We start from the raw sequence: 57,671 nt of genomic DNA, 5'->3' as shown, positions 1-57,671 counted from the left end.
CGGATTGCAGCGCGTCAGGGCGCCGTTCGGGAATGTCACGACAAAATCGTGCCAGGGGGCCGGCTCGGCCCGTGGGTAATCCGTGCTGATGAGTTGCGCGCCGGAATCGAAAGCGACCTTGCGTCGTGACAGATCGTTCTGACGCGCTTCGAGCGTATCGCCATCCGAGCGGGTCCGGATGAGATAGCCCTCCCGGACGAGCTTCGGAATGACCCGGGCCGCTTTCTCGTTGTCCACCGGTTCGAACTCTCCCACTTTCTTGCCGACGAAGCCTTCATTGACCTCCGTGAAGGCGCATTCGGGGTCGCCCGGCTTGCCATTGGGAAACACGATACGCCCTTTCAGCGCCGGATGACCGACGAGATAGCGCGCCGTGTCATGAGGGCGCTCGAACAGGAACACGATCTTGCCGCGGGCTTTCGCCAGGCTCGGCCAGCCGTGATCGCGTATGGCCGCATTCAGGCTCGGTGCCGCGCCGCGCACATCATCGGGGGTAAGAATGCGCTCCCGGCCGAAAACCGCGATCAGCTCCGCATCCAGTGCGTCATAGGTGGCGGGGGTGAAGATCTCGGGCGCTGTGAACGGGACCTTGCCGCTCGGCGGCGCCGATTGTTTGGTTTCGAGATCGATGAAGATCGGCAGATGGCCCGGATGAGAATCGGACCATCGTCTCACGATATCGAGACAGGAACGCAAAGGCTGGCAGGTCGATCTCTGATCGATATCCACGATATGCATGACCTTGAAATCGCGCCCGTTCATGACGTCCGGCGAGACCGGATCGGGTTGGGGGGCGAGGCCCGAGGCCCGCAGCCAATCCGGTCCTTTCGGGTGGGCGTAGCGGCCTCCCTTCATATCGGCATAGAGGTCGAGTTCGATCTGCCGGACTCCATGATCGAGCTGCGCCGCGAGCGGCTCGTGATGATAGTCGAGGGATCTGGCCGCATCGGGGGCGACTTTCTTCAGCCAGCTCATGGTGGCCGGGTCCATGGCGCTCCGATAGCTGTTATGGGTCCCGATGATCTGGATCTGGTTGATCCCGACGGCCTCGTCCGCAGGAGCGGCCCATGTCGGGGGAGGGCAGAGGGCCGGGGTAAGGCAGAGGATCGAGGCAAGCAACAGGGAGGCTGGGATTTTCATGAGCGGGTCCTGTCAGAAGAAAGAGGAACAGGTCCGTAGAAGTGAAACAGAATGCGGGCATGTCGTAATGACAAAGCCGCCGTCATCAAATATTCACCGGATTTATGAAGCGAGACTTTCCGTCTCCGGGCCGTCGTTTCGTCTTTCTGATCCTGCCGTTCCGGTAGCAGCGCTCCCCGGGGTTTCTTCCTCTGCCTCGCTTGCGCTCTCATTCCCGTTCCCGTTCCCGTTCCCGTTCCCGTTCCCGTTCCCGTTCCCGTTCCCGGGGGAAGGGGGGAGGATCAGCGTTCCAGAGCGGCGCTTCGGCAGCTCGACGGGGCATTGACCGGGTTGCAGCGTGCCACGAGATCGGGACCGAAAGTCACGCTGTAGCCATGCCATGGCGCGGGCTCGAAGCCGGGATAATCCGTGCTGATGAGATGCGCCCCGCCATCGAAAGCGGCCTTGCGCCGGTCGAGCAGATTGTGACGGGCCTCGATCGTATTCGCGTCGGCCCGCGTACGCACGAGATAGCCCTCTCGTACCCGTGCCGCGATTTCGGTGGCGGCACGGGCGTTATCGACGGCCTCACTGCCATTGCCTTTCGCGCCGATGAATCCCTCGTTGATTTCCATGAAGGCGCATTCATCCGAGCCCGGGCGCGAATTGGTGAACACGATCCGTCCGCGCAGGGAGGGATGGCCTTCGATATAGCGTGCCGTGTCGTGGGGACGATCGAAGAGAAAGACGATCTTGCCGCGCGTGCTGTCGAGGCTCGGCCATCCGTGATCCCGGATGGCTTTCTCCAGTGTCGGGGCCGTCCCGCGCACATCGTCCGGGGCGACGATGCGCTTCCTGCCGAAGACCGCAACGAGCTCTCTGTCGAGGCGGTCATAGGTGGCGGGGGTGAAGGGCTCCGGCGCGGTGAAGGGCAGTTTCCCTCCCCCGAAGGGAATATCCTGTTTGGTCTCGAGATCGACGAAAACCGGAACATGTCCGGGATGGGCATCCGACCAGCTGCGGATCTGCTCGAGACAGGCGCGCAAGGGCTGGCAGCTCGACCTCTGGTCGATATCGACGATATGCATCACCTTGAAATCCGTCCCCAGCATGGCAGCGGGGGGCGTCGGATCGGAATCGGGAACGAGCGCGGCCCGACGTTCCCAGTCCGGCCCCTTGGGATGAGCGTAACGACCGCCCTGACTATCGGCATAGATATCGATCTCGAGCTGACGCACGCCATGATCGAGCTGCGCCGTGAGCGTGTCGTGACGGTAGTCGAGCGCTTCGGCGGCCTGCGGTGAGACGCGTCCCAGCCATTGCAGTGTCACGGGCGAGATATCGCGTCGATAGGAATTATGCGTCCCGATGACCTGGATCTGGTTCAGGCGGATATCGCGGCTTTCCGCCCCGGCCTCGGAACATGCGCCGGAAAGGACCAGCAGGAGCGACAGGAGGGAGAGCGGGCGGGTCATGACGGTCATCCTGAATGCGAATCGTTGCGGGATCTGAGCAGCCGGAACGACAATACAGAAGTCACGTTTCTGAGGTCATTCTTCTGAAATAAAAGTAGAACAGTTCGGAAATGAAATATACATCATTTCATAACCGAACAAAAAACGTATCGGGTCTAGGGTCCTCCGACCTGCCGTCCGGGAGGCATCGGGTCATGAGACGTCACGCATTTTCTCGTCCCCGGTCGTTCGTGACGGGCAGCCGGACAAACTTCTTGCTGAGATGATCGAGACGAGCGGTGCGCGGAAAGACAGAAACAGGACTCGCCTTGCTGGTCGTTGCCATTCTGGGCAACGCTCCCCTGCTCCGGACGGCGGAAGCCCGGGGCGATACGGTGAGGTACACCGGGAGAAATCCCCCGGAATATCCCGTGGATGAAGGCCGGGCCTATCGGGGGGAAAATCCTGCGAGACACCCAGCCACCGGACCCGCCCGCATGACCGGGCGCGATGCTCAGAGAGAGCGGGGGGAACGGATCAGCATCCGCGAGAAGCGCCGTATCGTGGGCGGCGGCCTGATGAAGATCCAGACCGTCCCGCGCGCCATAAGCGAGGTCACGCGGGATTTCATCTCGAAACAGGCGCCGACCCTCAGCCCGACGAGCCTTATCGCGAGCCTGCCCGGCGTTCAGGCGGGTAATGAATCGCCGCTCAGCACCCAGTCGGAAACCCTGCATATCCGTGGGCTCGATCAGACGCAGATCGGCTTTCTGTTCGAGGGTGTACCTGCGGCGGATATGTTCAGTTACAACCCCTGGAACGCCGCGATGGTCGATAACGAGAACATCGCCTCGATCACGGTGACGCAGGGTTCCGTCGATCTGACCTCCCCCCTCTATAATGCCGATGGCGCGCAGGTTTCGATGAAGGCCTTGCGCCCGGCGGATCGGGCAGGGGGATATGTCAATCTGTCCGGAGGGACGCACAGCCTGCAGAAGGAATTCGTCCGTCTCAATACCGGCGCGCTGGGGCACAGCAATATCAGGGCCTATGGGTCCTTCTCCCATTCCGCCGCCAATCTCTGGCGCGGACCCGGTTCCATCCGGCGCTATCACGTCGATGCCAATCTGGAGAAACGCTGGGCACCGGGGAGCACCAGCGATGTCATATTCGGCTATAACCAGGGGCGTCAGACCATCTACCGTTATCCTACCCTCGCCCAATGGCGGGCACAGGGTACGAGTTTCAACTATACTGCGCCCTACACGCCCGGCAGTTTCAGCTATTATCGCCTCAACGAGCGTTTCACCAACGTCGCTTTCGGCACGATCCGCAACGATATCCGTCTGTCCCGGTCATGGATCCTGCATGTCACGCCCTACGGGATCAGCCAGATGGGCCCGAACAATTACGGCATGGCCGTCCCGACCGCTGGCGGATATATCGGCACGCAGCGTTACGATTATCTCGACGGATATGCAGGGCAGAACCGGATGATCCTGGTTCAGAGCGTCCATCCTTGGGAGCAGCGCAGCAGCGGGGTGACGATGGCGCTCGACTGGAAGACCCGTCACAATACCCTGACCTTCTTCTATTTCTATTCCTGGAGCGATCATCAGGAACGACAGGACAAATTCGCGGTCGGCGACGATGGGTCGGTGACCTGGAAAAATCCCCTGACGGCAAACGGGCGCCTGGTGACCGGCTACGACATCAACCAGACGCAGCAGGTCAATGCGCTCGGTTTCAACGACAGGCTCAGCCTCCTCGACGGGCGGCTCCTCTTCGATGCCGGGTTCAAGGCAACCATGGTCTCGCGCATGACGACGGAAAATCTGCCGGGGGCCTCGCCCTATAAATCCGCGCCCAATCACTTCATTCCGACACCGCAATTCCTTGCCAGCTATCGCGTGACGCCACAGGACCAGATCTATCTCAACGCCACCACCTCCTATCGTCTTCCGGCCGGGTGGGCCGCCTATGTTCCGGGCTTTCCCGTCACCTCGCCGACGCCCAATGTCATTCCGCCCCCCAGTCTGGCTCCGGAATATTTCATCGGAGAGGAGCTGGGAATCAGGCATAACGGTACCGTAACGGTATCCATCGCCGGATTTCACTACAACCTGACGAATCATCAGGTCTCCGGTCTGGCCTATCAGCCGGGCACGTCGATCATGATCAGCAGCCAGATCGCTGCGGGGGGCGAGGAGGCCTGGGGAATGCAGGCCGAGCTGGCCACGCGACCGTGGCATCATCTCAGCGCCTATCTGTCAGGCCAGTATCTGCAGACCCGTCTCGGCAACAATATCAGCACCGGAAACGACTATCTGCCGACCGCCGGAAAATCGGCGTCTGGCTCGCCCGAATATACCGGTGCCATCGGTCTGACATTCGATGACGGTCTCTGGTTCGGCAATTTCAATCTGCGCTATCAGGACTCGCAATATTCGACGCTCATGAACGATCAGAGCATTCCGTCTTTCACGACCGCCGATCTGTCCTTCGGTCGCAAACTCCCGGCATTCGGGACTGGTATCCATCCCCGGGCCATGCTCAGCCTGACCAATCTCGGAGGGCTGAACTATCTTTCGGGTATTGGCGGATTCGGGCTTACCGCCCGGGCGAGACGCGGCATTTTCGGCAATGCGGTCAATCCGTCCAACCCCGTCTTCGTCGTGGGGTCCGCTTTCACCGCTGTCGCCAGTGTGTCCGCCGATTTCTGACGGATCGATTTCTGGCCGCCCGATTTGTGACTGGTCGATTCCGGGCCGCTCGATTTCCGATCGTTCGTGCCCCGGCACTCCGTTTGCCGGAATGCCGGGAGACGCGGTTTACCAGCAGCAGAAACCGCCATCGACCAGCAGGTCGATACCCGTGCAGAACGAGGCAGCCCGCGACGAGAGGAAGATCGCCGGACCGACCATCTCGCGCGGGGCAGCGATCCGGCCCATGGGAGTATCGTTTTCGAAAGTCTTCACCCGTTCGGCCCATTCCGGTCGGGTGTTCATGGGGGTGGCGGTATAGCCGGGGCTGATCGTGTTGACGCGCACGCCGCGTCCGGCCCATTCCATGGCGAGGCTCTTGCTCAGATGGATCACGGCAGCCTTGGAGGCGTTGTAGTGAGCCTGCGTCAGCCCGCGATTGACGATCACGCCGGACATGGAGGCGATGTTGACGATCGAACCGCGGCCATTATCGAGCATGGCGCGCCCCTCTGCCTGGGATGAGAGGAAGATGCCTGTCGTATTGACGTCGAGAACGCGCTGCCACTGATCCCGCCCCATTTCCTCGGCAGGTGCTGCATTGGCGATCCCGGCAGCGTTGACCGCCACCGAGAGCAGTCCCAGCTCGGCCTGGGTCGTTGCGATGGCTTCGGCGAGCTGGCTCTCCTCCGTGGCATCGCCTTGCGCGATACGGACGGCGCGACCGAACGCACGGATGCGGTCTGCCGTTTCCTCCAGCCCCTTCCGTGCGGCGGGAAGATCGAAACAGCAGACAGAAGCGCCCGCCTCTGCAAGGCCGAGCGCGATCTGCTGACCGATGCCGCTTCCTGCGCCGGTGACGAAGGCGACGTCGCCCGAGAGATCGAATAGTTCCATGATACCGGTCCTGTTGTGATGCGGCAGCCGGGCGCGCGCCCGACTGTTCCGCGTTGTGTCGTGAGGGGGAAGGCGCGTGCGCGTCATGCCGATGCTGTCATATCGGCGTCTCCGGTCAGCGCCCTCGGTCAACGCTTCTGGTCAGCGCTTCTGGCGCACGCGTGCGATCACCCTGTGTGCCTGTTCCACGACATTCTCGATCGTGAAGCCGAAATGGCGGAACAGATCTTCCGCAGGGCCGGATTCGCCAAATCCGGTCATGCCCACCACGCCTCCATCGAGCCCGACATAGCGCGACCAGTAGAATGTGCTCGCGGCCTCGATCGCGAGGCGCGCACGCACGCCATCCGGCAACACGCTCTCGCGATAGGCCTCGTCCTGCGCATCGAAGGTCTCGGGCGAAGGCATGGAGACGACCCGCACGGCGAGAGGCACGGTGCGCAGGACCCGGGCGGCTTCCAGGGCGAGCGTGACTTCGGAGCCCGTGGCGATGAGGATGAGGTCGGGGGGCGTTGTGCTGTCCGACAGGACATACCCCCCGCGGAAGGCGTTGCGCAGTTGCGTATCGTCGCGGGGATGCTGGCGCAGGGGAAGGCGGGAGAGACTGAAAGCCGTGGGACCGTCGCGTCGCTCGATCGCGCTGATCCATGCGATCGCGGTCTCGACCTGATCGCAGGGGCGCCAGGTGACCATGTTGGGCGTCTGCCTGAGGCTGGCGAGCTGTTCGACGGGCTGATGTGTCGGGCCGTCCTCTCCAAGGCCGATCGAATCATGCGTGTAGACCAGAATCTGCCGCTGTTTCATGAGAGCCGCCATACGGACGGCGTTGCGGGCATATTCCATGAACATCAGGAAGGTCGCGGTGTAGGGCAGAAGCCCGCCATGCAGGGCAATACCGTTGGCCATCGCCACCATGCCGAATTCGCGAACACCGTAATCGACGTAGTTGCCGGCCGGGTCGAAACAGACCGATGAGGAGCCGGACCAGCGTGTCAGGCAGCTGGGCGTGATATCCGCACATCCCCCGAACATCTCGGGGAGGAGGGGGGCAAAGGTCTCAATGGCATTCTGCGATGCCTTGCGGGACGGTATGTCCGCAGGTTTCGCCTGCAACGCGCAAACGTGATCCCGCGACTGGCCGTGCCAGTGCTCCGGAAGCTCTGCGTTCATGCGACGCTCGAAGGCTGCGGCGAGATCGGGATAGGCGTCTCGATAGCGCTCGAACAGGGCGTTCCAGGCATTTTCGGCGTCCGCCCCGCAGGCGCGACGATCCCAGTCCGCATAGATGGCTGCGGGAATGTCGAAGGGGGGATGCGGCCAGTGAAGCCGCTCACGGATTTTCGCAATCTCCTCGGCAGGGAGAACGCCGCCATGGACCTTGTGCGTGCCCGCATAGCCTTCGGAGCATCCCTGGCCGATCGTGGTGCGACAGATGATCAGGCTGGGCCGGTTCGTCTCGGCCCGGGCCGCCGTCAGCGCCGCGAGCACGGCGTCGGGATCATGTCCGTCGATCTCGCCGATGACCTGCCAGTCATAGGCCTCGAATCGCTTGCGTGTATCGTCCGTATAGACACCGTCGATCGGCCCGTCATTGGTGACCATGTTCCGGTCGTAGATCGTGATGAGCTTGCCGAGCCCGAGGGTTCCGGCAAGAGCGCAGGCCTCGTGCGATATGCCCTCCATCAGACAGCCCTCGCCGACATAGGCATAGGTGTGATGATCGACGATGGGCAGGCCGGGACGGTTGAATTGCGCGGCCAGGGTTTTTTCCGCAAGCGCCATGCCGACTGCATTGGCGATGCCCTGTCCCAGAGGGCCGGTCGTGGTCTCTATCCCGGGCGCGTAGCCATATTCCGGATGGCCGGGCGTACGTGAATGGAGCTGGCGGAACCGGCGTATATCCTCGATGGTGAGATCGTAGCCGGTCAGATGCAGCAGGGCATAGAGAAGCATCGAGCCATGACCGTTCGAATAGACGAAACGGTCACGATTGTACCATCGGGGGTTGGCCGGATTGTAGCGCATCACATCGCGCCACAGGACCTCGGAAATATCCGCCATGCCCATGGGCGTGCCCGGATGGCCGGATTGTGCCTTGTAGATTGCGTCGATCGCGAGGATCCGGATTGCGTTTGCCCGCTCGGTTCTCGATGTCATCACACTCGCTCGTTCAGTTCGTGGAAGCCCGGTTTGCCCGTGTTAGCTTTGGGATGAAATGATATGTATTAAGGAAATTTTATGATACGTTCAAAATTTTCTGGAACGGTCACGATTGCGTAATACAAGACAATCCAGGTTCTATTAGAATAAAAATAAAGAAATATACTCAGGAGTGATTGGGTCAATTCCGTATAATATGAATACTATTATATACAGTAAGAAACAGTGTTTATATAACTGGTTAATGTTCGATAGGATTATCTGGATGAGACCATATCATGTTCTTGCGTTGAACTTTCTTCTTTGTCTCTCCTTGGTTGGGATTGATTGTAAACTCAAAATTTTTTCATTAACTTGGCGTCATCCTGTCGGAGCGTCTGAGGCGTATGTCTCATAAGAACACCGCTTTTGGTATATTTAACTCTTTTTTGTGATTTGCAGGGAGGATCAAAGCCGCGCAAAGGAGGAAAGCCAGGCGCGCTGTTCCGCAGCAGGACGCCTTACAGAAAGACCAGGAGACACATTATGGCAGGCGGTACATTCGTCGGGGGCGCACGGCCTTTAGCCGGCACCGTGCCGGAACTCGAGCCGAAAACGGCTTTCGAACGGTTCGTTTCATGGGCGGGTATTCCGCCGGTCATGATCTGGGGTTTTGTCGGTACGTTGCTCTTCATGATCGGAGACGGCGTGGAGAGCGGATATCTCTCCCCCTATCTCGTCGGTCTCGGCTTCCAGGAGCATGACGTCGCCGGTCTCTTCACGATCTACGGTCTGACGGCCGCTATCTCGGCATGGCTCTCCGGTGCCCTCTCCGACATGTGGGGCAGCCGTCGGGTCATGCTGGTCGGGCTGGGAATCTGGATCGCATTCCAGATCGGATTTCTCGGTTTCGCCCTGCCCTCCAAGTCCTGGACGCTGATCACGCTCTTTTACGGTCTGCGCGGTTTCGGCTATCCGCTCTTTGCTTTCGGCTTTCTGGTATGGGTGGTGAATACCGCACCCGTGCAGAAACTCGGCTCCGCCGTCGGCTGGTTCTGGTTCTGCTTCACGGCCGGTCTGCCGACGCTCGGAACGACGCTTGCCGGTCTGCTTCTTCCTGTCCTCGGCAGCTATGCCACCTTGTGGGTCGCTCTGGGCTTCGTGGTTTTCGGCGGTGGTCTTGCCCTGATCGGCATGCAGCGCGTGCCCCGTGTCGAAGCCGGAAACAACGGTGCGCTCAAGACGCTGTTCATGTCTCTGGCCATTGGCTGGCAGCGCCCGAAAGTCGGCATCGGCTGCATCGTGCGCGCCATCAATACCTCGGCCGAATTCGGCTTCCTGGTGTTCATGCCGCTCTACTTCACCCATACGCTCGGCTTCACCATGGGCCAGTGGCTGGCTGTGCTTCAGGCCATCTTCATCAGCAACATCTTCTTCAACCTGTTCCTGGGCATTGTGAGCGACAAGCTGAGCTGGCGCTACACGACCATGATCATGGGCGGTATCGGATCGACTCTCAGCACCATGGCGCTGTATTTCGCCCCCACCATGCTGGGACCCGACCATCTGTTCGTCGTCATGATCGCCGGTGCCTTCTATGGCATGACCCTGGCTGGCTATGTGCCGCTCTCGGCCCTGATGCCCTATCTGGCACCGGAAAACAAAGCGGCTGCGATGTCGCTGCTGAATCTCGGCGCCGGTGCGAGCGTCTGGATCGGCCCGGCCATCGTCTATATCTTCGAGCCGTCCTTCGGTGTCTTCGGTGTCATGGTCGTCTATTCCATCATCTATTTCATCAGCGCCGTGATGACCTACTTCCTGAAGCTGGATCCGGAAGTCGAGGCCCATCTCGCCGAGACCCGCGCTGCGGCAAAGGCGATCAGTCACTGATCGGTATCCCGCCCGGTCGGAGCCGACCGGGCGGAGCGTTTCCCTCCTTGAGACGAGGGGAAAGAAAAGGCGGGGCCGCAAAGCCCCGCCTTTTTTGCGGTTTCCATCATGAGACGACAGGGGGGGCGACGACAGGGGGGCAAACCGGCGGTCAGGGGCATCCGGGCCTCCTATCCCCTATTCCCGGTTCCCCTATTGCCGGTCTCCTGTCCCCGGTTCTCAGTTCTGGTAATCAGGTTGCTCGCGGTCGAGCTTGCGGCGCAGGGCTTTCCAGATCATCTGCCCCTGATCGGGATCGGTCTCGAATTGTCTGCGCGCGCGCAGGATCTCCGCTTCGCTCGGGCAGTGAAGCGCTGCGCCGGTCGATTGCGCGGCGAGCTGTATGCGGCAGGCCTGTTCCAGATAATACATGCGATAAAAAGCCTGAGCCACCGAGCTGCCGACGGTCAGCAGCCCGTGATTCTGCAGTATCAGCCCCATATGATCGCCCAGATCGCGCACGAGCCTTTCGCGTTCGCTCATGTTGTCTTCGGCGGCGATGCCTTCATAGGGATGAAAGCCGATACGCCCGTAAAACTCCATATTGATCTGGTTCAGCGGCAGGATACCGTCTTTCTGGGCGGCTATGGCCATGCCTGCCAGCGTATGGCTGTGCATGACGCAGGCCGCGTCGGGATGGGCGCGATGCACGGCGGAGTGGATCACGAACCCTGCCGGATTGACCGGAAAAGGCGTCTCCTGCTGGGGGTGCCCCTCGGAATCCACCACCACGAGCATGCTCGCCGTGATTTCTTCGAACAGAAACCCGTAGGGATTGACCAGAAAGCGGTGACCCTCTCCGGGGAGACGCACCGAGAGATGGGTATAGACCATATCGGTCAGGCCGAACTGCGCGTAGAGCCTGTAGGCCGCAGCGAGTTCCTCGCGCAGTGCCTGTTCTGTCTGAAGCGTCATGGCGTCACACCCGTTCTGGTGAAGTGGCCGAAGCTATTGGTGCGACGCGTACCCTCCGGCAGGGCGATCTCGCCCCGTTCGCGCCGGGCGATGAGATAGGCATATGTCTGCATGGCCTGTGCCCACATGTGGTCTCCGATCCTGACCGCCGCATATTCCGTATCGCCCTTGTCGAAGGCGGGAAGGGGACGGATCTCATGGTGATAGTCGCAGGCGTAGAAAAGCGGAAAGGAATAGCGCTCCTCCTTCACGCTGCGTACGCGATGCGCCGTGGCCACGAACGCGCCGGCCGTCATCATTTCCAGCATGTCTCCGATATTGACGACGAAGCTGCCCGGAATCGGCGGGGCGTCGATCCACTCCCCGTTCCCGTTCAGGACCTCCAGCCCCGGCTGATCCGCCAGAAGGATGGTGAAGCACTCATAATCCGTATGGGCGCCGATTCCGGGCGCGTCCCGGGCTTCGCCGTCGAAGGGATAGTGGATCATGCGCAGTTTCGAGGGCGGAAATTGCGCGACGTCGTCGAAAGCGTGTTCGTCCAGTCCGAGCGCGAGGGCGAAACCGCGGAACAGCACACGTCCCAGATCGAAGACGGCATTGTAATAGGCCGTGGCGCGCTCGCGGAAACCGGGAAGCGCAGGCCAGTCATTCGGCCCGAGAAGCGGTGTTCCCGCCGTCACGAGCGGGTGGTCGGCCGGAACCTCGTAACCGATATCGAAGGCTTCCTTGTGATCCGGACGCGCCTTGTTGTAGATCTCCTCCCCTTCGGGAACGAACCCCTTATGCGAGGCCGAGGCGCCTATATAATGCTCCATCTTCTTCTCGAAGGGCTGGGAGAAGAAATCCCGGGCGGCGCTGCGTACATCCGCGATCAGATCCTCCGTCACCCGATGGCCGGCAATATAGAAGAAGCCGATCTTGCTGGCGGCATGATGCAACGTATCCGCAACCTTCTGACGATCGGCCTTTTCGGTCGAATACAGCCCGGCGATATCGATCACCGGAATGGACGTGAACGTCTCTTCTGTCATGTCAGGACCTCTCTCTTGTCGGTGATGCAGGGAAGCTTTCTGCAAAGGAACTGACCTGTGCGCGCCGCAACCAGCGATTCATCTCGAAGCGGTCCGCAAGGGGCAGATGGGTAAAGGGCAGGGTCTGGGTGTAGCCGTCAGGACCGCATTCCGGCGTCAGCGTCGTGACTTCGTATCCGCGTCGCGCCTGATCGTGCCATATTTCGCGCCAGAATCCCTGATGGAAAGCCAGGGCGCGCGCGTGTTCGGGAGCGGCGGGGTGGGAGACCTGCGGTCCCTGATCGTATCCGACCCGGGCCTGAACATGATGGACCCGTGCGACGAACGGGCCGAAATCGTCGCAGGGATCGTCCAGCAGGCGCTCGCAGCCCACGACCCAGTGGCTGATATCGGCCGTGAACAGGGCGTCCGGCACCTGTCGGATCACATCGAGGGTCACCCAGGGCGTTGCGCAGATACGCGCGCGATGGGTCTCGAAACTCAATGTCAGGCCGTGTTTGCGACCGAGGCGCAGCGCAGCGCCGATGAATTCCGCCTGCTGCGCAGCCCCCCAGCGATCGTTGCCGCCGAGAATATTGACGAAACGCGGCGCGAGAAGCGTCGCGCGCGCAAGGGCATCGTCGAGATCCGCCAGATGGTCGGCGAGTCCCGCCGCCTGTCGCGGAAGAACGCCGCCGCCCGTCATTGCAATGGCGATGAATGGCACCTCCGCCTCCCGGAGGGCCGCGCGACAGGCCGGAAGAAGGTCCTGCTGCGGGATGCGCCCCTCGATGCCGTCGAATCCCTCGCCTCGTGCCTCGGCGATGCTGTCCGACCACGGGCGGGCATCGCCCCAGAGCGTGCGAAAGGTCTCGAGGCGCATCGTCATCAGAAATTGTAGCGCAGGTCGCACCCGACCCAGCGTGGCGTCTGAAGGAACTGGACCCGGCTGTTGTCGCTTCCGGTGAAGGAATAGGTATTGCCGTGTTTGTTCAGCATGTTGTCGACATAGACGGCTGCCGTCCATTTTCCGGTTTTCGGGCCGATCTCCATGCGCATACCCAGCGCGCTGATCTTGTCCGTGATGCCGTTCGGATCGCCGAGCGCGAGGAGCATGTTGTCCTTCCATGTGTAGCTGGTCTGAAGCGTCATGCGATAGGCGCGGGGCAGGTCGATGCCGTATCGCGCGACGGCATTCCAGGAAAACCGGGGCGCGAAGGGGAGCACCGAATGGGCCGTGACGGAAGAGAGGAGCGGCAGACCGCCGATCGAATCGACTGGGCTGGTATTCTGGGCATCAAGATAGGCAAAACTGCCGCGCAGATCGAGATCCGGAACCAGATCGTGCAGTGTGCTCGAGAGTTCTCCGCCGCGCGTACGCGCCCGCGGGATCGGGCCGAGGCTGAGCGAGGTGATGTTCATCGGCATCTCGGCGACGAACAGGGTCTGGCGGTTATGATACTCGTAATCGAAAAGGGCACCTTCGATCTGGACGTGATTTCGCAGAAGGCTGGTCTTGGCGCCGATTTCATAGGCGATCATGTTTTCGGGCCGCACGTAATCGAGCGCCTGCGGGGCCGAGACAGGCGCCGCGAAATAGGCGCCCGCCTTGTAACCGTTCGAGATCGTCGCATAGACCTGGGTGCCGGGCACGATCGTGTAGCGCAACCCGACACGACCCGTCAGACGCACATAGGCGTGGCTCGTATTGAGCCGTGAGAGATAGGCGCCTTTCGTTGTCAGCGCGCCCGCATCGTCGATCGTCCCGCCATTGAACCCGCGATCGTCCCATGAAAAACGACCCGAGGCGATGAAATCGAGATTTTCCAGAACCCGCGTGACCGTATGCAGATAGAGGCCGGTCGAGACGTTCTGCTGCACGAAGCGATCGGTCAGATTGCCGTTGGGAACGTCCAGAAGAAACGACCTGTAGCTCGTATAGGCACCGTTGATCTTGTCCCAGGACTCGTACACACCGATCTTCAGATGAAAGCGCCGGGTCAGATCCATCTGGAGATGCATGTCATGGGACTGGGCCAGGGATGTATCGTTCCAGTGATAATCCCCGACATTGACCGATTCGCCATCGTAATTGTCGTAATCGTCCCGGCGAAAAGCATCGAAAGCCGTTGTCGAGACGAATTGTCCCCAGTCGAAATCACGCGTGTAGCGGAGGGAAACGCCGCCGCCATTTTCGTTGCGCCCCACGCGGTTATTGCCGACATTGACGGCATTATAGGCGGCATCGGGACCGACGCCGATCGTCCCCGTGGGGAACCCGTTCACGGCGTCGCCATTCGTGTCCTGAGGCGACATGGAGATGCCCTTGTCGCGGGTATAATGGATGTTCAGCAACAGACTCGAGCGATCGTCGATCAGGAAGCGCGTCAGGTTCCGCAGCCCGAGCTGGTCCTGCGAGCCGTAACGTCTGCCGGTATGGATGTCGCGTTGCCAGCCATCGCCGTTGATATAGCTGAACGACACGCGATCCTGGATCCTGTCCGTAACCGGAACGTTGAGTGCGGCGCGCGCCGTGTTCGTGCCATAGCTGCTATAGCCCCAATCGACATAGCCGCCGAATTTCCCGTCCGGTTTGATCGTTTCGATGGCGATATTGCCGCCCGTGCTGCTGCGACCGTATTCGAAGCCCTGCGGCCCCTTTTCGACGGCCACGGATTGCGTGTCGAACATCTGACCCGTGTAGAACACGGGATAAGGGGCAAAGACCCCGTCCTGGTAGATTCCGATCCCACCCATATTGTTGCCGGTGTAATCGTCGAGCCCGATCCCGCGTATGGAAAAAATCGGCGTGCTGCCGGAGGTGGCATTCACCGCGGTCAGACCCGGCGTATAGGCCGCGATATCCTTGGGGCTTACGATGTTGAGCGCGCGCAATTCGCGTCCGCTCAGCACGTTGACCGTGGCGGCCGTGGTCAGGAAGCGTTGCGCTCGCGATCCTCTGACCTGTATGGCTTCGGGGCGGGCATGGCTCTTCCCGGGGCGCGATCGATGGGCGCGGGGCCTTCCATGTGCGGCGCTCTTCGTGCCCGATGCCGCGCCCCGAGCCGTAGCAGATGCCGTGCCCGAAGCAGGGGCAGCTGACGGGGCAACTGTCTTGTGCGGGCTGGCCTCGGCGGGCGTCGCCCCCTGCCACAGCGCGCCGGTAATGAGTGCCCCCGTCAGGATCATCCCGCCCGGAGCGGCTCCGCCGAGCAGAAGTCGCGCGGAGAGGGAGAGCGCCGTGCCTGTCAGAGTACGGAATCCCCTTGGCGGATGGATCGTCATGAAAAGGGCTCCCCGGAGTGGTGTCCTTGTCATTGAAGAGGCGAAACGACATGCCGTTCGATTGCAAAAAGCCAAAGCTCAGTTTGCCCCAATGCTATCCATGGCCGTTATTCGTGATGGATCAACTGTGCGAGGAACTGCTTTGCCCGCTCGGTGCCTGGCGCGGTAAAGAAACGGTCCGGGGGAGCCGTCTCTATCAGGCAGCCGCGATCCATGAACAGGACACGGTCGGCAATATGGCGTGCGAACCCCATTTCATGCGTCACGCATATGATGGTGATCCCGCGCTCGGCGAGCGTATCGATGATCCCGATCACGTCCTTGATCGCCTCCGGATCGAGCGCGGCGGTGGGTTCGTCGAAAAGGATCACGTCCGGCGCCATGCAGAGCGCCCGCGCGATCGCCACGCGCTGCTGCTGTCCTCCCGAGAGCGCGATCGGGAACTTCTCCGCCTGTTCGAGAATACCGACCTGGGCAAGATACTGGCGCGCGAGGGCTTCGGTCGCCTCGCGATGCGCCCTGCGTACCAGTCTCGGCGCAAGGGTACAGTTTTCCAGAACCGTCAGATGCGGGAAAAGATTGTAGTTCTGGAACACCATCCCGACCGCGCCACGCAGTTCCGTCAGGCCGGTGGTTTCATCGACGATGGCGCCATCGATCATGAGCACCCCGCTATCATGGGGTTCGATCCGGTTGAGCGTGCGAATGAAGGTCGATTTTCCCGAGCCGGACGGGCCGAGAACCACGATCTTCTCGCCTCTGGCGATATCGATGCTGATCCGGTCCAGAGCGAGGAAATCCCCGTAGAACTTGCTCATCTTCCGGATCGAGATCGCGGCTTGCGGATCGGGTGGCGAATTAGGCGTCATGAGCGCCCCCTCCGTTGCGGCTGGCCCAGACGAACCGTTTTTCGATGTGTTTCTGTATGTGCAGAAAGACGAAGACCATCGCGAGATAATAGACGAGCGCTGCCGCGTAATATTCGGTGAACTGGAAGCTCCGCGCGACCTGCGTCTGGGTGACGAACAGGAGCTCCTGCAACGAGATGACGGAGGCGAGCGAGGTCGTCTTGAGAAGCGAGATGAACTCGTTGATCGTAGGCGGAAGGGCGACACGCAAGGCCTGCGGAAAGATGACATGTCTGTAGATCTGGCCGGTCGTCATCCCGAGCGCTTCGCCGCCGGCCATCTGCCCGGGGTCGATCGCGCGCAGGGCCGCGCGGTTGATCTCGACCTGATAGGCGGATTCGTTGATCGAGAGACAGATCCATGTCGCGAGAAAGGGCGAGAACCAGCTCTCGTGAAAGATCGGGAAGAATTGCGGCAGGGCATTCCAGATGAACAGCAACTGCAAAAGAGTAGGCGCGCCCCTGAAAACGCCGACATAAAGCGAGAGAAAAGGGTGCCACAGGGAACGGGGCGCATTGAGCTTGAGCGCGATCGGGAGCGAGATCAGGATGGCCATCGCGTGGGATGCGAGCGCGATCACGAGAGTCATGAGCGCCCCTTTGAGGAACGCCCGGGAAAAGAGGGCAGAAAGGAAGACCGGCATGTCGAAGCGGCGGCGCGATGTCGTAACCCCGAGGGCATTGCGGGCCGAGGCGCCGACATTCCATTTATGCTCCAGACGTTCCAGAGTGCCGTCCCGGCGCAGCGCATCGATGGCACGGGTGAGGGCGGCGCGCTCCTGCCCCTCCTTGCGGAGATAGATGGCCAGCTCCTCGTAATCGGGCATTCTGGGCGTGAAGATCACCCGGACCCTGTCGCCGAGCTGTGCGGAGCGGTAGAAAAGCTCGACATCCTGGCTGAGGAAATTCCGCGTTCGTCCGAGCAGGACCTGTTGCACGACCTGGTCTTCGCTCGGATATTGCTGGATCACGATCGGGGGCAGATTGCGCGCGACCAGATCCTTGTTGATGGTCTCGATCCGTGCCGCATAGCTCGTGCCCGATTGCATGGCGAGCGTCTGGCCTGCCAGCGCATCGAAACTCGTGACAGGTTTCGCGCTTCCGTTCGAGACCACGACCGGCGAACTCTCGAGATAGGGCACGGCATCGAACAGCTTCTCCCGTGCCCGCTGCTTGAGCACGCCGCTGATCACGAGATCGCAGCGACCGGCGGCAAGGCTGGGGAACATGCCAGCGAAATCCATGGTCTCGAAGCGCGCCGCCACATGCCAGTAACGCGCAAGCGCTCTGGCCAGATCGATGTCGAAACCGTCCAGCGCGGAGAGATCGTTCCCGTTGATGAAGGTCATCGGCGGGAGCGTCGGGTTCGTGCAGACCGTCAGGGTCCCGTCCCTGAGAAAGCCGGGGCGATCGGCGGCCCGGACGACGCCTGACGCGGCAAGGCCCAGAATGGCGACGAGGCAGAGCAGGAAAAGACGCGGCATCAGCGCGTCTCTTCCAGAGCCGCGCGGAAAGCCTCCGCGAGAAGCCCGTTTTCCGGCGTGGGACGGATCAGGAAATAGAAATGATTGACGAGATGCAGGTCGTTGAAGCGGATATGACGCAGACGGTCCTGCTGGACCATCTGCGTAACGAAAAGCTCGGGCAGGAATCCGACATACATCCCCGACAGGATCAGCAATGCACGCGAATCGATGTTCTCGGCCGTCGCGGAAAACGTCATGGCGGGTTTCAGCTCGTCCCAGCGCGGGGAAGAGGCGGCGTCCGATACATCGATCATCCGGGTGGCAGCAAGGGCTGCGACGTCGATCCTCTCTTCGGGAACATCGAAGAGGGGATGACGGACGCCGCAATAGAGATTGGACCGCTCGCTGAAAAGGGGCGTGGCCTCCATATCGGGTCTTTGCAGCGGGTAGAGAGTGATCCCTGCCGTGGCCGTGCCATTGCGCACGGCGAATTCGACATCGCGCGTCGAGGCCGATCGCACATCCAGCGTGACCGCCGGATGGCGTGTGGCAAAAAGCTGGATCGCGCGCAGAAGAGCGGTTTCGCCGTGAAACTGGATGTTGTCCGGAAGATAGAGGCAGAATCGCCCGGTCAGCGTTCCGCTGACGTCATTGATCCGCTGCTGGAACATGTCGAGATCGGAAAACAGACGCTGCGTGGCCTCCAGAACGCCCTCTCCCTCCCGCGTAAGCGCGAATCCGGCGCGACCGCGATGGCAGAGCACCATGTTCAGGCGGGATTCGAGGGCTGCAATGTCGATGCTGATCGAGGACTTGCTCTTGCCCAGAGCGAGCTCGGCGGCGGCGAATCCCCCGTGATCGGCAACGCAGGCGAATACGCGGAGCAGGCGAAGATCGACCTCGGCGATCCTGCCCTGGAATCCGCTGGAACGGGGGAGGCGGCGAGTCGGTGCCTGCATGCGCATACGGGACAAGGGCGTCGATCCTGTTTCTGAGAACACGCTATGATATCTCCCCTCTCGTCCCGATCAACCGGCCGATGGCGCAACCGGATCCGGAACGAGTATGGACGCGGGCAGGGTTTCGCATAATTTGCGAAACGCCAAACCAAACTCCATCTCATTGTTATCGAGGAACGATACGACGGGCTCTAGCCTCTGTATCCGCCCGAAGCGGGTCAGTTCTGATTATCTGGAGACGATCATGGCGTCGGATCGATGGTTCATCGACAGCGAGACCGGAACCCTGTCGGACGTGCTGCTCTGCCCGCCCGATCACTACAGCTGGAATCCCAGCAACGATATCGCGATACGGACGCTCGCGAGCGGCGCGCGCCCCGATCCGGCGCTGATCCGGAGCCAGTTCGACGGTCTTGTCGCGATTCTGGAGCGCGAGGGCGTGACCTGCCACTTCCTGACGCCGCATGCGGGGCTGCCCTATCAGGTCTATACGCGCGATTCGTCGCAGACGACGCCATGGGGCCCCGTCATCACCCGGCTCATGCGGCCCGAGCGTCAGCCCGAACGCGCGACGGTCGAGGCTTTTTACGGAGAAGAGGCCATCGTCCATCGCTGCGACGAGGGATACGTGGAAGGAGGGGATATCCACATCATCCGGCCGGGGCTGCTCGCCATCGGCGTATCGGGCGGTCGTACGACGCTCGAGGGGGCGCAGGCTTTCGCCCGTCCTTTCGAGGCGGCGGGCTGGACATGTCGCATGATCCATTTTCCCGAGCATTTCCTTCATCTCGACGTGATCTTCACCATGGTCACGGAAGGGCTTGCGATCGGCGTGACGGATGTGCTCGAGGATGACGATCTGGCCTGGTTCGCGGCGCAGGGGATCCGCATCCTTCCGGTCTCCTACAAGGAGGCGATGCGCGACATGGGGTGCAATGTGCTGGCTCTCGGCGGGAATCGCGTGGTGAGTCCCAGGCATTCGCGTCGTATCAACGCGCTGTTGCGCGATGAGGGGCTGAGCGTGTTCGAGCCGGAACTGGATCAGTTCTCCCGTGGCGGTGGCAGCATCCATTGCATGACGATGCCGCTGCGTCGTGAAACGCCAGTCTGAGATTCCGGGTGCCATAGCCGGGGCATACCAACCGGGGCCCGATAGCCGGAGCCCGATAGCCGGGACCTGGGCGATTCGTCCCGAACCGGTGCGGCCGAGGAGGAGAGAGGAATGACGCCCAGACTGACCATCAGTGCCGATGGCCCCGAAGCGTTCGAGGGCTGGCGTCAGGCCTTCGCTGCCTGTGCGCCCGATATCGAAACCGTCTCATGGTTCGATCCCGCGACACAGCGGGAGGCGGCGCATTATGCGCTCGTCTGGGAGGTGTCCGATGCGGATCTCGGGGCCTTGAGCCGGATGCGCGGCATTCTCTGCACGGGGGCGGGTGTCAATCATCTCGTCTCTCGGCCCGGTTTCCCCGACCATGTTCCCCTGATCCGGATGGGGGGAGACGATACCGGCATATTGATGGCCGATTATGTCCTGTGGGCTGCGATCTCCCTGCTGCGCGATGCGCGCGGCTGGGCGTTGCAGCAGGCCGCCCGGGTCTGGTCGCGCAATCTCGTCTCGCGCACCAGCCGCGAGACCGAGGTGACGGTTCTGGGATACGGGCAGATCGGCTCGGTCGTGGCGCAGCATCTGGCGAAAGCGGGCTTCTCCGTCACGGCATGGCGCCGCTCGGGCGAGGGCGGAAAGGACGGGCCTGTCCATCTGTGCACCGGTGACGCGGCGCTGTCGGCCCGGCTGGAAAAGACGGATCTTCTGGTCAATCTCCTGCCGAGCACATCCCGGACCCGTCATATTCTCGATCGCGCCCTTCTGGGCAGGATGAAGCCGGGGGCGGGGCTGATCAATGTCGGGCGTGGCGATCATCTGGTCGAAGCCGACCTGATCGCCCTGCTCGATGAAGGGCGTCTCGGAGGGGCGGTTCTCGACGTGACCGCAGAGGAGCCCCTGCCCGCAAACGCGCCCCTGTGGGAGCACCCGCGGATCATCCTGACACCTCATGTGGCCTCGGAGGCCTCTCGCAGGGCGCAGGTTCTCTATCTGGCCGATGTCATCCGCCAGCTGGAGCGAGGGGAACGGCCTGCATTGCTGTTCGATCGCGAGCGGGGCTACTGAGCGCTCTGCGAAAGGCGTATGCGTAACGATGTCTCCGGCACGATGCCTTCGGCACGATGCCTTCGGCACGATGTGTCGGAGACGATGGGCAGAAACGCGCCATCGGGATATCGTGTCGCAAGATCGGGCGGGAGGGAGAATGCGCAGGCTGGTCATCAACAGGACATGCGATCTTGCACGCCTGTCGTCATTCATGACGGCCAATGCCCATGTGTCCGGTATCGAGAGACACGAGGCGACGGAAGGCCATGAGATCAGTCTCGACCGTCTCGTGATGCGCGGCGTGGCAGAGCCCGGTCTGGCCTACACGCCCGGCGCCCTCGGCGCGGCGCTCTCCCATCTGGGATTATGGGGGCGGGCAGCCCGGGAAGAGGAGATCCTGATGATCTTCGAGGACGATGCCCGGCTCTGCGCGAATTTCGAGAGCGAGAGCGCGCGCCTGATCCGCGCGCTTCCGGATGAATGGGATATCCTGCTGCTCGGCTATAACTTCAATGCGCCCATCACCCTCGATGCCCTTCCCGGCGTGACGGCCGCAACGGTGACCTTCGGGGAAAAACACATGCAGGAGAATGCGGGCCTCTTCTCCACGCTGGAACGGACCGCCACGCTGTGCCCGCTGCTGCAGGGCTTCGGCCTCTGTGCCTATGTGGTGTCGCCGCGGGGAGCGCGTCGTCTTCTGGCGCGCTGCCTGCCGCTCCGCGCCCAGGAGTACCAGCAGCGCGGTCTGGAGCGGATGGTGCGCAATGTCGGGATCGACGTGGTGACGTCCTTCCACTACGCGACCCTGAACGCCCATGCCGCCTTTCCCCCGCTGGCCATCTCTCCGAACGAGAAAGCCTCGTCTTCGACGCGCCGCCCGGACTCTGCCCCGGTCTGAGAGGCCCTCCTCCCCCCGATCTCGCGAGAATCTCCTCCCCCGGTTTTCCGGGGCATCTTTCTGGAAAGGAGAGTTTCATGTAACGTCTTTTTTGCGCTACTTCACCCGATCGTAACGGAGTTACCTTTCGTGAGAGACGTTCCAACGCGATATGGCTCGCTGAAGGTTCCCGACGGAACGCGGGATCTCATCGGCCGTTTTCTTCTGCATTACGGAGAATGGGCCTGGGATGAGGTTTCCTTTGTCGCGTCCGTTCTTCCGGACGATGCGCGCGTTCTCGATATAGGGGCCTGTCTGGGGACCTTCGGTCTGGGACTCTCCCGGGCAGCCAGCCTTTCCCGGCTCTGTCTCGTCGAGGCAAATCCCGCGGTCATGCCCTATCTGCGCAAGAACGTGGAAAGTCTCGCCCCCGAAGGGACGCGGGTCAGGCATTGCCTTGCCGGCAGCACCGATGCCGTCATCGCGTCGCCCCATGGCGATCCGGACAATATCGGATCGGTCTCCTATGCGGATTCGGACGCTCAGGATCTCGATGCGCCGCCGCCGCCGCCGCCCGTGTCGCTCTCAACGCTCCGGGAGGAGGAGGGGCCTTTCGATCTGGTCAAGATCGATGCCGAGGGAATGGAGCTGAGCATCGTGCAGAGCGATGCGGCCCATATCGCGACCGGGCAGACGACCTTGTGGCTCGAATGCAATGAGGATCGTCGCTCGCTCGAGCTGTGTGCGACGCTTCTTTCCTGGGGGCTGGAGATCCATTATTTCGCCTTTCCCTCCCATAATCCCGATAATTTCAATCGCCGGGATACGGCCATCTTTCCCTGTGCCTACGAGGCCGGATTGCTGGTTTCTCCCCGAAAGGCGCCGGTACTCGGCGACTCCCTGAAGGCGCATGGCTGTCTGCTGCGTGCGATCCCCTCGGTCGAGGCATTGCGGGATGCGCTGTGGAAAACGCCCCGCTGGGGACTCGCCGAATGGGAAGGGCAAGAGGGCGCTGCGATCGCGGCTCTGGCCGGGCATTCCCTGCGGGACGAGCATTTCGCAGCCTTTCTCTCGCCGGGCTGGGAGCATGGCACATTGCTGTCGGAGCGGTGTCTTGCGCTCGAAGCGAGGCTTGAGGCGTCCGATCACGCCCGCTCGGGCGCAGAGAAAGCGCTCGCAGAAGCGGATGAACGATGCGCCGGTCTCGCACGAAGCCTGGAGACCGAGACGGCGGCGATCCGGGAAGCCCGGCGAGAGATCGGGCGTCTCGAGGCGCAGCTGGCCGAGCGCGCCGCGCGTACCTACGATCAACTGGCGGAAACCGGTCTCGAGGCCGAAACGCGGATACGACCGAGCATCGAGGCCCGTCTGCAGAACGAGCGCCGCATGATACCGGTTCCGCAGACGATAACGGCATCGACTGAGCAGCTGGCCCATCTGCAACAGAGGATCTTCGAGCTCGAGACCAGCACGGTTTGGCGCCTGACATCACCGATCCGGCATCTCGCCGTCCGACATCCGCTGTTGCGACGCGGCGCGCGCGTGGCACGCCGATGCGCGGCGCGGATACGCGACAAATTGCGTCATCGCTGAAAAAACACTCCGGCCGGACTCATCTCATGCAAGACGATGCCACCAGGACAGAGGCTTTCTTCGACAGGGGCTTCTATCTCCAATCCTATCCCGATGTCGCGACATCGGGGGTCGATGCGTTCGCGCATTACTGCTCGATGGGCTGGCGTGAGGGACGCAACCCCAACGCCGTGTTCGACACACGCTATTATCTCACGCAGAATTACGACGTGGCGTCTGCAGGGCTCAATCCGCTCGAGCATTATGCGCAATCGGGGCGCAAGGAGGGCAGAAGGCCAGCGCATCCCCTGCGTGAGCAGAGAGGATACGTACAGAACGGTTTTCATCTATTGGCTTCGGCGTCCGGCTGCGCGACGCGCGGGCGTCCGGGCGAAAGGGTGCTCGGCAAGACGGAGCTTGTGTCGCTCCTGCGCGAAGCCTGGCGCGAAGGACCGACCGTCCTGTCCGTCAGTCACGACGAATTCGCCAAAAATGTCGGCGGCGTCCAGAAGCTGATCCTCACCGAGGAGGAAAGATGCGCGGAAACGGGCTGGAACTATCTGCATCTCGCGCCGGCCATGCCCGGTGGCGGACTTGCCCGCCGCTCTCCGACCGAGCCCTCCGCTTTGGCGGTCAGGCTCAACGGACGCACTTTCGGTCTGGTGACGCCGCACACCCTGATAGCGGCTCTTCAGGCGGCGATCGAACCCGGATCCGAGACGTACGCGGTCATTCATCATCTGATGGGTCACGATCCTGACGATCTCGGCGATATCATCGATGCGCTGAAATGTCGGCGCGTGGTGGCCTGGGTTCATGATTTCTACACGCTATGCAGCGGGATCCAGCTCCTGCGTAACGACGTGGTCTATTGCGGCGCGCCCGAGGCTTCCTCGATGGCATGCGGTATCTGCCGTCATGGCCAGGGCAGGGAAGCGTTTCTCGCCCGTCTTGCCACGTTTTTCGCACGCTTCACGCCCGATGTTCTGGCGCCTTCGCGCGCGGCTCTTGCCATCTGGCAGGAGAGTACGTCACTGACCTTTCGTTCCGCCGGTGTCCGTGCGCTCGGCAGGCTTCTCATGGCGGGCGCCCAAATGCCCTATGGCAGTCGTTCCGCGGGAGAGAAACTCCGCATCGCCTATCTGGGGCATCGTGTCAGGCTGAAAGGCTGGTCCGTTTTCAGGGATCTCGCCGAGCGGTTTCGTCACGATCCACGATACGAGTTTCATCATCTGGGCATGGATCATGGCGTCGTCGGCCCGGGCAATATCATCCATACCCCGGTCAATATCGCCGAGGATGGCGAAGACGCCATGATCAGATCTGTCGCGGCGCTCAATATCGATGCCGTCCTTCTCTGGTCGCTTTGCGCGGAGACCTTCTGTTATGCGGCCCATGAGGCGATCGCAGCGGGCGCGTTTCTCCTCGCTCCGCGCGGGCCGGGCAATGTGCCCGACCTGATCAGGGAGCAGGTGCCGGAACAGGGTCTGCTCCTCGATGACGAGACCCAGCTGACCGAACTCCTGCGAAGCGGACAGATCTTTACCCTGCTCGACCTTTCCCCCCGTCAGCGCGGGCACCTGATGAAACAGGGCGATACGATCGCCTGGCTCGAGGAGCTGGTATGACGATGTGGCGCGTGCGAGGAGCCGATATGACAGAGCGTGAGGTTCGGGCATGAGCAGAATCCATTGCTTCACGAGCGCTTCCTTTGCCTATCTCGATCGGGTGAGGGTTCTCGGCGAAACCCTGCGGAAGCACCATCCGGACTGGGTTTTTTCCCTCTGTCTGTCCGATGTCGAGCCTCCGGGTTTCGTATTCGATCTCGCCGACGAACCGATCGATTCCGTTGTCAGGATCGATGAGCTGGGCGTTGCCAATCTGAACGCGTGGATGTTCAGACATGACGTCGTGGAGCTCTGTACCGCCGTCAAGGGCGCCATGCTCTGTCGTCTGCTGGACGAGGGGGCCGAGAAGGTCATCTATATCGATCCGGATATTGCGCTGTTCTCCGAACTTGCCGAGGTCGTGCGCGGGCTGGATACGCATGATGTGATTCTCACCCCGCATCTTCTGGCGCCGGATACGTCGGATCAGGCAATTCGCGATAACGAGATCGGTACGCTCAAGCATGGCGTCTATAATCTCGGTTTCGTTGCCGTCTCCTGCCGTACGGAAGGGCGTCGCTTCGCGCGCTGGTGGCGCGACCGGCTGCTCTCCTATTGTTATGACGATGTTCCGAACGGTCTGTTCACGGATCAGAGATGGTGCGACCTCGTTCCCGCGTTTTTCGACAGGGTCATGATCCTGCGTGATCCCGGTTATAACGTGGCGAGCTGGAATCTGAGCCAGAGGCCCATCTCGATCGACGCCTCCGGCCGGATCTATGCCGGAGAGGCCCTGCTCCGTTTCTTCCATTTCACGAAAGTGACCTGGGCGGGTGAGGTCATGCTCGAGCGGTACTGCAACGACCGGATCGAGGTGTTCGAGCTGATGTACTGGTACCGGGCGCAGCTCGCGCGCAACTGCGTGAAAGGATTGCCAGAGCGGTGGTGGGCGTTCGACCGCTATGACAGCGGCGCTCCCATCCCCCGATCGCATCGTTTGGCCTATCGCGAGAGCGAGACACTCCAGGCGCGTTTTCCAAATCCCTTTGCGGACGGGGCCGATTCGTTCGAGCGCCATATGAAGGCGATCGAGGCGGTCTGATCCCGTTGCGTGCGCGATGACCTGTCGGGCGCGATGTCCTGTCAGGGGGCGAGCGCAGCTTGTCGGGACGAGCCCTGCTGTCGGAGGCGATGCATGGCCTCAGCTCCCCTCCCGTACCCGGTTCGTGACCCGGGCCGTCTCAGCCTCGCCGTTCGGCCACTGCGGCAGCGAGGGTGGAGACAAGGACCATGGACGCCGCATTGGATCTGAAGCCCTGAAAATCGGCTTCGTGCACCTCCAGCCATAAGCCCGAGGCCGGAATGACGGGACTTGCGGCGCTGTCCGTCATGGCAATCACCGGAACCGAGCGGGCCTCCAGAGCCCTGAAGAGCTCGATCGTGCGTGGGGCATAGGCGGTGTAGCTCAGAACGATGGCAGCGTCCTGCGGCCCTGCATGGGTGAAGCTCTCTTCTTCCATCCCGGTTTCCAGCCCGATGATCTGATGGCGGATATCGAGTTTGGCCAGCAGATAGGAAAGATAGCGTATCACCGGCATCGAGCGCCGGAGCCCCAGAAGATAGATGCAGTCGGCAGCCGAGAGCGTCGCGATCGCGGCTTCGAGACGCTCGGGAATGAGATGGCTCTGAAGCGCGCGGAGCGACTCCATGGCCGCTTCGAAGAATCCGTTGAATATGGTTGCCCCTTCGAGGGGCTGTCCGTCACCGCGATGGAGCGCGCTCACCCGATCCTTGTAGGTGACATTGCGCAGGCGCAGCCGGTCGCGGAATACCGCCTGCATGTCGGAAAATCCCGAAAATCCCAGCGTCCGGGCAAAGCGGACGACGGTCGAGGGCTGTACGCCTGCCTGATGTGCCAGAGAGCTGACCGTGCCAAGGGCAACCTCGTCCGGTTCTCTGGTCACGAAATCGGCGAGCTGCACCAGTCGGCGCGGCAGGCCTGCATAGCTGAGCCGCAGACGATGATGAAATGCGTCGAAATCGGAGAGCTCCGACGCGTCGTCATTGGGAAAATCGGTCAAAGCGGTTTCATCCATCGGAATATCACGACCCATCCTGCATCTCTGAATGGCGCGATCGGGCGCGCCTGTCGATCCGATAATCACATACGCGTGCAATGTTAAGAGAATTTAGGGAATATACGTTCTATCCCGTGACTGAGAACAGAATGTATGTTCTTATCATGAGCAACGTAACATGCTGCAGGAGTCGGGGATGCGTGAACAGGATCTCGATATCGTCGCAATAGGGCGTTCTTCGGTCGATCTGTATGGCCAGCAGATCGGTGGCCGTCTTGAGGATATGGCCAGTTTCAGCAAGGCCGTCGGGGGATGCCCTGCCAATATCTCGATCGGCACGTCCCGTCTCGGTCTCAAATCGGCCCTCATCACCCGGGTGGGCGACGAGCATTTCGGCCGGTTCATCACCGAGCAGCTGCAGCGTGAGGGCGTGTGTACGGATGGCGTGAAGGTCGATCCCGAGCGTTTCACGGCACTGGCCATTCTCGGGGTGCGGGACAGGGAAAATTTCCCCCTTCTGTTCTATCGCACCGATTGCGCCGATGGCGCTCTCGACGAGGACGATATCGATCCGGCGCTCATCGCCCGGACGAAGGCGATCGTCGTGAGCGGTACGCATTTCTCGCGCCCGCATTCGGCGAAGGCGCAGCGCAAGGCGATGAAACTCGTGCACGCGCATGGCGGCAAGGTCGCCATCGATGTCGATTATCGCCCGAACCTCTGGGGACTGGCCGGGATCGGCGATGGTGAATCCCGCTATGTGCGTTCCGACAACGTAACCCGCCATCTCATGGAAATTCTGCCGGAATGCGATCTGATCGTCGGCACCGAGGAGGAATTGCATATCGCCGGCGGGAGTGAGGATACGCTCGAGGCGATCCGCGCGATCCGCAAGGTGTCGAAAGGCACGATCGTCTGCAAGCGCGGACCGATGGGATGTGTCGTTTTCGAGGGCGAAATACCCGACTCGCTGGATGACGGTATCTCGGGGCCGGGCTTCCCGGTCGAGGTCTATAACACGCTCGGCGCCGGCGATGCGTTCATGTCCGGTTTTCTCCGCGGCTGGGTGAGAGGTGAGCCGATTGCCGAATGCTGCCGCTTCGCCAATGCCTGCGGGGCATTCGCGGTTTCCCGTCTTCTCTGCTCTTCGGAAATACCGACCTGGGAAGAGCTGACATGGTTTCTCGAACATGGCAGCACGCAGCGGGCATTGCGCCGCGACCGGGAGCTCAACCATCTGCACTGGGTCACCACCCGGCGCGCGCAGGCGACGCCGATCATGGCGCTGGCCTGCGATCATCGTCTGCAGCTCGAGGAGATCGCAAGCGCGGTCGGCGCATCGTTCGACCGGATCCCCGCATTCAAGAAACTGGCGATCGAGGCGGCCCGAACGGTTGCCAGAGGGCGTCCGGGGTTCGGTGTGTTCATGGACGGGCGCTACGGGCAGGATGCATTGTTCGAGGCGTCCCATGCCGGGCTCTGGATTGCCCGTCCCATAGAGAAGACGGGTTCGCGTCCGCTCGATTTCGAATGCGGCGGCTCTCTCGGCGCGCATCTGGTGGAATGGCCGGGCGAGCAGGTCATCAAATGCCTCTGCTTCTATCATCCCGATGACTCCGAGGAACTGAAACTCCGTCAGGAGCGGGAACTGATCCGGGCCCAGGATGCCTGTCGCAAGCTCGGCAAGGAAATCCTGATCGAGATCATTGCCGGCAAGAATGGCACCCTGACCGCGGATACGGTTTCCTCGATCCTGTCGCGTCTCTACGACAAGGGCCTGCGGCCCGACTGGTGGAAACTCGAGGGGCAACGCGATCCCGAGGCGTGGAAGAAGATCGGCGCCGTAATCGAGGCGCGCGATCCGCATTGTCGTGGCGTCGTGATCCTCGGACTCGATGCGCCTGCCGAGGAGTTGATGGACGCCTTCCGGGCCTCCGCTGCAACGCCCTGGGTCAAGGGCTTTGCGATCGGTCGTACGATCTTCGCCCAACCCGCCCGCGACTGGCTCGCGGGGAAGACGACCGACGCGCAGGCTGTGGCAGAAATGGCAAAGCGGTTCGAAGCCTTCGTGGAAGCCTGGCAGGCGCGCGATCGCGCGGTTCTTGCCGGTACGTCAGCCTAACGCCAGAAAAGAGTATTGCGGAATGAAAACGATCCGTTTGACCATGAGCCAGGCCCTGGTACGGGCGATGATGGCGCAGAAGACCGAGATAGACGGGCGCATCGAGCCTTTTTTTGCCGGTGTGTGGGCAATTTTCGGTCATGGCAACGTTGCCGGTATCGGTGAGGCGCTGCACGAGCAGCGTCATAAGCTTCCGACCCTTCGTGGCCATAACGAGCAGGGTATGGTTCATGCGGCGACCGCTTTTGCCAAGGCATCGCGCCGCCGTCAGGCCATGGCCTGTACGAGCTCGATCGGGCCGGGCGCGCTCAATATGGTGACGGGCGCTGCGGTTGCGCATGTCAACCGGCTGCCCCTGTTGCTCCTGCCTGGCGACATCTTCGCCAACCGTATTCCTGACCCGGTATTGCAGCAGGTCGAGGATTTCGGCGATGGCACGGTGAGCGCGAGCGATGCCTTCCGCTCCGTATCGCGCTATTTCGATCGTATCACGCGCCCCGAGCAGCTTATCCCTGCTTTTGCACGGGCCATGAGCGTGCTGACCGATCCTGCCGAATGCGGTCCGGTGACCTTGTCGCTTTGTCAGGATGTCCAGGCCGAGGCCTATGATTATCCGGAGCATTTCTTTGCCGAGCGGATCCATCGCATCCGTCGCCCATTGGCGGATGAGAGGGAGCTCGAGGACGCGCTGGCGCTCATCCGGACATCGCGCAAGCCGCTCGTCATCGCAGGCGGAGGCGTGCTCTATGCCGGGATGGAACAGCAGCTCGCATCGTTCTGTGCCGCGAAAGGCATTCCGGTGGGAGAAACCCAGGCAGGACGCTCGTCCCTGCCGACCTCGAACCCGTTGAACATGGGCGGTATCGGCGTGAGCGGGAGTTCCGCGGCGAATGCCATGGCGGCGGAGGCCGATCTCGTGATCGCTGTCGGCACGCGTCTTGCCGATTTCACGACTGGATCCTGGGGGTTGTTTGCCAATCCCAATATGAAGATCGTGTCCCTCAACGTGCAGACATTCGATGCAACGAAGCATCAGGCGCTCGCCGTGGTCGGCGATGCCGCGCGGTCTCTGACCTCGCTCGAGGCCGGGCTTGGCGACTGGAAGGCCGATTCTGCATGGACGGACAAGGCCGGGGCCGAATACCGCGCCTGGATGGAGATCTCGGCGCGGTATCAGGCTCTGCCCGAGGCAAGCCAGACGACATTGCCGACCGATGCGCAGGTCATCGGTGCCGTGCAGCGCGTCGGACGCCCCACCGATACGGTGGTCTGTGCCGCAGGCGGGTTGCCGGCCGAGTTGCAGAAGCACTGGCAGGCCGAACAGCCGGGCGGCTACCATATGGAATACGGGTTTTCCTGTATGGGGTATGAGCTGGCCGGTGCGCTCGGGGTCAAGATGGCCTGTCCCGAACGCGAAGTGATCGTCATGATCGGCGATGGCTCGTATCTCATGCTGAATTCCGAGATCGCGACATCGGTCATGCTGAACCAGAAGCTGATCGTCGTTCTGCTCGACAACCATGGTTACGCCTGCATTAACCGGTTGCAGCAGGAATGCGGCGGCGCGCCGTTCAACAATCTCTGGGAAGATTGCCGTCAGGTTCGCCCGTTCGAGATCGATTTCGTTCAGCTGGCCCGCGGATTGGGCGCGCATGCGGAGAAAGTGACCTGTCTCGAGGCGCTCAGCGAAGCTGTGGACCGCGCGCGCTCGTGCGATCGTACGAGCGTCATCGTGATCGATACGGATCCCGGTCCGATGACGACCGATGGCGGCGCCTGGTGGGATGTGGTCGTCCCCGAGATCTCGTCCCGTGAGCCGGTGAAGAAAGCCCGTACCGATTACGAGCGCAAGCGTGGCGCGCAGCGCATCGGAAACTGAGGGCTCAGGGGATCGATCCGCAAGGACGAGGAGGAAAGAATGACGATCAGAATAGGTGCCAATCCGATCATCTGGTCCAATGACGACATGCAGTCTGTCGGGGCAAGCACCACGCTTGAGATGTGCCTGGCCCAGGCGAGGAAGGCAGGTATCGAGGGCATGGAACTGGGGCATAAATTTCCCCAGACCGTTGCGGAAATGAAAGCGGCGCTCGAGCCGTTCGGTCTCGCATTCATTTCGGGATGGTGGTCGACAGAGCTTCTGACCCGGAGCGCCGAAGAAGAGATCGCCGCGCTCCGGCCGCGCCTCGAACTGCTCAAGGGAATGGGGTGCAAGGTCTGCATCGCGGCTGAGACGTCCAACGCCATTCACGGGCAGATCGACACGCCGCTTTCGCAGCGCCCTGTCCTGGAAAGTGGCGAATGGGACACGTTTGCCCGCCGCATGACCGTCGTTGCGGATCATCTTGCCGATCACGGGATCGATCTCGTCTACCATCATCATATGGGGACGGTCGTCCAGTCGCGGGACGATATCGCGCGCTTCATGGACAAGACCGGCCCGTCGGTCAGGCTGCTTCTCGATACGGGTCATGCGCTCTGGGGCGGATCGGATCCGGCCGAACTCGCTCGCACCTATCGTGCGCGCATAGGGCATGTGCACGGCAAGGATATCCGTCCTTTCAAACGCGCCCAGGCCGATGTCTATGACTGGAGCTTCCTGCGCAGCGTGCTGTCCGGCGTGTTTACCGTGCCGGGTGACGGCTGCATCGACTATGCGCGCGTGTTGCGCGAGCTTCCCGATTATGACGGCTGGATCGTGCTCGAAGCGGAGCAGGATCCCGAGATTGCCAACCCTCTCGTTTATGCGCGGATGGGTCGGAATTACCTGATCGATACCCTTGTAGCTACGGGACATCTGTCATGAGTTCGAAGCTTCTCATTCACTCTCACGAACCTGACGCCGAACGCTGCACCGTCTCGGTGACACCGGACTCGGCAGGTTGGGGCTATATCGGTTTCAACGTCCGCAAGCTCTCGGTCGGTGAGAGCGTTTCCGATCGCACGGGCCCGAACGAGGTCTGCCTCGTTCTGGTCAGCGGCAAGGCGCGCATCACCGGTGCCGGACAGGATTTCGGCGTTCTCGGTGAGCGTATGGACCCGTTCAGCGGTCTGCCCTGGTCGGTCTATCTGCCCTCCGGTGCAGAGTGGCGCGTCGAAGCGGAGACAGAGGTAGAACTGGCCGTCTGTGCTTCGCCTGCCAAGGGAAAATATCCGGCGCGCGTCATCCCACCCGCAGAGGTGGGAGAGCTGACGCGAGGATCGGGCACCAATCAGCGCTTCGTTCGCAATATCCTGCCCGATACGGCGCCAGCCGAGACGCTGCTCGTCGTCGAGGTCATTACTCCCGGAGGACATTGGTCGAGTTATCCGCCGCACAAGCACGACACGGATGATTTTCCCAATGAGACCTATCTCGAGGAAACCTATTACCACCGTCTGAAACGCGGCAGCGGTTTTGCGCTGCAGCGTGTCTACACGAAGGACGGTTCGCTCGACGAGGCCATGGCCGTTGCCGATCGCGACGTCGTGCTCGTGCCGAAAGGGTATCACCCGGTCGGAGCACCTCATGGCTTCGATCTCTATTATCTCAACGTCATGGCGGGTCCGCGCCGGGCATGGAAATTCTCCATGGATCCCGATCAGGCCCATCTTCCCTATTGATCCAGAACGGAGTTCGGAACAATGACTCTCAAAATCGGTGTCATCGGCGCAGGCGCTATCGGTGAAGACCATACCCGTCGTTGCATGCAGGTGGTTTCCGGCGCCGAGATCGTCGCGATCACGGATGTCAATCTCGCCCGCGCGCGCGAGGTCGCGGATAAATATGCGCCGGATGCGAAGGTGCCTGAGTCGGGCGAAGCGCTGATCGCTCTCCCGGAAGTCGAGGCGATCATCGTGACCTCCTGGGGCGGGACGCACGCTCAATATGTGCTCGAGGCGCTGAAGCACGGAAAATATGTGTTCTGCGAGAAGCCGCTGGCGACCGAGGCAGAGGATTGCCGGAAAATCGTCGAGACCGAGGCGGCACTCGGGCGGCGGCTTGTCCAGGTCGGATTCATGCGTCCCTACGATTCCGGCTATCGTGCCCTGAAGAAGCTGATCGATGCAGGTGAGATCGGCGAGGTGCTGATGGTCCACGCTGCGCATCGCAATGCCCGTGTCGGTGAGAACTACACGATCCAGATGTCTGTCACCGACACATTGGTGCACGAGCTCGATGTTTTCCGCTGGATGCTCGCGGACGATTATGTCAGTGCGCAGGTCGTCTTCCCGCGGCGCACATCCAAAGCCCTGCCTCATATGCGCGATCCCCAGATCATCATGCTCGAGACGCGCAAGGGAATTCGTATCGATGTCGAGGTCTTCGTGAATTGTCAGTACGGCTACGACATCAAATGCGCCGTGGTCGGTGAACTGGGCGAGGCAATCCTGCCGCTGCCGGCTGCAGTCGAGGTGAGGAAATCGGCGAAACAGTCTTGCGAGATCATGACCGACTGGAAGGATCGTTTCATCGCGGCCTACGACGTCGAGCTGCAGGATTTCGTCGATGGCGTGAAAGCCGGAAAGCTCAACGGTGCCACGTCCTGGGACGGATACTGTGCCTCCGTCGCTGCCGATGTGTGCGTGAAGGCCCAGGAAAGCGGGCGTATCGAACCGATCACCATGATGGATCGTCCCGCGTTTTACGATCGCTAGGGCCGGGCCTCTTTCCAGAAAGGGGCCACCGGGCCAGGCAAGCGGGCGTCAAACCGTGTTTCCCGGTGCAGCTCCCGTTGCGACAAGGCCGCAGCGGGAGCCTGTCCGGAAATGGCGTGACGCGCATAGTCAATAACATTTCGATTACGAAACTGATTTCCCTACCGGCTCAGGCAGCCGGGCGAGGAGAAGCTGACCATGAAGAAAATCAGAGACGTGGTTATGGTGCAATCCGAGCGTCACGACGTCGGTTATGTGCTGCGCATCTGTGCGATTGCCGCCCTGGGCGGTATCCTGTTCGGTTACGACACTTCGGTCATTTCCGGGGCGATCACGCCGCTGACCGAATATTTCAAACTCTCCCCTGCACAGACCGGTTGGGCCGTCTCCAATGTGGTCGTCGGTTGCATGATCGGTGCCCTGCTTTCCGGTGTCATGGCCGATCGCGTCGGCAGACGCATGACCCTGTTCATCTGCGCGCTGCTGTTCAGTATCCAGTCGGTCGGAACGGCGATTACGGATGATTTCACCTGGTTCGTCATCTATCGCATGATCGGAGGCATTGCGGTGGGCGTCGCCTCGGCCGTATCGCCCATGTACATGTCCGAGGTCTCGCCGAAGGACATGCGCGGTCGAGCGCTCAGCATGGAGCAGTTCGCCATCGTCTTCGGTCAGGTCGTGGTGTTTATCGTCAATTATCTGATTGCCCGGTCCGCCACGTCGGAATGGCTCGTGGATATGGGATGGCGCTGGATGTTCGGGTCGGAAATCGTCCCCTGTATCCTTTTTTGCGCTGTCATATTCTGCATTCCCGAATCGCCGCGCTGGCACGTGCTCAAGGGCAGGCACGACGAGGCGCTCAAAACCCTGACACGTATCTCGAACGAGGGACATGCACGGAACCTCCTCCGCGAGATCCAGCAATCGCTGAACGATGCTGCGAAGACTTCTCTCGGCTTCGCAAGGGTTCTGCGTGATCCCCGGGCGCGCTGGATCATCTTCGTAGGCGCGATGATCGGCGGGATGCAGCAGATCACCGGTATCAACGTGATGATGTATTACGCGCCGATGCTGCTTAAATCGACCAGCGGCAGCTATCAGGCCGCCTTGTTCCAGACGATCTGGATCGGACTGGCTCTTCTCGCAGGATGCGTGATCAATGCCTGGATCGTCGACAAGCACGGTCGCAAACCCCTCATTTTCTGGGGTTCGATCGGAATGGTCATCGGTCTGCTGATCGTTTCTGTGGCGCTTTACACCCAGACGACCGGACTTCTCGCGCTGACCGGCATGATCGTCTTCATGCTGACCTTCGGTTTCTCCTGGGGGCCGATCGCATGGATCCTGATCTCGGAGATCTTCCCCAACCGTTTCCGCGCGGTCGGTATCAGTCTCACGGTCTGTTTCCAGTGGGCGGCCAATTTTCTCGTGAGCCAGTTTTTCCCGATGCTGAACGAGAACAGATATCTGATGGATCATTTCCACGGTGCGTTTTCGATGTGGCTGTTCGCGGGATGCGGGATCCTCGGTGCCTGGTTCGTCATGGGGCTCGTGCCCGAGACAAAAGGGGTCTCGCTCGAAAAGATCGAGGACACGATGATCAATCATCGCACCGGTTCGGCACGCGGTCGGACTGCGGCGCCCCATGACGAGAAGATCGTCTGACGTCTTGCGGAGCACGAACATGCGTAAGACTGTCCGTATCGGCCTGATCGGCACCGGCTTCATGGGCAAGGCACATGCCTTGTCCTATCTGGCGGCAGGCAATGTTTTCGAGGATATATCCCGCCCCGTCCTGCACATGGTGGCCGATCTGGATGCGGCCCGTGCGGAGGCATTCAGGGAGCAGTTCGGTTTTTCCGGATCCACCACGGACTGGGAAAGCCTCGTGACCGATCCCGATATCGATGTCGTCTCGATCACCACTCCGACGCTCTTTCACAAGGAGATGGCGCTTGCCGCAATCGCTGCGGGCAAACATGTCCATTGCGAGAAGCCTCTTTCCGTCAACGCCGCCGATGCCTGGCAGATGATGCGTGCGGCCGAGCGTGCGGGCGTGCGTACCGCAACCGGATTCAACTATCTCAAGAACCCGCTTCTCAAGCTGGCCCGCGAGATGATCGCCTCCGGGGAGCTCGGCGAAATCTACGATTTCAACGGGATTCATGCCGAGGGATTCATGGCCGATCCGCAGACACCCTGGTCATGGCGGTGCGATGCCAGGGGTGGAGCCGGTGCGATTGCGGATGTAGGCAGTCACATCGTTTCTGTGGCGCGCTATCTCGCAGGGCCGATTACCGAGCTTTGCGCCAAGCTCGATACGCCGGTTGCGACACGTCCTGTTTCCGCCGGAGCGACGAAGCGCCGTGAGGTTGCCGTGGATGATATCGCCCGGTTGATCGTGTCGTTCGAGCGCGGGTGCTCCGGCACATTGCAGGCAAGCTGGCTTGCGACAGGACGAAGCATGCAGCTCGCCTTCCAGATTTCCGGAAGCAAGGGCACGCTGGCCTTCACCCAGGAGCGCATGAACGAGCTGCGCTATTTCCGGGCGGGAGAAGACCCGCGCGGGAACGGGTTCCGGCTGATCGAGGCCGGGCCGTCTCACCCTCCCTATGGAGCCTTCTGCGTCGCAGGCGGCCATCAGCTGGGATTCAACGATCTCAAAACGATCGAAATGGCCGAGTTCATCCGGGCCATCGATCGCAACAGTCCCGCCAGCCCCGATTTCAGGGAGGCCTGGGAGATACAGCGCCTGATCGATGCAGCGCTCCGGTCCAGCCGGGAGCGCTGCTGGCAGGTTCTCTGAAACCGGCCCTTTCCCGGTTGGGGGAAGGGATGTCTCGATTCTATCGCAGGAGCAGTTATGCCACTTTTGCATTTTCACGTTTACGAGGGTCGCAGCGAAGACGAGATCCGCACCCTGCTCGATGCGGCCCATGAAGCCATGCTCGAGGTCTTCAAGGTGCCGCGTGGCGACCGCTATCAGCTCGTTTCCGAGCACAGGAAATCTCACATGATTGCGGAGGATACTGGTCTGTCCATTCCGAGGACCGACAAATTCGTTCTCGTTCAGATGTTCACCCGTCCGCGTGGCGATGGAAAGAACGCTGCATTCTACCGCCGTCTTACGGAAACCCTGGAAGAGAAATGCGGCATCCTGCCATCGGATGTCATGATTTCCGTCGTCGAGAATGCGGATGCCCACTGGTCGTTCGGACACGGGCGGGCACAGTTCCTGACGGGCGAGCTCTGATCGCAGCGCGTGCAGGAAAACCGCGCCCGCTGCGTCACGATGCGCCCAGCGGGCGCTCCCCGGGCGGGCGCCTTTGGCGAGACGACATTTCTGTCATATGATAATGACTATCATTATCAATAATCATATGTAACAGGCGCAACTTTCGGATCGTCTTCATCGACAATAACTCTCGATAACGATCCGAAGGAACCCGACCGAAACTCCGGTTTTATAGCTGCAGTTCCTGCAACCGGAGAGTTTCCATGGCTGACGATCGCCCCAAGACGACCACCGACGATTCCGGCATTCCCGTCGCGAGCACCGAATATTCTCTCAGCGTCGGTGCCGATGGCCCCATCCTGATGAACGATCACTATCTGATCGAGCAGATGGCGACGTTCAATCGCGAGATGATCCCTGATCGTCAGCCCCATGCGAAGGGTGGCGGCGCTTTCGGTCATTTCGAAGTCACGCATGACGTCAGCCGCTACACCAAGGCGAAGTTTCTCCAGAAGGGCGTGAAGACCGAGGTCGTGGCGCGCTTCTCGACCGTCGCGGGTGAATCCGGAAGCCCGGATACCTGGCGCGATCCGCGCGGTTTTTCGGTGAAATTCTACACCGAAGAAGGCAATTTCGACATGGTGGGGAACAACACCCCCATCTTCTTCGTCCGCGACCCGATGAAATTCCAGCATTTCATCCACTCCCAGAAGCGTCGTGCCGATAACGGTCTGCGCGACAACGACATGCAGTGGGATTTCTGGACTCTCAGCCCGGAATCCGCCCATCAGGTGACGTGGCTCATGGGAGATCGCGGCATTCCCGCGAGCTGGAGGCACATGGATGGCTTCTCGAGCCACACCTATCTGTGGGTCAACGAGGAGGGTGAGCGCTTCTGGGTCAAGTATCACTTCAAGACCGATCAGGGCATCAAGTGTCTGACGCAGGACCAGGCGGACAAGCTGGCCGGTAGCGATGCCGATTACCATCGCCGCGATCTGTTCAACGCGATCAAGCGCGGAGAAAATCCGAGCTGGACGCTGAAGATGCAGATCATGCCGTTCGAGGACGCGAAGACCTATCACATCAACCCGTTCGATCTGACCAAGACCTGGCCGCAGAGCGAATATCCGCTGATCGAGGTCGGAAAGCTCACCCTCGACCGCAATCCGACGGATTTCTTCGCCCAGATCGAACAGGTCGCGTTCGAGCCGAACAATCATGTGCCCGGAACGGGTCTCTCGCCTGACAAGATGCTGCTCGCGCGTTCCTTCGCCTATGCCGATGCCCATCGGGCCCGTCTCGGGGTGAACTACAAGCAGATCCCGGTCAATGCGCCCAAATGTCCGGTCCACTCCTATTCCAAGGGCGGCACCATGCGTTCCGCACTTGCAAGCGATCCGGTCTATGCTCCCAATTCCAAGGGAGGATCGGCGGCCGATTCCGCACGCTTCCCTGAGGATGCCGTCTGGGCAGCCGATGGCGAGTTCGTGCGTGCCGCCTATACGCTGCGTGAGGACGATGGCGATTTCAACCAGGCGAATGCGCTCGTCAATCGCGTGATGGATGATGCCGCCCGCGAGCGTCTGGTCCAGAACGCGGCAGGTCATATTCTCGGTGGTGTGGAAGAGCCGGTCCTCTCCCGCGTCTTCGAATACTGGACCAATGTCGATGAGAAGATCGGTCAGCGCATCCGCGACGCCGTACTCTCGCAGAAGAAATGATCGCGCTGGCACCGCCTCGTTATCGGGGCGGTGTCGATCGCGCGTCGCGCGGTTTGCGCGATGGAACGGTTCCGGCCGTGCCGATCGGAGAGGAGGCCGTTACAGGCCTCCTTTTTTTGCGTTTGGGAACGGACGCGGGAATGGATCAGTCGAGATAGAGACTCTGGAGTTGGGCCCGCTGCTGCGGTCCGACGCCCAGCTTCTCGCTGAGATAGCGATCGACCGAACCGTAGCGTTCCCGGATCGCCCTGAAACCCGCCTCGAGATAGGCCGGATCGGAATCGAGCATGGCCTGCATGGCAGGGCTTGCGGCTGTGGCGGCTCCCCCCGTTTTCGGATCGTTCATCGCAGCCTTGAAGCTCGGGGTCATATGGGCGCGCAGGAGCGTGCCGCTCATGGCATAATCGGCCAGTATCGTCTTCTCCGGCACGCCAAGCGCGTAAAGAACGAGCGCAGAGGCGAATCCGGTGCGATCCTTCCCCGCCGTGCAATGGGTCAGGGTCGGTGTCCGGTGAGCCAGCAGGCGCGCGAAAATTCCTTTCAGCTCATCCTCGTAGAGTTCCGGCATCCGGGAATAGAACCCAGCCATCATCGCCCTGGCCTGACGGGTGTCCAGCCGGGCCAGCTGGGCGCGGTCGGTCATCTGGCCCGGGAGAACCGGCTTCTTCGATGCGAAAAAAGCGGGCGGTGTGCCGTTCGGTCCCGTTTTCCAGTGCGTGGGCTGCTTGCGCTGTTCGGCTTCGGTGCGCAGATCCGTCACGGTCCGGATACCGAGCGCGTCGATCTGCGCATAATCCTGCGAGGTCAGGCCACTGGGCGCTGCCGAGCGGTATAGCTGTCCCCAGCGCACATGACGGTGATCCTGCGTTTCGTATCCGCCCATATCCCGGAAATTCGCGACCCCCTCGAGGGTGAGCACCCGATCGGCCAGCCAGAGCCCGTCTTGTCCGTTTTGCGGTTTGATGAAGAAATAGACGCGATCCTGCTCCGGGAAGGGAGATGCCAGACTGGCCGTCCCGCCCGAGAGACCGCGTTGCATGAGACGCATTCCATCCCGATCGGGGCGCAGGGCGGCATAGATATCGACCCGGCCCAGCCCGTCCGGCCAGTGCAGGCGGTATTCAGGGGTCATGACCATCCGCACACCGGTGCTTCCGGCGTTTTCGCTTCTTCCGCTATCGCGCCCCTCGCGTGCCGGCACAGCCCCGGCGCTGCCCGTCATCGTCGAAGGGGAAACCGATGCCGATGCAGTCGAAGCGTTCGATGCGGCCCATGCCGGCGTCGCCAGTCCCGGAGCCTGAACGGCCAGGGCCATGAGCGATCCGGCGGAGAAGGAGAGTCTTGTCAGGCGCATCTTGTTTCTCTTCTTGTATCGTTATGGGAGGAGCGGGCGAAGGATCCTCCCGAAATTGCGGAGGAAAGACGACAAATGAGGGGCAGAACGACGTATGGATAGTGAAGTTTTTCTTTCAGAGACACTCAATTCAGTGCAGATAACGCATCCTTCTGCCCGGTTGTGGTGGTGAATTCCTGTCCGTTTCGGTAGGAGTGATCATGAAAAACAGATGTCTCGTCTTTCTCGTCTTTCTCCTTTTTCTCGCTCTTCCTGCCGTGTCCCGCGCCGGGTCGGACACGGTGAGCGCCCTCGATTACGGCGCCCGATGCGACGGGAAGACGGACGATACGGCCGCATTCCAGAGGGCGGTTGATGACAGCGCCATGCATGGGACACAACTCACGTTTCGCGGCGTCTGTCATGTGGCCGCTCTGGCCGTGCCGGACGGAGCCGCCTCGTTTTCTCTCGACGGTCGCGGCAATACACTCGTTTTCTCCAAAGGCGGTCTGTCGCTCCGCAATTCGGGCAGCGGCAAGGCGACCCTCTATGAAATCCGCAATCTCAGGATCGAAACCGTTTCGAAATCCGCGGCCGTGGCGCTGCGCCTGGAAGGCAATGTCAAAGGCGGGATCGATGCGCTGACGGTCGAGGGATTCGGGACCGGGATCGCAATCCGCAACGCGTCGGATGCGCGCATAGCGCGAAGTTTTTTCCGGTCTCCTGCCGGGGGGCGTGCCATCTCCATCGCCGGAACGCTCGATTCCGCGCGCAAGCCGGTCGCTTTCGCGTCCAATAACGACGTGACGGATGTCACCGTTCTTCATGGCACGGGCGTCTTTCTCGGGCCTGCCGTACAGGGAACCAAGATCCGCAATCTGCGTGTCCTCGAAGCACAGTATGGCGTATTTGCCGAGAGCGGCCCCGGAGACGAGGATCTCAGCATTTCGGAGTCCTATCTCGAGGGGAGAAAGGCAGGCATTTTCGCAGACGGTCTTCCCTTTCTCCGCATTGTCGATAGCAGCGCCGATCTGCCGGGAAGCGGCGCGGATGCGCATTGGGCAGCTTTTCATCTGGCAGGAATGTTTGGCGGTATCCTCTCCGGTTCGAATGTCTGGGGCGCATCGGCGGCGCATTCGCCTGTCATCGTGGCAGGAGGCAATATCGCGATCACGGGCAACCAGATCACCGGGCTGACCGGAGGCCCCTGCATGGCGCTGTCTCCCCATACGGATCGGTCCAGGCCGCCTATGCTGGTCGCCGACAATACCTGCTGGGCTGCGGGCGGTTATCGACTGATGAACGAAGGGGGGATTCTGGGCGCGCATAATCTGTGGTCGGGCACGGATAACCACAGCTGGAAGAGCGTGGATTTTTCTCCCGCAGACTGAACGCCACCGGGAGCCATCGGGCGCCCCTCCTGCGGGGCAGAATGCGATCGCTGCCTTTTTCCGACACGCCGCCGAGGCATTCAGACGCCATGTCCCGATCCGCTCGCCTTCTCGAATTGCTGCATCTGCTCCGCCGTTATCGGCACCCCGTTTCCGCGCGCCGACTGGCGGAACGCCTCGAAACCAGCCTGCGCACGGTCTATCGCGATATCGGGGCGCTCCAGGCTCTGGGCGCCGATATAAGGGGAGAACCGGGACTCGGCTATGTCCTCGTGCCCGGATTTCTGCTTCCGCCGCTGATGTTCACGCCCGAAGAGATCGAGGCGCTCGCGCTCGGCGCGGACTGGGTCGCTTCGAGATCGGATCGCGGTCTGCGCGAGGCGGCCCTGAGCGCATTCGCCCGCATCGTTTCCGTTCTTCCCGAGGATGCGCGCGTCTCACTGGAGCATCTTTCCCTGATGGCCGGTCCCCCCTGTACGCAGGTCGCGCCCGGCCCCGATCCGGATATCCTGCGTCGGGCGATCCGGCTGAAGAACATCATCCGGCTTTCCTATACCGATGCTCAGGGCAACCGGACCGAACGGACCTTATGGCCTTGCGCACTTGCCTATTTCGACTCGGCTCTCGTTCTGGTCGCGTGGTGCAAGCTGCGAGAGGAATTCCGCCATTTCCGTCTGGATCGCATCGCAGGGCTCGAGATCACGGATGACCGTTATCCGCGAGACCGGAAAGCCCTGATGCGCGAATGGCAGAAAAGCCGGAATATCGAGGCGTGGTACGTCGATCCTGACAGAAAATGACAAAGGGCCGGGTCAGTTTCCTGTCGCTCCTCGCGCGGAGAGGCTTTCATTCATCAACAGGAACAAAACCATGACCGAAATGATGCTTATCACGTTCTACGTCTCCGACGTTGCGCGATCCGTCCTTTTCTACTCCCGTCTTCTGGGCAGGGCGCCGCAATGCGAGACGGTCAATTATGCGAGCTTCGGCGTGTCCTCGTCGCTCTCTCTCGGCTTGTGGGGGCAGGGCGACGTCGTGCCAGCGTTCGAACCGGGGCCGGGTGCGAGCGAAGCGGGATTCGTCGTGGCGCAGGACGATGCCGTCGACCGGGCATTCGCGCACTGGAAGGAAATGAACGTACATATCCTTCAGCCACCGACCCGTCTCGGTTTCGGGTATAGTCTGACGGGATGCGACCCTGACGGACACCGCCTTCGCGTGTTCTGTCCCACCTCCCCCTGAAGACGGCCGGGCTCCCCGTTCGTTTCCGGCTGTTCGTTTCCGGCCGATAGCGCCACCCGATGGGCGAAAATGTCGGCCGGGCGAGCGGATCGCCGCACCGGACGGAGGGATCAGTCGAGATTTTCCGGGGTGACGAGACGGAATTTCGGAGGCTCCGCTTCGACGAGGGCGGGGATGATCCCGAGCTTCTGCAGGCAGAGCGTAAGAGCGATGCCTGCCTGGTGTTCGGGGGTCTGGTCTATGGCAAGGGTCATCGTCCCGTCAGCGAGGCAGCGCCGGGTCACGTCGTTGACTTCATGCCCGATCCAGCAGAGCGCGCGCGCCGCATGTTTTTTCAGAACGGTGCCGATATGCAGGCTGTCCCCCCCGGCGGTGTAGATCCCGACGAGATCCGGATCGCTCACTATGGCCTGATGCACGAGACGGGCCGCCTCGTCGGGATCGTCGCGATCGAACAGGACGTCCCTGAGAAAGAGGCGGTCATCCGTCTGCTCGGCGAGGAAGCCTGAAAAACCCTCGATGCGCTCACGATGATTGGCATAGGCCATCGAGTGACAGAGCGCGATGACCGATCCCCGCCTGCGGCGATGGCCCCCGGTTCTTTCGCCGTCTTCTTCGCGGCCATTGCCGTGAACCAGGCTTCGTTTCATGCACAAGGCCGCCGTCCGTCCCGCGGCATGGTTGTCGATCCCGACATAAGGCAGATCGGGCAGATTGCGCGTGACGAGCTGCACGACGGGAAGGCCGCTATCGGCGACATCGCGCAAAGCAGAAAGAATGGCGGGATAGGCCGGGCAGGCCAGGATCAGGGCAGAGCGTTGATAGGGCGGATGCGTGATCTTCTCGACGAATCCGGCAATATCCGCCTCTTTGACGAAACTGCGATGGATCACGACGTCCTTGCCGAGAGAGGCGGCAAGACGCTCGAAAGCGGAATTGATGCGTGAATAGAACAGGGTTTCCGGTCGGACCAGAAGTACATCGAGCCGGATGACGCCATGATGACCTATGGGCAGGGACGGAAAATAGTTCAGCTCACGCGCAACATTCAGGATCTTGCGGCATGTTTCGGGCCGCACGTTTCCGCGGTTGTTCAGCGCCCTTTCGACCGTCGCCGTTCCGACGCCGGCCAGTGCTGCGATATCCTTCAGAGTAACGCGTCTCTTCCGCTGGGCGTCGTCGACAAGCAGATCGAGCATCACAGAAACCTCATGCGAAGTGATGGAAAAAGATCATCACGATGTTCGATCACTCTACATGAATACTGTTACCGATAGCGGTAACGATCTGATGCGTCTGATCAAACAGGCGTTACACAGAGAATGTGACGATCCGGTTTTTTCTGTGACATCGTCCCGGTTTACGGGCAGCGACCGCAGGATGTCCCGGTGGGGTTGGGAATATACCAGATGAAGAGACTCACGCGCCGAACCGTGCTTGCCTGCGGTGTCGCATGTCTTCCGGCCATGGCGCTGTTTCGCGCCTCGCACGGATCCGGTCGGGCGCAGTCCGTCCATCATGCCGCGCTGCCTCCGGATTTCCTCGCGCTCTCGCAGCTCCTGACCGGTCATGACGATCTCGATACGAGCATCGCGCTCCGTGTCTGGGAGGCTCTTCTGGGCAAGGACCCGGAATTCTCCGGACGTTATGAGCGTCTCGCCCGGGCTGTGGTCGCGCGCAGGCTCCGCGATCATGCGGCGTATCGCGCATCCGATCTCCCTCGGGACGCATTGTTGCATGGCACGGCGGTGGCCATTGTCGGTGCCTGGTATCTCGGGCGCGTGGGGCCGATGAAGCCCCGCTCCGAAACGGATACGCCCGCTTTCATCACCTATGAGGGCGCGCTCATGTGGCGTCCCACAATCGATGCGACGGTCATCCCGACCTATGCGCGCGGCGGTCCGGGTTTCTGGGCCGAGCCGCCTGCCACCCTCCAGACGGATTGAACCCGACCGATGACCTCGACCCAATACGATGCCGATGTAATTGTCGTCGGATCAGGCGTGATCGGCAGTCTCGCCGCAACGCATCTCGCCCGGAACGGAAAATCCGTGATCATGATCGAGGCAGGCACGCGCGTGCCCCGCTGGAAGATCGTCGACAGCTTCCGCGAATGCGGCAATGTCAGTACGGATGCGGGAAACAGGAACCAGCCTTATCCCAACGAGCCCTGGGCGCCGAGTTCCTTCGTTCCCGGCTATATCACCAATAGCGGACCCATCGAATACGTGCCCGGGATGCTGCGCATGGTCGGTGGAACCACCTGGCACTGGGGCGGTGCCTGCTGGCGGCTTCTGCCCAACGATTTCCGGCTGCGCAGTCTGTACGGTGTCGGGCGCGACTGGCCTCTTTCCTATGACGATCTCGAGCCCTTCTATCATCAGGCCGAACGCGAAATGGGCGTCTCCGGCGATGACAGCGCGGATTACAGCGGCCATGGCGGTGCGCCGTTTCCGCCCCGTCAGGCGCCGTTTCCCGTGCGTCCGCAGGCGTTCAGCTATTTCAACAAGCGGCTGCGCGAGATCCTTGCCGAAGGAGGATATCCCTATACCTATCAGCCGAACGGCCGGGCGACCGATCCTTATGACGAGCGTCCGGCCTGCGTCGGCAATAACAACTGCTCGCCGATCTGCCCGATCGGGGCGCAGTACAGCGGCGACCGTCATGCCACGCGTGCGGAGCGCGCGGGTGCGAGGCTGATTACCGACGCCACGGTCTATCGCCTCGAGAAGACGCCCGATGGCAGGAAGATCGCGGCCGTTCACTATTTCACCCCCGAAAGGACATCGGTGCGTCTGACGGCACGCTACGTTCTGGTTGCCGCCCATGCGCTCGAAACGCCGCGTCTGCTTCTTCTGTCCGATGTCGCGAACGCGTCGGGAATGGTCGGGCGGAATCTCATGGATCACAACGCCTTTTCCCTGATGATGATCACGGATGAACCCATGTGGTCGGGCAGGGGGCCGGTCCAGCAGGGCGATATCCTCAAATGGCGGGATGGAGCGTTCCGGCGCGAGCACGGTGCCATAAGGCACGAGGTCGGCAATTTCGTCGGGAACGTCCAGATCACCGAGCGCCTTCTGTCGCAGGGCCTCATCGGCCCCGCTCTCGACGAGGCGATCCGGCATATGGCCGCACGCTGGCTCTTCATGGGCTCGAATGTCGAGATGCTGCCCGAGCCGACCAACCGCATGACGCTGAGCCGCGTCAATCGCGATTTCTACGGGTTGCCGCTGATGAACATCCATTACGATGTCAATGACTATGCCCGGGCGACACGCGCGGTGATCCGGAACGACTACGCCGATTTCCTGAGGCTGATGAAAGGCGAGGTGTTCGAGCAGAACCTGTCTGTATGGGAAAACCGCGACCATCCCATGGGCACCGTGATCATGGGCAGCGATCCGCGCGATTCCGTCGTCAATCACGAAGGGCGAACCCACGATCACGACAATCTCTTCCTGGCGACCACAGGGGTGATGCCTGCCGCGTCGGTGGTCAACCCGACGCTCACCGGATGCGCCCTGTCCCTGCGTTCGGCATCCATCATTCTGCGCGAGGTCTGACACATGCGAGGATACGGGCTTTTCCGGCGGTGCCGGTTTCTCCTCGGCGGTCTGGCGACCGGCATGTTCGCCGCAGCGCCCGGTGCGGCCCATGCGTCGGAAGACGCGCTCTTGGCCAGGGGCGCCTATCTTGCGCGTGCCGCAGATTGCGTCGCCTGCCATACGCGGCCGGGCGGGCCTGTTTTTGGTGGCGGATACGGCATCCAGTCGCCCATGGGCGTGATCTATTCGAGCAATATCACGCCATCGATCCGCTATGGAATCGGGCGCTGGTCGGAAGCCGGTTTCGCACGCGCCGTACGCGAGGGCCTCTCTTCCGATGGGAGACATCTCTATCCCGCGATGCCCTACGATTCCTATTCAGGGCTTACGGATCGCGATATCCACGCCCTGTATATCTATATGCGGCAGGGAGTCGCCGCGGTCGAGCAGCCGGTCGGAGCCGAGACCCGGCTGCGTTTTCCCTATAATTTTCGCGGTTTGATGGGGGTGTGGAACTGGCTGTTTCTCGATCGTACGCGTTTCGCGCCAAGACCCGCAGAAACGGAGCGCGCGGCGCGCGGGCGCTATCTCGTCGAAACGATCGCTCATTGCGGCACCTGCCATACGCCGCGCAATTTCATGATGGCGGCAAAGCGGGGCAAGGCCCTCTCCGGCGCCCGGGTCGGTGGCTGGTTTGCGCCCGACATTGCTGCAGGCAGGAACGGTCCTCTGGCGTCCTGGCGCGATGAGGAAATCGACGCCTATCTGCGCAACGGTCATGTGCGCGACAGAGCCGTTGCGGCAGGCCCGATGGGGGAGGCGGTCGAGCATTCCCTGCGATACCTGACAGACGACGATCTTGCGGCCATCACGTATTATCTGAGACTCATCGATCGTTCCGGATCCGGTGCGATACCCGTCGAGCCGCGGCGGAAAACGATATCCGGAGAGCGCGAATACGGTTTCTCTTCCGCCGGGAGCGAGGCGGTGCTTGCCATGGCGCGCAGGGAACGCGCCGCCAATCCTGGTCCCTATGCCGATCGCAGGGATTATCGCTCCGTCGCGGGCGGTGCCGCTCTCTATCGCGCTGCCTGTGCGTCCTGTCACCAGCTGGACGGATCGGGAACGCAGGACGATTATTATCCTGCCCTTCGCGAAAGCACGATCCTGCGAGGCGGAAAACCCGATAATCTGGTCATGACCATACTCGCAGGTGTGCATCGCAACGGAGCGGACGGTCTCGCGGCCATGCCGGCTTTCCGGCAGGATCTGAGCGATGCGCAGATCGTCGCGATCGTACGCTTTCTGAGCCGGACTTTCGGAGGCAGGGAGATGGCCGTGGACTCCGCTCAGGTTGCCGCCTTGCGCAGGCTCGATACGGCAGATTTCGCGGCTCAGGCGCTGCCATCGGGAAGCAGGGCGCTCAATACGCGCCCCGAAAGACCGTGAGACGGCCCGGACTGCGTCGGGGCAGGGGCGTCAGGACCTGTAGCGCAGGGCCTCGACGAGAAGGCGAAAGACGGCGGAAGACTGGCGGCGGCTGGGATAATAGAGGTGATATCCTGGGAAAGGCGGGCACCAGTCCTCGAGGACGCGCACGAGGCGGCCTGCGGCGACATGATCCATCACCTGATCCTCCATGACGCAGGCGAGACCGAAGCCGTCGAGGGCCGCTTCACGCAGCATCGCCGCATTGTTGAATGTGAGCTGACCTTCCACCCGGACGCGCAGGCTGCGGCGTCCCTTTTCCAGTTCCCATGCATAGACGCCGCCCGAGGTGGACATACGCAGCTTGAGGCAGTGATGGCGGGAGAGCTCCTGGGGCGTTTCCGGCACCGGGTGGGTTCTGAAATAGCCTGGCGCGCCGACCACGGCCATACGCAAGGGGGGGCCGATCGGTACGGCGATCATGTCTTTCGCAATGGTTTCCTCGAGACGGATACCGGCATCGAAGCGTTCCGCCACGATATCGCTCAACCCGGCCTCGATCTCGACATCGACCTGGATGCCCGGATAATCGGGCAGGAGCCGTTTCAGAGCGGGCCAGAGAATACTGGTGGCGGCGTGTTCCGAGGTGGTCAGGCGAATGAGGCCGGAGGGTTTTTCGGACAGGTCGCTCAGCGAGGCGATCTCGCTCGATATCGCATCGAGCGCGGGGGCCAGCGTCCCGAGGAGTTTTTCTCCCGCATGGGTCGTGGCCACACGACGCGTCGTCCGGGTCAGAAGACGCAGCCCCAGACGGGTCTCGAGACGTCTGATCGTATGGCTCAGTGCCGATTGCGACGTGCCCAGGCGACTCGCGGCCCGGGTGAAGCTCTGTTCTTCCGCCACGATCATGAAGGCGTTGAGATCGGCCAGGTCCTCGCGGTTCATTCATGAAAATCCGATATTGGTTCAAGTCGACAATAGCGACTTATCCTCCTTACGCCAGTCTGGTTTTCTCGCGTCATCGATCGGGTTTCGCGACGGGCGGAGCCTGAGGAACGGATGAAAGCCGTCGATGCGGGTCGAACGCGATCGCCGCGTGTTTCCCCGCCGGGGCGCGACAGGCAATTGCGGGCCGGTGCCCCAGCCCTGCGGACGGTTTCGATGAGGGAGCATCGGACATGACAAGGACGACGGTACAGACAAGACGGCTCGGGGCGCATGGTCCGGACGTTTCGGCGCTCGGTCTGGGATGCATGGGGCTCAGCTTCGGTTTCGGCCCGGCCGAGGATCATGCGCGGGCGGTAGCGTTTCTAAGGGGGGCCTTCGACAGGGGAGTGACGTTCTTCGATACGGCCGAGGCCTACGGTCCTTTCACGAATGAGGCGCTTCTAGGCGAGGCGCTCGCTCCCTTCCGCCGGGAGGTGATCATTGCGACGAAATTCGGCTTCCGGGACGGGAAGACGCAAAACGGCGTGGATAGTCGCCCCGAGCGGATCCGTCAGGTCGCCGAGGAGTCGCTTCTGCGATTGCGGACAGACGTGATCGATCTTTTCTATCAGCACAGGGTCGATCCGGATGTGCCCATGGAAGAGGTCGCGGGCGCGGTCAAGGAACTGGTCTGGGAGGGGAAGGTCCGCCATTTCGGCCTCTCGGAGGCTGGCGCACTGTCGATTCGCAAAGCGCATGAGGAGCATCCCGTTTCTGTCGTCCAGAGCGAATATTCGCTCTGGTGGCGCGAGCCGGAGCGCGAGATCCTGCCCCTGCTGCGTGAGCTGGAGATCGGCTTCGTCCCGTTCAGTCCTCTGGGAAAGGGGTTTCTCACCGGCAGGATCGACGCGCAGGCCCGCTTCGGTGAGGGGGATTTTCGCAGCGTCGTACCGCGTTTTTCCGCCGAGGCCGTGGCCGCCAATCAGGGGCTCGTCTCCCGCCTCGAGGCGATTGCCGAAGCGCACGGGGCGACGCCCGCCCAGATCGCCCTTGCCTGGCTCCTCGCACGGGAACGCTGGATCGTGCCGATTCCGGGAACCCGCAATCCCGCTCGCCTCGACGAGAACATGGCTGCGCTCGATATCGTCCTGACCCCGGAGGATGTCGCGCGGATCGACGGGGCGCTCGATGCGATCGATGTCGTCGGGAAGCGTTATCCCGATCATCTCGAATCCCTCGTCGGGCGCTGAGATCCCGGGGAGAGAGGCGCAAGATACGGCCCCCGGGAACTGTAGCCCCCGGAAACCGTCCCCCGGAAAACTCTACCGGAGGGGGCGATGCGCGGGATGCGTTCAGTCGATCCGGTCGAGAATATGGGCGTGTTCGACCCCCCAGCCATAAAGCTGCTCGAGCGGTTCGATGAGACATTGTCCCAGAGCGGTCAGGCGATACTCCACGACCGGGGGCGCCTCCGCCATCACATGGCGCGAGACCAGGCCCTTCGCTTCCAGATCGCGCAGGGTCTGGGTCATCATCTTTTTCGACAGTCCCGGGAGATTGCGCAGCAACTGGCCCGGACGGGACCCACCCCCGGACAGGTGAAGGGCGTGGAGGATCATCGTCACCCATTTCGCGGAAAAAAGCCTGAGAAGCTTCCGGGGTGCGCAATCCTCGGCGAAAGGGGCAGTCCGGTATCCTGCCGGGAGAGAGGATCCGGAATCGGGAGAATGCGTCATGACCGGGTGTGGGAACCTCGCGGTAACCGGGCACCAGAACGTGCCGGATTGTCTTTGCAACGCAAATATCACAGCGTGACACCCATCGAAACCAGCCGGGGAGCATTCCCCGTCATGCACTTCCGGGACGGATTATTCCCGGAGGGTGTCAGGAGTCATCATGCGTGCGCTGATCGTCGGAGCGACCGGACTTGTCGGTCGTAACCTTGCCTCCCGTCTTCTGGCCGAGGGCTGGACCGTGTACGGACTGGCCCGGAACGTCGAGGGGCTTCCCGAGCAGGTCGTTCCCGTCAGGGCCGATACGCTCGATCCCGGGCAGCTCGGGACGGCGCTTGCGGACGTCGCGCCGCATTGTCTGTTTTTCACGACCTGGACCCGAAAGGCGACCGAGGCCGAGAACTGCATCGCAAACAGCGCCATGCTGCGCAACGTCTTCTCGGCATTGCCCCATCCCGAGAGGCTCGTTCATGTCGGTCTTGTGACCGGTCTCAAACATTATCTCGGACCGTTCGAGAGTTACGCAGCCGGTGCGCCGCCACAGACGCCGTTTCGTGAGGACATGCCCCGCCTGCCCGGCGAGAATTTCTACTACGCGCAGGAAGACGTACTTTTCGAGGCGGCCGCACGTCACGGATTCTCCTGGTCGGTGCACCGGCCGCATACCGTCATCGGTCATGCGATCGGCAATCTCATGAACATGGGTACGACGCTTGCGGTCTATGCCAGTCTCTGTCGCGAGACCGGACTGCCTTTCGTGTTTCCCGGCTCGGCGGTTCAGTGGAACGGACTGACCGATGTCACCGATGCGCGCCAGCTCGCCGCCCATATTCACTGGGCTGCCACCGCGCCGGGCGGACGCAACGAAGCCTTCAACATCGTCAATGGGGACGTGTTCCGCTGGAAATGGCTCTGGCCGCGTCTGGCATCCTGGTTCGGGATCGAGGCAGCCCCCTATCCGGGGGCGGTCTCCCCGCTCGAGGCGCGTCTGAAGGGCCAGGAAGAGGCATGGCGCCGTATCGCGAAGGCTCATGCCCTGCAGCTGGACGATCTCTCGAAACTCGCCTCGCCCTGGCATACCGATGCCGATCTCGGCAGGCCGGTGGAATGCGTCACCGATATGACCAAGAGCCGGGAAGCCGGTTTTGCACGCTATCAGTCGACCGAGCGGTCCTTCTGCGATCTCTTCGACCAGTTGCGCGCATCGCGATACATTCCCTGAGAGAGTCCTTTCGCGTCCCCGTTCCGGGCCATGTTTCCAAACGCATGCCGAGCCGCTATGCCTTGCGGGATACGATCAGGGGACCGGGAGGAGAAACGGGTCATGACTAGGGTGGCACGGCGTGGCGTTTGCTTTGTGATCTCGGCACCGTCCGGGGCTGGAAAATCGACCATCGCAAACGCCCTTCGGGCCGGGGATTCCAGCCTCGTCCATTCGGTTTCGGTCACCACGCGCGCGCCGCGCCCCGGAGAGAAGGACGGCGTTCACTATCATTTCCGCAGTCTCGAGCAGTTCCGGACAATGGCGGATGAGGGGGCGCTTCTGGAATGGGCGGAAGTGTTCGGGCGGGGATACGGAACCCCGCGCGCGCCCGTCGAGGCGGCCCTCGCCAGCGGGCGCGATATGGTCTTCGATATCGACTGGCAGGGACATAGGCTCCTGCGTTCGGCCCTGCCCGACGATGTGGTCAGCCTGTTCGTCCTGCCGCCTTCGATGAAGGAACTCGATCGTCGTCTGCGCTCACGTGCTTCCGACGACGCAGCCGAGATCGACCGGAGAATGGCTGCGGCGCTCAACGAGATCTCTCACTGGAGCGAATTCGATCACGTCCTGATCAACGAGGAACTCGATACCGCCGTGCGGGAGGCGCATGCCATCCTGCTCGCTTCCCGCCTCAGAACCAGACGGCAGACGGGCCTCGTCGAGCTCATGAAAGAATACGGCGCAGCCTGAAGCCATCTTCCCGGGATGCATTGCCGGAAGCCCCCGCCCTCCCGGGCTTTGCGCAGGCCCCCCCCGGGCGGCCTGTTCCGGAATTTGTTCCCCCGGAGCTGTGGGCGTGGTGCTGGGTGCGGTGCTGGCATGAGGGGGAGGAAGAACCGGAGAATACGCATGTTCCGCGTCCTCCGGTCCCGGCCCCATGACGCGCGGGTTTATTCGCGCTCGACCTGCAGCTTCTTGATATTGGCGATGGCCTTGGCCGGATTCAGTCCCTTGGGGCAGGTCTGGGTACAGTTCATGATCGTCCGGCAGCCATAGAGCTTCATCGAGTCGTCCAGAGCCGCGAGTCTCTCGCCCGTATGATCGTCGCGGCTGTCCATGATCCAGCGATTGGCCGCGAGCAATGTGGCCGGTCCGAGATAGCGGTCGCCGTTCCACCAGTAGGACGGACAGGACGTGCTGCAGCAGAAGCACAGGATGCACTCCCACATGCCATCGAGTTTTTCGCGCTCCTCGATGCTTTGCAGGCGCTCCGTATCCGGCGGCGGCGGCGTGTCGCTCTTGAGCCAGGGCTGGATCGATTCGAGCTGCGCATAGGCGCCGTTCAGATTCGGGACGAGATCCTTCACGACGGGCATGTGCGGCAGGGGATTGATCCTGATCGTTCCCTTGATCGCGCTGATCGGCTTGAGGCAGGCGAGGGTGTTCTCGCCATCGATGTTCATGGCGCAGGATCCGCAGATCCCCTCGCGGCAGGAACGGCGGAAGGTCAGGGACGCGTCGATATGGTCCTTGATATAGAGCAGGGCGTCGAGGACCATCGGCCCGACCTTGTCCAGATCGAGCTCGTAGCTGTCGAGGCAGGGATTCTCGTCGTCATCGGGCGACCAGCGATAGATCTGGAAGACGGCCTTGCGTTTCGCATCCGACGGGGCCGGATGGAACTTGCCGGGGCGAGGCGTGCTGTTTTTGGGCAGACTGAGTTCAACCATGGTCGGATCCCCTCAATACACGCGTTTCTTGGGCGGGAAGACATCGACCTCATCGGTCAGCGTCTGCATGCGTACGGGACGGTACAGCAGCGAGACCTCCCCGTCGTCATCGAGATAGGACACGGTGTGCTTCATCCAGTGCGTGTCATCCCGCTCCGGATAGTCGTCATGGGCATGGGCACCGCGCGTCTCGTGTCGGGCATGAGCGCTCTCGATGGTGACGGTCGCATTCGCCAGAAGATTGAAGAACTCGAGCGCTTCCATCAGATCGCTGTTCCAGATCAGCGAGCGATCGGCCAGACCCATATGGGCGGCATCCTTCCACAACGTCCTGATCTTCTCGCAGCCTTCGGCGAGCGAGCGTGTATTGCGGAAGACGGCCGCGTGACTCTGCATCGTGCGCTGCAGACGTTCGCGCAGCTCGGCCACGCTGAAACGCCCTTCTGCATGACGCAACCGGTCGAATCTGGCGATGATCTCGTCTCCCGCGCCCTGGGGCAGGGGAGGAACGGGCACGGTCGGATCGATGAGTTCGGCGGCGCGCTTCCCGGCGGCCCGGCCGAACACGATGAGGTCGAGGAGGGAATTCGTGCCGAGCCTGTTTGCGCCATGCACCGAGACGCAGGCCGCCTCTCCCACCGCCATCAATCCGGGGACGACGCGATCGGGATCGTCCTCCGTCGGGCGCAGAACCTCGCCATGCAGATTGGTGGGGACGCCTCCCATGTTGTAATGCACCGTGGGAAGGACCGGGGCGGGCTCCCTGGTGACGTCGACGCCTGCGAAAATCCGTGCGGTTTCGGAGATGCCCGGCAGGCGCTGATGCAGCAATTCGGGGCCGAGATGCTCGAGATGGAGCATGATATGGTCTTTTTTCGGACCGCAACCGCGCCCTTCATTGATCTCGATGGTCATGGCCCGTGAAACCACGTCGCGCGAGGCGAGATCCTTGGCCGTGGGGGCATAGCGCTCCATGAAGCGTTCCCCCTCGCCATTGGTCAGATAACCGCCCTCGCCGCGGCATCCTTCCGTCAGCAGGCAACCGGCAGGGAAAATGCCGGTCGGATGGAACTGCACGAATTCCATGTCCTGGGTCGGGACACCGGCACGCATCGCGAGACCGCCGCCATCGCCGGTGCAGGAATGGGCGGATGTGCAGCTCTGGAAGGCCCGGCCGTAACCGCCAGTCGCAAGAACGACCGTCTTGGCGCTGAACCGGTGGATCGATCCGTCATCGAGGCACCAGGCGACGATCCCCCGACAGGCGCCGCTCTCGTCCATGATGAGATCGAGGACGTAATATTCCACATAGAAGTCGACGCGATGCTTCAGGCATTGCTGATACAGCGTATGCAGGATCGCATGGCCCGTGCGATCGGCGGCGGCGCAGGCGCGTGCGACAGGCGTCTTGCCGTATTCGCTCATATGGCCGCCGAAGGGGCGCTGATAGATCTTGCCGTCTTCGGTGCGGGAGAAGGGCACACCGAAATGCTCCAGCTCCATGACGGCGCTTTCCGCCTCGCGACACATGAATTCGATGGCGTCCTGATCGCCCAGCCAGTCCGATCCCTTCACGGTATCGTACATGTGCCAGCGCCAGTTATCCTCGGCCATGTTCCCCAGAGCGGCGCCGATTCCGCCCTGGGCGGCAACGGTATGGCTACGGGTCGGAAACACCTTGGTGACGCAGGCGGTACGCAACCCGCCGGCGCCCATGCCGAGCGTGGCGCGCAGGCCGGACCCGCCAGCCCCGACCACGACCACGTCATAGGCATGATCGACGATGCGGTAATTTCCCGGGCGTGTTTCGCTCATTGTTTCGCCTCCGGCGTGCGGGTCATGATGATGCGGGCGAGCGAGGCGGCGCCGATCGCGACGAAAACCAGGGTCGCCAGACGGATCAGGAGGCGCAGGCCGACGCGCCGCCACCCGCGTGCGTAATCGGAGGCGATCACCTCCAGACCGAGCTGTGCGTGGCGCGCCGTCAGCGCGATGAGCAGCCCCAGCGGGGCGGCGTTCTGCACGCGTCCTGCCCAGGCGAGAATGGTCTCCCGGTCGCGCCCGGCAAGACGCAGGATCTGGGTCACACCCCACAGGGACAAAGGCGCCAGAAGCAATGCGGAGACCCGCTCGGCAGTCCAGTGTTCGGCCCCGTCGGGCAGGCCGCCCAGGCCCTTGGCACGCGCGAGGGGCGTACGCATGTCGGAGAGACGCGTCATGGCGTTATCCTTTGCGAATGCGGGAGAGCGTCACGAAGGCAGCAACCAGTCCGACGGACAGCCCCCCCGTGAGAAAGAGAGAGCGTTTGCCGTCCCGGTCGATCTCCTTTTTCTCGAAGCGGGCTCCGCTATCCCATATCAGGTGACGGATCCCGGCGACGAAATGGTAGAGCGTCGCGACGCCCCAGCCGAGAAACACGAGCCGGCCCAGCGGATTGGTCGCGATTTTCTGGGCGCGCGCGAAGCTGCGCGGCCCCTGCGCCAGGGCGCCGAGCCAGGAAACGGCCAGAAGGGCGCCGAGCGCAGAAGCGACACCCGCCATGCGGTTGCCGATGGAAAGCGCCATAGAGAGGCGAAAACGGTAGATGTCGAGATGGGGAGACATGGGCCGCCGGATGGCCTGCCCCTCAGTGTCGGTGCCGTGATAGAACGCTTCACGTCCGTCGGAAGCCATGGCGATACCTCGGAATTCTGTCAATCGGGCTATGCGATGTCTAACCCACATAGTCGCATTCGTGTTGTCCGTCATGTGCATATTGATGTGAGAATGGGCACTGATTTTGTCTTGTATTTGGGATAATCCCGTTCTGCCTCACACAGGCGTGACGGTACTGGCCCGCTCCCTGTATCGACTGCGCATGCTAGGACGGACATGCGCAAAACCATGCGTCCGGCACAAGGAAGCTTCATGTCGTATTCGAGCCCCGTTCCCTCCCGTTCCGGCGATATGCGTCCCGATATGACCCCCATCCGCGGCAAGGGCGTGTTCGCCACCTATGAGCAGCTGGTTTCGAGCGGGACCCTGCAACCGGATCCTGCGCAGCGGGCAGCGGCGATGGCGCTCGACCGGCTCGCCACGGAGCTGACCCGACGACATGAGGGCGGCGACGGTTTTCTGTCGCGCCTGACGCGCCGAAGGCCGCAACCGCTCAGGGGGCTCTATCTCGTCGGAGATGTCGGGCGGGGCAAGACCATGCTGATGGATCTCTTTTGTCGCGAGATCGCTCTGGAGAAAAAGCGCAGGATCCATTTTCACGTCTTCATGCAGGAGGTCCTGCGTGTCCTGAACAGGCCCCAGAGCCGCCAGACGCGGCGCGAGGACCCGGTGCGCGATCTCGCCGGAAAGCTCCATGCGCAGTACGATCTGCTCTGTTTCGACGAATTCCAGATCAACGACATGTCCGATGCGCTTCTCGTCCTGCGTCTGCTGGATCTGACCATGGCGCTCGGAACGGTCGTGGTTGCAACGTCGAACACGGCTCCGGATGCGCTGATGAAGTCGCAGACACAGAACAGGGCGACCATGAAGCCCTATCTCGAGGCGTTTTCCGCACATATGGATGTGCTGACGCTCGAGGCCGTCCGCGATTACCGCAGAGGGCGTCTGCCCGACGAAACGGTCTGGCTCGTGCCGGACTCTGCAGAAAACAGCACGTTGTTGCGTCAGGCTTTCGAGGCGGCGACAGGAGGAAGGGCCGAACCCGGAACCGTCGCGGTGGGTTCGCGTCGCATCGCCGTGCCCGCCTGTCGCGACAGGGTCGCCTGGTTCGGTTTCGAGGATCTGTGCGGCACGCCGCTCGGACCGGCCGATTATCTCGCGCTGGCCTCGCAGTTCCATACGCTCTTTCTCGACGCCATTCCCGCGCTCGTGCCGGACGATTTCGACAAGGTGCGCCGTTTCATCACGCTCGTCGATGTCCTTTACGAAAACCGCGTCCGTCTCCGCGCGAGTGCCGCCTCATTGCCGGAGACGCTTTATCGGACGGGCGAAAATGCCCGCGCCTTCGAGAGAACGGCCTCGCGTCTCGACGAGATGCGCGCCCAGGGGTGGGGAGAGGGGCAGGACGAGGAATAGGGGCGAGGACTGAGCGGGACCCGGATACAGGCCCGCCGTCATCGTCCGAGTGCGCCGGTCAGGGTCCGGAGGGGACATCCGTTCGGATCCGTGCCGCAGATCGGGACATGGGGAAAAGCCATCGAGGGCATGGCGCTATCGGGCGCCTCACGCATGGCCACCGGCATCTGCGACAGGAAGAGCGTCCTGACGAAGCCGTTGCCGTCCCGGTCCCGATACAGCGCAAAGCCAAGCGCCGAGCCGACCGGGATCTCGTCTCGCGCATAGCCGG

General features: G+C 61.8%; 48 protein-coding genes (2 of these 48 running past the window's edge). 27 read left to right on the top strand and 21 right to left on the bottom strand.

The genetic code is table 11. The features are described from left to right. Both SSA02_RS08195 and SSA02_RS08190 read right to left on the bottom strand, forming a co-directional pair. A protein-coding gene (locus SSA02_RS08195; RefSeq protein WP_147093578.1) for a phosphatidylinositol-specific phospholipase C1-like protein crosses the window boundary here: on the bottom strand, positions 1–1,140 show its 5' portion. It extends 54 nt beyond the left edge of the window; only the first 1,140 of its 1,194 coding nucleotides appear in the window; its start codon is at positions 1,138–1,140; its stop codon lies off the left edge, out of view. Between the two features lie 281 nt (positions 1,141–1,421). Continuing rightward, a complete protein-coding gene (locus tag SSA02_RS08190; protein WP_246103740.1) occupies positions 1,422–2,594 on the bottom strand; it encodes a phosphatidylinositol-specific phospholipase C1-like protein in 1,173 nt (390 codons plus the stop codon). A gap of 476 nt (positions 2,595–3,070) precedes the next feature. Between SSA02_RS08190 and SSA02_RS08185 the strand changes: the two genes are divergently transcribed. Then, the gene (locus SSA02_RS08185; protein ID WP_246103738.1) at positions 3,071–5,296 is read left to right on the top strand and encodes a TonB-dependent receptor; all 2,226 of its coding nucleotides are present in this window, start codon (positions 3,071–3,073) and stop codon (positions 5,294–5,296) included. Between the two features lie 108 nt (positions 5,297–5,404). On the opposite strand, the gene SSA02_RS08180 is transcribed toward SSA02_RS08185, so the two are convergent. Both SSA02_RS08180 and tkt read right to left on the bottom strand, forming a co-directional pair. Beyond that, complete coding sequence (locus SSA02_RS08180; RefSeq protein WP_222591063.1) at positions 5,405–6,259, bottom strand: SDR family oxidoreductase; 855 nt, start codon at positions 6,257–6,259, stop codon at positions 5,405–5,407. Positions 6,260–6,313: 54 nt separating this feature from the next. Then, complete coding sequence (gene tkt, locus SSA02_RS08175) at positions 6,314–8,329, bottom strand: transketolase (protein WP_147093576.1); 2,016 nt, start codon at positions 8,327–8,329, stop codon at positions 6,314–6,316. Positions 8,330–8,857: 528 nt separating this feature from the next. Between tkt and SSA02_RS08170 the strand changes: the two genes are divergently transcribed. Continuing rightward, positions 8,858–10,201: an MFS transporter gene (locus SSA02_RS08170; protein WP_147093575.1), complete on the top strand. Its 1,344-nt coding sequence runs from the start codon at positions 8,858–8,860 to the stop codon at positions 10,199–10,201. 219 nt (positions 10,202–10,420) lie between these two features. Here the strand turns inward: SSA02_RS08170 and SSA02_RS08165 are convergent, their stop codons facing one another. From SSA02_RS08165 to SSA02_RS08135, 7 genes are all read right to left on the bottom strand, one after another. Beyond that, positions 10,421–11,155: a class II aldolase/adducin family protein gene (locus SSA02_RS08165; protein ID WP_147093574.1), complete on the bottom strand. Its 735-nt coding sequence runs from the start codon at positions 11,153–11,155 to the stop codon at positions 10,421–10,423. Then, a complete protein-coding gene (locus SSA02_RS08160) occupies positions 11,152–12,186 on the bottom strand; it encodes an isopenicillin N synthase family dioxygenase (RefSeq protein ID WP_147093573.1) in 1,035 nt (344 codons plus the stop codon). The genes SSA02_RS08165 and SSA02_RS08160 overlap by 4 nt, the downstream gene beginning before the upstream one ends. A 1-nt stretch (position 12,187) precedes the next feature. Beyond that, positions 12,188–13,054, bottom strand: coding sequence for a sugar phosphate isomerase/epimerase family protein (locus SSA02_RS08155; RefSeq protein ID WP_246103737.1), 867 nt, complete (start codon positions 13,052–13,054; stop codon positions 12,188–12,190). Then, positions 13,054–15,450: a TonB-dependent receptor gene (locus SSA02_RS08150; protein ID WP_246103736.1), complete on the bottom strand. Its 2,397-nt coding sequence runs from the start codon at positions 15,448–15,450 to the stop codon at positions 13,054–13,056. Before SSA02_RS08150 ends, SSA02_RS08155 begins: the two co-directional genes overlap by 1 nt. Positions 15,451–15,557: 107 nt before the next feature. After that, a complete protein-coding gene (locus tag SSA02_RS08145) occupies positions 15,558–16,319 on the bottom strand; it encodes an amino acid ABC transporter ATP-binding protein (protein WP_147093572.1) in 762 nt (253 codons plus the stop codon). Beyond that, on the bottom strand, positions 16,309–17,841 hold the full coding sequence (locus tag SSA02_RS08140) for an ABC transporter substrate-binding protein/permease (protein ID WP_147093571.1): 1,533 nt from the start codon (positions 17,839–17,841) through the stop codon (positions 16,309–16,311). Before SSA02_RS08140 ends, SSA02_RS08145 begins: the two co-directional genes overlap by 11 nt. Further along, complete coding sequence (locus SSA02_RS08135) at positions 17,841–18,788, bottom strand: LysR family transcriptional regulator (RefSeq protein ID WP_147093695.1); 948 nt, start codon at positions 18,786–18,788, stop codon at positions 17,841–17,843. The genes SSA02_RS08140 and SSA02_RS08135 overlap by 1 nt, the downstream gene beginning before the upstream one ends. Before the next feature lie 238 nt (positions 18,789–19,026). Between SSA02_RS08135 and SSA02_RS08130 the strand changes: the two genes are divergently transcribed. From SSA02_RS08130 to SSA02_RS08105, 6 genes are all read left to right on the top strand, one after another. Then, positions 19,027–19,893: a dimethylarginine dimethylaminohydrolase family protein gene (locus tag SSA02_RS08130; protein ID WP_147093570.1), complete on the top strand. Its 867-nt coding sequence runs from the start codon at positions 19,027–19,029 to the stop codon at positions 19,891–19,893. Between the two features lie 111 nt (positions 19,894–20,004). Beyond that, the gene (locus tag SSA02_RS08125) at positions 20,005–20,955 is read left to right on the top strand and encodes a 2-hydroxyacid dehydrogenase (protein ID WP_147093569.1); all 951 of its coding nucleotides are present in this window, start codon (positions 20,005–20,007) and stop codon (positions 20,953–20,955) included. 139 nt (positions 20,956–21,094) lie between these two features. Further along, positions 21,095–21,835: a glycosyltransferase family 25 protein gene (locus SSA02_RS08120; RefSeq protein ID WP_186807727.1), complete on the top strand. Its 741-nt coding sequence runs from the start codon at positions 21,095–21,097 to the stop codon at positions 21,833–21,835. A gap of 129 nt (positions 21,836–21,964) precedes the next feature. Further along, positions 21,965–23,407, top strand: a complete 1,443-nt coding sequence (locus SSA02_RS08115; RefSeq protein ID WP_186807726.1) for an FkbM family methyltransferase — start codon at positions 21,965–21,967, stop codon at positions 23,405–23,407. Between the two features lie 26 nt (positions 23,408–23,433). Further along, positions 23,434–25,014, top strand: a complete 1,581-nt coding sequence (locus SSA02_RS08110) for a hypothetical protein (RefSeq protein ID WP_147093566.1) — start codon at positions 23,434–23,436, stop codon at positions 25,012–25,014. A 49-nt stretch (positions 25,015–25,063) separates the two neighbouring features. Then, positions 25,064–26,095 carry a hypothetical protein gene (locus SSA02_RS08105; protein ID WP_147093565.1) on the top strand — a complete coding sequence of 344 codons (1,032 nt, stop codon included), beginning with the start codon at positions 25,064–25,066 and terminating at the stop codon, positions 26,093–26,095. A 139-nt stretch (positions 26,096–26,234) separates the two neighbouring features. Here SSA02_RS08105 and SSA02_RS08100 read toward each other — a convergent pair whose 3' ends face one another. Continuing rightward, positions 26,235–27,107 carry a MurR/RpiR family transcriptional regulator gene (locus SSA02_RS08100; protein ID WP_147093564.1) on the bottom strand — a complete coding sequence of 291 codons (873 nt, stop codon included), beginning with the start codon at positions 27,105–27,107 and terminating at the stop codon, positions 26,235–26,237. Positions 27,108–27,267: 160 nt separating this feature from the next. Between SSA02_RS08100 and SSA02_RS08095 the strand changes: the two genes are divergently transcribed. The 9 genes from SSA02_RS08095 to SSA02_RS08055 all read left to right on the top strand — a co-directional run bounded on the left by SSA02_RS08095 (position 27,268) and on the right by SSA02_RS08055 (position 38,790). Next, on the top strand, positions 27,268–29,193 hold the full coding sequence (locus tag SSA02_RS08095; protein ID WP_147093563.1) for a bifunctional 5-dehydro-2-deoxygluconokinase/5-dehydro-2-deoxyphosphogluconate aldolase: 1,926 nt from the start codon (positions 27,268–27,270) through the stop codon (positions 29,191–29,193). A 22-nt stretch (positions 29,194–29,215) separates the two neighbouring features. Continuing rightward, the gene (gene iolD, locus SSA02_RS08090) at positions 29,216–31,072 is read left to right on the top strand and encodes a 3D-(3,5/4)-trihydroxycyclohexane-1,2-dione acylhydrolase (decyclizing) (RefSeq protein ID WP_147093562.1); all 1,857 of its coding nucleotides are present in this window, start codon (positions 29,216–29,218) and stop codon (positions 31,070–31,072) included. Positions 31,073–31,111: 39 nt separating this feature from the next. Then, on the top strand, positions 31,112–31,999 hold the full coding sequence (gene iolE, locus SSA02_RS08085; protein WP_147093561.1) for a myo-inosose-2 dehydratase: 888 nt from the start codon (positions 31,112–31,114) through the stop codon (positions 31,997–31,999). Further along, the gene (gene iolB / locus SSA02_RS08080; RefSeq protein ID WP_147093560.1) at positions 31,996–32,796 is read left to right on the top strand and encodes a 5-deoxy-glucuronate isomerase; all 801 of its coding nucleotides are present in this window, start codon (positions 31,996–31,998) and stop codon (positions 32,794–32,796) included. Before iolE ends, iolB begins: the two co-directional genes overlap by 4 nt. Positions 32,797–32,817: 21 nt before the next feature. Next, positions 32,818–33,831, top strand: a complete 1,014-nt coding sequence (locus tag SSA02_RS08075) for a Gfo/Idh/MocA family protein (RefSeq protein WP_147093559.1) — start codon at positions 32,818–32,820, stop codon at positions 33,829–33,831. A 198-nt stretch (positions 33,832–34,029) separates the two neighbouring features. Continuing rightward, a complete protein-coding gene (locus SSA02_RS08070; protein ID WP_147093558.1) occupies positions 34,030–35,496 on the top strand; it encodes a sugar porter family MFS transporter in 1,467 nt (488 codons plus the stop codon). A gap of 19 nt (positions 35,497–35,515) precedes the next feature. Continuing rightward, positions 35,516–36,637, top strand: coding sequence for a Gfo/Idh/MocA family protein (locus SSA02_RS08065; protein ID WP_147093557.1), 1,122 nt, complete (start codon positions 35,516–35,518; stop codon positions 36,635–36,637). Positions 36,638–36,694: 57 nt separating this feature from the next. Beyond that, positions 36,695–37,084: a tautomerase family protein gene (locus SSA02_RS08060; RefSeq protein ID WP_147093556.1), complete on the top strand. Its 390-nt coding sequence runs from the start codon at positions 36,695–36,697 to the stop codon at positions 37,082–37,084. 245 nt (positions 37,085–37,329) lie between these two features. Further along, positions 37,330–38,790: a catalase gene (locus SSA02_RS08055; RefSeq protein WP_147093555.1), complete on the top strand. Its 1,461-nt coding sequence runs from the start codon at positions 37,330–37,332 to the stop codon at positions 38,788–38,790. A gap of 145 nt (positions 38,791–38,935) precedes the next feature. On the opposite strand, the gene SSA02_RS08050 is transcribed toward SSA02_RS08055, so the two are convergent. Continuing rightward, positions 38,936–40,144 carry a tyrosine-protein phosphatase gene (locus tag SSA02_RS08050; protein ID WP_147093554.1) on the bottom strand — a complete coding sequence of 403 codons (1,209 nt, stop codon included), beginning with the start codon at positions 40,142–40,144 and terminating at the stop codon, positions 38,936–38,938. Positions 40,145–40,344: 200 nt separating this feature from the next. On the opposite strand from SSA02_RS08050, the gene SSA02_RS08045 reads away from it, so the two are divergent. From SSA02_RS08045 to SSA02_RS08035, 3 genes are all read left to right on the top strand, one after another. After that, on the top strand, positions 40,345–41,514 hold the full coding sequence (locus SSA02_RS08045) for a hypothetical protein (protein WP_147093553.1): 1,170 nt from the start codon (positions 40,345–40,347) through the stop codon (positions 41,512–41,514). Between the two features lie 89 nt (positions 41,515–41,603). Continuing rightward, positions 41,604–42,314, top strand: coding sequence for a helix-turn-helix transcriptional regulator (locus SSA02_RS08040; protein WP_147093552.1), 711 nt, complete (start codon positions 41,604–41,606; stop codon positions 42,312–42,314). 70 nt (positions 42,315–42,384) lie between these two features. Next, the gene (locus SSA02_RS08035) at positions 42,385–42,756 is read left to right on the top strand and encodes a VOC family protein (RefSeq protein WP_147093551.1); all 372 of its coding nucleotides are present in this window, start codon (positions 42,385–42,387) and stop codon (positions 42,754–42,756) included. A 110-nt stretch (positions 42,757–42,866) separates the two neighbouring features. Here SSA02_RS08035 and SSA02_RS08030 read toward each other — a convergent pair whose 3' ends face one another. Further along, a complete protein-coding gene (locus SSA02_RS08030; RefSeq protein WP_147093550.1) occupies positions 42,867–43,955 on the bottom strand; it encodes a LacI family DNA-binding transcriptional regulator in 1,089 nt (362 codons plus the stop codon). A gap of 210 nt (positions 43,956–44,165) precedes the next feature. On the opposite strand from SSA02_RS08030, the gene SSA02_RS08025 reads away from it, so the two are divergent. The 3 genes from SSA02_RS08025 to SSA02_RS08015 are packed head-to-tail and all read left to right on the top strand — an operon-like array spanning position 44,166 to position 47,753. Beyond that, positions 44,166–44,702: a sugar dehydrogenase complex small subunit gene (locus tag SSA02_RS08025; protein WP_147093549.1), complete on the top strand. Its 537-nt coding sequence runs from the start codon at positions 44,166–44,168 to the stop codon at positions 44,700–44,702. A gap of 9 nt (positions 44,703–44,711) precedes the next feature. Continuing rightward, positions 44,712–46,322 (top strand): GMC family oxidoreductase, encoded by a 1,611-nt coding sequence (locus SSA02_RS08020; protein WP_147093548.1) that lies wholly within the window; start codon positions 44,712–44,714, stop codon positions 46,320–46,322. Positions 46,323–46,325: 3 nt separating this feature from the next. Continuing rightward, positions 46,326–47,753, top strand: coding sequence for a cytochrome c (locus SSA02_RS08015; protein WP_147093547.1), 1,428 nt, complete (start codon positions 46,326–46,328; stop codon positions 47,751–47,753). Positions 47,754–47,783: 30 nt separating this feature from the next. Here the strand turns inward: SSA02_RS08015 and SSA02_RS08010 are convergent, their stop codons facing one another. Continuing rightward, positions 47,784–48,677 carry a LysR family transcriptional regulator gene (locus tag SSA02_RS08010; protein ID WP_147093546.1) on the bottom strand — a complete coding sequence of 298 codons (894 nt, stop codon included), beginning with the start codon at positions 48,675–48,677 and terminating at the stop codon, positions 47,784–47,786. A gap of 233 nt (positions 48,678–48,910) precedes the next feature. Between SSA02_RS08010 and SSA02_RS08005 the strand changes: the two genes are divergently transcribed. After that, positions 48,911–49,909 (top strand): aldo/keto reductase, encoded by a 999-nt coding sequence (locus tag SSA02_RS08005; RefSeq protein ID WP_147093545.1) that lies wholly within the window; start codon positions 48,911–48,913, stop codon positions 49,907–49,909. A 102-nt stretch (positions 49,910–50,011) separates the two neighbouring features. On the opposite strand, the gene SSA02_RS08000 is transcribed toward SSA02_RS08005, so the two are convergent. Continuing rightward, a complete protein-coding gene (locus SSA02_RS08000; RefSeq protein WP_147093544.1) occupies positions 50,012–50,395 on the bottom strand; it encodes a winged helix-turn-helix transcriptional regulator in 384 nt (127 codons plus the stop codon). Between the two features lie 160 nt (positions 50,396–50,555). Between SSA02_RS08000 and SSA02_RS07995 the strand changes: the two genes are divergently transcribed. Both SSA02_RS07995 and gmk read left to right on the top strand, forming a co-directional pair. Then, positions 50,556–51,614: an SDR family oxidoreductase gene (locus SSA02_RS07995; protein WP_147093543.1), complete on the top strand. Its 1,059-nt coding sequence runs from the start codon at positions 50,556–50,558 to the stop codon at positions 51,612–51,614. Positions 51,615–51,716: 102 nt separating this feature from the next. Continuing rightward, a complete protein-coding gene (gene gmk, locus SSA02_RS07990) occupies positions 51,717–52,346 on the top strand; it encodes a guanylate kinase (protein WP_147093542.1) in 630 nt (209 codons plus the stop codon). Between the two features lie 200 nt (positions 52,347–52,546). On the opposite strand, the gene SSA02_RS07985 is transcribed toward gmk, so the two are convergent. Genes SSA02_RS07985 through sdhC form a run of 4 tightly spaced genes read right to left on the bottom strand, consistent with a single transcriptional unit; the run spans position 52,547 to position 55,999 of the window. Beyond that, positions 52,547–53,326 carry a succinate dehydrogenase iron-sulfur subunit gene (locus SSA02_RS07985; RefSeq protein ID WP_147093541.1) on the bottom strand — a complete coding sequence of 260 codons (780 nt, stop codon included), beginning with the start codon at positions 53,324–53,326 and terminating at the stop codon, positions 52,547–52,549. Between the two features lie 12 nt (positions 53,327–53,338). Next, positions 53,339–55,141: a succinate dehydrogenase flavoprotein subunit gene (sdhA, locus tag SSA02_RS07980; RefSeq protein ID WP_147093540.1), complete on the bottom strand. Its 1,803-nt coding sequence runs from the start codon at positions 55,139–55,141 to the stop codon at positions 53,339–53,341. Beyond that, the gene (gene sdhD / locus SSA02_RS07975; protein WP_147093539.1) at positions 55,138–55,545 is read right to left on the bottom strand and encodes a succinate dehydrogenase, hydrophobic membrane anchor protein; all 408 of its coding nucleotides are present in this window, start codon (positions 55,543–55,545) and stop codon (positions 55,138–55,140) included. Before sdhD ends, sdhA begins: the two co-directional genes overlap by 4 nt. A gap of 4 nt (positions 55,546–55,549) precedes the next feature. Further along, positions 55,550–55,999, bottom strand: coding sequence for a succinate dehydrogenase, cytochrome b556 subunit (sdhC, locus tag SSA02_RS07970; RefSeq protein WP_246103734.1), 450 nt, complete (start codon positions 55,997–55,999; stop codon positions 55,550–55,552). A gap of 234 nt (positions 56,000–56,233) precedes the next feature. Here sdhC and zapE point away from each other — a divergent pair, with 234 nt between their 5' ends. Further along, on the top strand, positions 56,234–57,400 hold the full coding sequence (zapE, locus tag SSA02_RS07965) for a cell division protein ZapE (RefSeq protein ID WP_186807725.1): 1,167 nt from the start codon (positions 56,234–56,236) through the stop codon (positions 57,398–57,400). Between the two features lie 38 nt (positions 57,401–57,438). Here the strand turns inward: zapE and SSA02_RS12715 are convergent, their stop codons facing one another. Then, positions 57,439–57,671, bottom strand: partial view of a Ca2+-dependent phosphoinositide-specific phospholipase C gene (locus SSA02_RS12715; protein WP_186807724.1) — the end only. 2,221 nt of this gene lie beyond the right edge of the window; the window shows 233 of its 2,454 coding nt (coding positions 2,222–2,454); the start codon falls outside the window, past its right edge; the stop codon is at positions 57,439–57,441.

The sequence above is a fragment of the Swaminathania salitolerans genome (assembly GCF_007988945.1).
GTDB lineage: Bacteria > Pseudomonadota > Alphaproteobacteria > Acetobacterales > Acetobacteraceae > Swaminathania > Swaminathania salitolerans.
This window is presented reverse-complemented; position numbering and strand designations above follow the sequence as displayed.

Coding starts and splice junctions, on each gene's coding strand:
- iolB (WP_147093560.1), top strand. CDS start 31,996: ATGAGTTCGAAGCTTCTCATTCACTCTCACGAACCTGACGCCGAACGC.
- SSA02_RS08110 (WP_147093566.1), top strand. CDS start 23,434: ATGCAAGACGATGCCACCAGGACAGAGGCTTTCTTCGACAGGGGCTTC.
- SSA02_RS08170 (WP_147093575.1), top strand. CDS start 8,858: ATGGCAGGCGGTACATTCGTCGGGGGCGCACGGCCTTTAGCCGGCACC.
- SSA02_RS08185 (WP_246103738.1), top strand. CDS start 3,071: ATGACCGGGCGCGATGCTCAGAGAGAGCGGGGGGAACGGATCAGCATC.
- SSA02_RS08070 (WP_147093558.1), top strand. CDS start 34,030: ATGAAGAAAATCAGAGACGTGGTTATGGTGCAATCCGAGCGTCACGAC.
- SSA02_RS08125 (WP_147093569.1), top strand. CDS start 20,005: ATGACGCCCAGACTGACCATCAGTGCCGATGGCCCCGAAGCGTTCGAG.
- SSA02_RS08100 (WP_147093564.1), bottom strand. CDS start 27,107: ATGGGTCGTGATATTCCGATGGATGAAACCGCTTTGACCGATTTTCCC.
- gmk (WP_147093542.1), top strand. CDS start 51,717: ATGACTAGGGTGGCACGGCGTGGCGTTTGCTTTGTGATCTCGGCACCG.
- SSA02_RS08050 (WP_147093554.1), bottom strand. CDS start 40,144: ATGCGCCTGACAAGACTCTCCTTCTCCGCCGGATCGCTCATGGCCCTG.
- SSA02_RS08075 (WP_147093559.1), top strand. CDS start 32,818: ATGACTCTCAAAATCGGTGTCATCGGCGCAGGCGCTATCGGTGAAGAC.
- SSA02_RS08150 (WP_246103736.1), bottom strand. CDS start 15,450: ATGACGATCCATCCGCCAAGGGGATTCCGTACTCTGACAGGCACGGCG.
- SSA02_RS08025 (WP_147093549.1), top strand. CDS start 44,166: ATGAAGAGACTCACGCGCCGAACCGTGCTTGCCTGCGGTGTCGCATGT.
- SSA02_RS08060 (WP_147093556.1), top strand. CDS start 36,695: ATGCCACTTTTGCATTTTCACGTTTACGAGGGTCGCAGCGAAGACGAG.
- SSA02_RS07995 (WP_147093543.1), top strand. CDS start 50,556: ATGCGTGCGCTGATCGTCGGAGCGACCGGACTTGTCGGTCGTAACCTT.
- SSA02_RS08030 (WP_147093550.1), bottom strand. CDS start 43,955: ATGCTCGATCTGCTTGTCGACGACGCCCAGCGGAAGAGACGCGTTACT.
- sdhA (WP_147093540.1), bottom strand. CDS start 55,141: ATGAGCGAAACACGCCCGGGAAATTACCGCATCGTCGATCATGCCTAT.
- SSA02_RS08095 (WP_147093563.1), top strand. CDS start 27,268: ATGCGTGAACAGGATCTCGATATCGTCGCAATAGGGCGTTCTTCGGTC.
- iolD (WP_147093562.1), top strand. CDS start 29,216: ATGAAAACGATCCGTTTGACCATGAGCCAGGCCCTGGTACGGGCGATG.
- SSA02_RS08000 (WP_147093544.1), bottom strand. CDS start 50,395: ATGACGCATTCTCCCGATTCCGGATCCTCTCTCCCGGCAGGATACCGG.
- SSA02_RS07985 (WP_147093541.1), bottom strand. CDS start 53,326: ATGGTTGAACTCAGTCTGCCCAAAAACAGCACGCCTCGCCCCGGCAAG.
- SSA02_RS08020 (WP_147093548.1), top strand. CDS start 44,712: ATGACCTCGACCCAATACGATGCCGATGTAATTGTCGTCGGATCAGGC.
- SSA02_RS08190 (WP_246103740.1), bottom strand. CDS start 2,594: ATGACCCGCCCGCTCTCCCTCCTGTCGCTCCTGCTGGTCCTTTCCGGC.
- SSA02_RS08015 (WP_147093547.1), top strand. CDS start 46,326: ATGCGAGGATACGGGCTTTTCCGGCGGTGCCGGTTTCTCCTCGGCGGT.
- SSA02_RS08045 (WP_147093553.1), top strand. CDS start 40,345: ATGAAAAACAGATGTCTCGTCTTTCTCGTCTTTCTCCTTTTTCTCGCT.
- SSA02_RS08120 (WP_186807727.1), top strand. CDS start 21,095: ATGCGCAGGCTGGTCATCAACAGGACATGCGATCTTGCACGCCTGTCG.
- SSA02_RS08040 (WP_147093552.1), top strand. CDS start 41,604: ATGTCCCGATCCGCTCGCCTTCTCGAATTGCTGCATCTGCTCCGCCGT.
- SSA02_RS08155 (WP_246103737.1), bottom strand. CDS start 13,054: ATGACGATGCGCCTCGAGACCTTTCGCACGCTCTGGGGCGATGCCCGC.
- SSA02_RS08145 (WP_147093572.1), bottom strand. CDS start 16,319: ATGACGCCTAATTCGCCACCCGATCCGCAAGCCGCGATCTCGATCCGG.
- tkt (WP_147093576.1), bottom strand. CDS start 8,329: ATGACATCGAGAACCGAGCGGGCAAACGCAATCCGGATCCTCGCGATC.
- SSA02_RS08055 (WP_147093555.1), top strand. CDS start 37,330: ATGGCTGACGATCGCCCCAAGACGACCACCGACGATTCCGGCATTCCC.
- SSA02_RS08140 (WP_147093571.1), bottom strand. CDS start 17,841: ATGCCGCGTCTTTTCCTGCTCTGCCTCGTCGCCATTCTGGGCCTTGCC.
- SSA02_RS08105 (WP_147093565.1), top strand. CDS start 25,064: ATGAGCAGAATCCATTGCTTCACGAGCGCTTCCTTTGCCTATCTCGAT.
- SSA02_RS08165 (WP_147093574.1), bottom strand. CDS start 11,155: ATGACGCTTCAGACAGAACAGGCACTGCGCGAGGAACTCGCTGCGGCC.
- SSA02_RS08005 (WP_147093545.1), top strand. CDS start 48,911: ATGACAAGGACGACGGTACAGACAAGACGGCTCGGGGCGCATGGTCCG.
- SSA02_RS08180 (WP_222591063.1), bottom strand. CDS start 6,259: ATGACGCGCACGCGCCTTCCCCCTCACGACACAACGCGGAACAGTCGG.
- SSA02_RS08035 (WP_147093551.1), top strand. CDS start 42,385: ATGACCGAAATGATGCTTATCACGTTCTACGTCTCCGACGTTGCGCGA.
- zapE (WP_186807725.1), top strand. CDS start 56,234: ATGTCGTATTCGAGCCCCGTTCCCTCCCGTTCCGGCGATATGCGTCCC.
- SSA02_RS08135 (WP_147093695.1), bottom strand. CDS start 18,788: ATGCGCATGCAGGCACCGACTCGCCGCCTCCCCCGTTCCAGCGGATTC.
- sdhD (WP_147093539.1), bottom strand. CDS start 55,545: ATGACGCGTCTCTCCGACATGCGTACGCCCCTCGCGCGTGCCAAGGGC.
- SSA02_RS08130 (WP_147093570.1), top strand. CDS start 19,027: ATGGCGTCGGATCGATGGTTCATCGACAGCGAGACCGGAACCCTGTCG.
- SSA02_RS08065 (WP_147093557.1), top strand. CDS start 35,516: ATGCGTAAGACTGTCCGTATCGGCCTGATCGGCACCGGCTTCATGGGC.
- iolE (WP_147093561.1), top strand. CDS start 31,112: ATGACGATCAGAATAGGTGCCAATCCGATCATCTGGTCCAATGACGAC.
- sdhC (WP_246103734.1), bottom strand. CDS start 55,999: ATGGCTTCCGACGGACGTGAAGCGTTCTATCACGGCACCGACACTGAG.
- SSA02_RS08010 (WP_147093546.1), bottom strand. CDS start 48,677: ATGAACCGCGAGGACCTGGCCGATCTCAACGCCTTCATGATCGTGGCG.
- SSA02_RS08160 (WP_147093573.1), bottom strand. CDS start 12,186: ATGACAGAAGAGACGTTCACGTCCATTCCGGTGATCGATATCGCCGGG.